We start from the raw sequence: 57,475 nt of genomic DNA, 5'->3' as shown, positions 1-57,475 counted from the left end.
CCGCTCGACGAGCCCGTCCCCGTGGGCGTAGGCATTGCGCTCGATCAGTCGGGTGCGCCCCTGCGAGAGGGGGTGCAGGTGATAGGACCACACCGTGCTGGGCAGCAGGTCCGTCTTCCCCGGCATACCGGCGAGGACCAGGTGGGCGCCGGGCTGGAGGCGGGCCACCACGAGCGGGGGAAGCTGGGGGTGCAGCCGCACCTGGTCACCCGTGCGGATGTCCTGGAGCTCGGGCACGATCCGGGCCACCGACGTGTCCAGGCTCCCGGCGAGCTGCTCGAGGAGGTCGTAGCTGTAGAACCCGGCCCGACCGCGGCCCAGCTGGGCCAGCCAGGGCCACACTCGTTCTGCAGGGGCCCAGACGGTCACCGCGCGGGTGGAGCGCCAGTCGACGTCACGGATCAGCTCGTCACCGGGCAGGAAGGCCTCGGTCTCCTCGGGGGTCGCACCCCAGGAGCGGCGTTCCTGGCTGTGGATCGGCCCGGTGGCCAGATGTGCGGCCATCCGGGCCGCCCCGGTGAGGTTGGCCCGCAGGCGGTCTACGCGTCCCATGGGCTCAGCCTAGGTGTTGCGGTGCAGCCACCGAGGAGGTAGGGGCAGCGGCCCGCGCGCGAGGGGGATGGCAGGCGCGGGCCGCCGCGGTCAGTAGGGGCGGTAGGGGCCGCCGGAGCGCAGGCTCTTGACACCGGGGATGTCCGAGAGGCTGCCGTAGCGCGCGGTGCCGTAGCGGGCACCGGCGCAGATCTGGGCCACCGGGTCCTTGGGGTCGCGGCGCGTGGGGAGCGCGTGGGCCTCGAAGGTGGGGCCGATGGTCTGCATCAGGCCGAAGGAGGGAATGCCCGCGGCGGCATTGGTGTCCCAGGTGTTGACGCTGCCCGGGTCGCCCCCGGACTCGTTGAAGATGACGATCGCCAGGTCCTCGGCGTCGTGGGGGCCGCGGGGGTGGCCGGAGCGGTAGAGCTCGTCCAGCGCCTCACCGATCCAGGCGCTCACCTTGGGGGTCACGGACCAGCCGTTGCCCACGACCGGGGTGCCCACCTTGATGGTGGGGACGGCGCGACCGTCCTTGAGACGCACGAGGATCCCCTCGGCCAGGCCACGACGGGTGTCCGCCGCGTCGAGCCGCTGGGCCTGGTCGCGCAGGGTGGTGAGGGACTTGACCGAGGCGGCGTGCGCGTCGGCCGCGGCGCGCAGCCGCTTCTCGGCGGCGAGGCGGGCCTGGTAGGCCGCCGACGTGGCCTTCTGCCCCTCCAGGGCGGGGCCCGCGACGCTCGCGGCGACGCCGGAGGCACCATGGGTCATGGCCTCGCGTGCGACCGCGGTCAGGCCCTTGCGGGCCTCCTCGAGGCTGGGACTGGTGTGGTCACCGGCGACCTTGGCCCACTCCGCCTCGGCGCGCTCGGCCTCGGCCCGCGCGGTGAGGAGAGCGGCCCGGGTGCGGTCGTAGGTGGCGCGTGCCGAGGTGAGCTCGCTCTTGGCGGCCCGGGTGGCGGCGCTGTCGACCTGGCGGCTGCTGAGCAAGGCCTGGGGCACGGTGACGGGACGCATCAGCTGGGCCAGGCGGGCGGCGCTGGTGACGCGCGCCGAGCGAGTCGTCGATCGCGAGGCACGGGCTCCGGCCAGTGCTCGGTCTCGCATCGGCTGCGATGCCTGGATGGAGTGGCCGGCGGAGACGGTCGGGGCGGACTCCGTGAGCTGGGAGGCGGCAGCCGTGGTCGCGCCGGCGACGAGCGTGGCGGCGGCGATCGTGGGCGGCGACACGACACGCGTCGTGCGCGTGATGGTGCGATGGCGAGGGGAGTAGCGCATGAGGACCGTTCGTGGAGCTTGGGGGACCGGGTGCGACGACGCCTGGGCGAGTGAGTGACCCGCTGCTGACGTCGTGCCCCGACCATATGCCCTGGCGCGCGTGTCTGAAAAGGCGGGATGGTGACGTCCCGTCCCGAAATCCACACTCTTCTGGCGGTATTGACGGCTGTGGCGACCGCACTCTCTCACTCAGAGTGGCGACGACACCCGAACGGGGGCGGCGGCTGGTGGGAGCCGGACGCCTCAGAAGTACCAGGGATACGGCGACCAGTCGGGGTCACGCTTCTCCAGGAACTGGTCCCGGCCCTCGACCGCCTCGTCGGTCATGTAGGCCAGGCGGGTCGCCTCGCCCGCGAAGACCTGTTGCCCCATGAGTCCGTCGTCCACGAGGTTGAAGGCGAACTTGAGCATCCGCTGGGCCTGCGGTGACTTGCCCATGATCTCGCGCGCGACCTGCAGCGCCTCGGCCTCGAGCTCGGCGTGGTCGCTCACGATGTTGACGGCACCCATGCGGTGCATGTCCTCGGCCGTGTAGGTCCGGCCGAGGAAGAAGATCTCCCGGGCGAACTTCTGCCCCACCATGCGGGCGAGGTAGGCCGAGCCGTAGCCCCCGTCGAAGGAGCCCACGTCGGCGTCGGTCTGCTTGAAGCGGGCATGCTCCCGCGACGCCATCGTCAGGTCGCAGACCACGTGCAGCGAGTGACCTCCGCCCGCCGCCCAGCCGTTGACCAGGCAGATGACGACCTTGGGCATGGTGCGGATGAGTCGCTGCACCTCGAGGATGTGCAGCCGTCCCCCCTCGGCCCTGGCCCGCAGCTCGTCGACCCCGTCGGCGGACACGTCTCCGGTGGCGTCCTTGGCGTACTGGTAGCCCGAGCGACCCCGGATCCGCTGGTCCCCGCCTGTGCAGAAGGCCCAGCCCTGGGTCTGCGCCGACTTCCCCGGGGTCGGGTGCGGTCCGTTGCCCGTCAGCAGCACCACGCCCACGTCGGGGGTGCGGCGCGCATGGTCGAGGGCGGTGTAGAGCTCGTCGACCGTATGCGGGCGGAAGGCGTTGAGCACCTCGGGCCGGTCGAAGGCGATCCGGACCACCCCGAGCTCGGCCCCTCGCCGTTCGCCCGGTGATAGGTGATGTCGGTGAACCCGAAGCCGGGCACCTCGTGCCACCGGGCGGGGTCGAAGGTCTCGCTGATGTGCGGAAGAGCGCTCACCGGCCCGAGGATAGCCGCGACGCCGCAGGAGAGGGCGCGCGCCGCGGCCGTCGACATACGCTGGCCGCATGCCGATCCCCGAGTTCGTCGTCGAGCTGCGCCGTCATGTCAGGCACGCCCCCCTGTGGCTCATCGGGGCCACGGCCGTGGTGCTGCGCGGCACGGGCCCCACCGAGGAGGTGCTGCTCGTCCGCCGCGCCGACACCGACGAGTGGAGCCCGGTCACCGGCATCACCGAGCCGGGGCAGGAGGTCCACGAGAGCGCCGTGCGCGAGGTCCTCGAGGAGACCTCGGTGGTGGCCGAGGTCGAGCGCCTGGTGTGGGTGTCCACCACGGAGCCGGTGACCCACGTCAACGGCGACCAGGCGCAGTACGTCGACCACACCTTCCGGATGCGCTGGGTGTCCGGGGAGCCCGCGGTGGGCGACGACGAGAACCACGAGGCCCGCTGGTGGCCGACCTCGGGGCTGCCGCCGATGCGACCGCACTTCGGGGACCGGGTGACCGTGGCGCTGTCCGACCCGGACGTGGTGCTGCTCGGCAACCCGCCCGTCCGTCCGGGGCGCTGACCACCGCTCAGCCCTGCCGGGGGTCGGGCGCCGTGGCCCCGTGCCACACCGCCCACAGGCTGAGCAGCGTGAGCACCCCGCAGACGACGGCGGTGACCAGGTAGACCAGGCGGCGGTGCTCCCACTCCCCGTCACCGGGGTGGGCGGTGCGGGCCCGGGCCACCTTGCCGGAGTAGTGCTGGAACCACAGGTCGTTGGGGCGCAGCGCGCCGTACGTCGCGACCGAGGTGAGCACGATGAGCACGATGAGGAAGACCACGGCGGTCCTTTCCGTCCGGGCCGGTGGCGCGGGGCGATGATGGCGGTATGCCGATGCCCCTGCCCACCCTGGACGAGCTGCTGGCGCGGATGTCTGTGCTCACCATCCCCCTGCACACCCGCTTCCGCGGGGTGACACACCGTGAGGCCGTGCTGGTCGAGGGCCCGTACGGGTGGGGGGAGTGGGCGCCCTTCCTGGAGTACCCGCCGGACGAGGCCGCCCGCTGGCTGGCGGCCACCGTGGAGGCAGGCTGGCTCGGCCCGCCGGAGCCGGTGCGCGACCGGGTGCCCGTCAACGCCACCGTGCCCGCGGTCGCCGCGGCCGACGTCGCGGGGGTGCTCGCGCGCTTCGACGGCTGCACCACGGCCAAGGTCAAGGTCGCCGAGCGAGGCCAGGACCTGGCCGCGGACCTGGCCCGGGTGGCCGAGGTCCGGCGGCTGCTGGGCCCCGCCGCGCGGGTGCGGGTCGACGCCAACGGCGGCTGGTCGCTCGACGACGCGGTGCGCGCGCTGACGGCGCTCTCGCCCCACGACCTGGAGTATGCCGAGCAGCCCTGCGCCGCCGTCGAGGACCTCGCCCGGCTGCGGGTCGCCCTCGCCCGTGCCGGAGTCGACGTGCCCGTCGCGGCCGACGAGTCCATCCGCAAGGCCGAGGACCCGCTGCGGGTGCGCGAGCTCGAGGCGGCCGACGTGGTCGTGGTCAAGGCCGCCCCGCTCGGCGGGGTGCGACGCGCCCTGGAGGTCGTCGACGCCTGCGGCCTGCCCGCGGTCGTCTCCTCGGCGCTGGACACCTCGGTCGGGATCCGGGCAGGGGTGGCGCTGGCGGCGGCGCTGCCCCGGCTCGACCACGCCTGCGGTCTGGGGACGGTCAACCTCCTCGCCGGCGACGTGACCTCCGAGCCGCTCGTGCCCCGCGGCGGGGTCCTCGGCGTGCGTCCGGTCGTCGCCGACCCGGACCTGCTCGAACGCCACGCCGCACCCGCCGACCGTCAGGCCTGGTGGCGCGAGCGCATCGCCGTCGCCCACGCCCGGCTGGATGCGACGATGACCCGATGAATCCTTCCCAGGCGCTGGCCGAGGTCCTGGTCGACGAGCTGGTCCGCCAGGGGGTCCGCGAGGCGGTGCTGTGCCCCGGGTCTCGCTCGGCACCGCTCGCCTACGCCCTGCAGGACGCCGACCGGGCGGGGCGGCTGCGGCTGCACGTGCGGGTCGACGAGCGCTCCGGCGCCTTCCTCGCACTGGGTCTGGCCAAGGGCACGCGGCGGGTCGTGCCGGTCGTCACCACCTCGGGCACGGCCGTGGCCAACCTGCACCCCGCGGTCCTGGAGGCCCACCACGCCGGCATCCCCCTGCTCGTGCTCTCCGCCGACCGGCCGGCCGAGCTGCAGCGGACCGGCGCCAACCAGACCACCGTGCAGCCGGGGATCTTCGGCGAGGCGGTGCGCTGGCAGCACGCCCTCCCGGCCCCCGACCGCCGGGCCGGTCAGCAGACCGGATGGCGCAGCGTGGTCGCCCGCGCCTGCGCGGCTGCGACGGGGGCGCTGTCCGGGTGGGCGGGCCCGGTCCACGTCGACGTGTGCCTGCGCGACCCGCTGCTGCCCGACCTGCCGGGTCGGGGCGAGGACTGGCCCGAGCCGCTCCACGGCCGACCCGGCGGGGAGCCGTGGACGCAGGTCCGCCCCTCGCCCACCACCTCCGCGGTCGGCCTGGCCCCGGTCCCGCGGACCGTCGTCGTGCTCGGCGACCTCCCCGAGCCGGGGCTCGCGGCGGAGGCCGTCGAGCTGGCCCGGGCGATGGGCTGGCCCGTCGTCGCCGAGCCCTTCGGGGCCTACGACCGCGCCGCCGTGGTCCCGCACGGGCCCCTGCTGCTCACCGCGACGGGCTGGCTCGACGAGCACCTGCCGGACCGGGTGGTCGTCGTGGGGCGGCTCACCCTGACCCGCGACGTCGCGGCGCTGCTGCGACGGGTGGACCTGGTCGAGTGCGTGACCCCGCTGCCCGACTGGCCGGACCCCGGCGCCCGCGTCGCCCGGGTCCACCCCTGGGGTGCGCTGGCCGCCACCCACCCCACGGCGTCCGCGGCAGGCCTGCACGATCCCTCGTCGGACCCCGACGACTCCCGGACGGGTCGCGTCAGGCCCTCCGCAGACCCGGACGAGTCCCGGCGCGACCCTGCCGGCCCCCGGACCGACGTCGACCACGCCTGGCTGCGCGCCTGGCAGGAGGCGGGGGCGGCGCTCGCGGCGGAGCCGCTGTGGCCCGCCGACGAGGTGAGCGGGCCGGCGATCGCGAGCGCGGTGCTCGGGGCAGCGGCGGCCCGGGCCCGTCGAGCTGGCCGCCCGGTCGAGGAGGACGCCGCCGATGACGAAGCCGCCGGGGAGGCGGCCCCGGGGGTGGTCTTCGTCGGCTCCTCCCAGTCGGCGCGGGACGTGGACCGAGCAGCCACCGGTGACCTGGGGACAGACCTGTGCGTGCTGGGCTCGCGCGGGCTCGCCGGGATCGACGGGTGCGTGTCCACCGCCGTCGGCCTCGCGCTGGGCCTGGGCCGGCCGGTCATGGCGCTGCTGGGCGACCTGACCTTCCTGCACGACGCGGGCGGGCTGCTGATCGGCCCGGCGGAGCCGCGCCCGGACCTGACGATCGTGGTCACCAACGACGACGGCGGCGCCATCTTCGCGACGCTGGAGTATGGCGCTCCCGAGCGGGACCGGGAGTTCGAGCGGGTCTTCGCCACCCCCACCGGGACCGACCTGGGGGCGCTGTGCGCCGCGCACGGGGTGCCCCACGAGCGGGTGACCACCATGACGGCGCTGCGGGTCGCTCTGGACCGGGACCCTGCGGGCCTGCGGGTCGTGGAGATCACGGCCGACCGCGGCCGGGTGCGCGAGGAGGGGGAGGCGCTGCGGGTCGAGGTGGCCCGCCGGGTGGGGGCGGGTGCCTGAGGCCGGTCCGGCGCGGCGACGTGAGCCGGACGCCCGGACGCCCGGAGCCCGCCCACCTGAGCCTGGCCCCGCGCGTGCCGACCTGGACCGGTCGACCTGGGTGTGGCTCCCCGGTCCTGGGCCTGCCGTGACCCTGGGGACGGGGGTCGGGGACCGGGGCAGCCGGGCCGGGGTGCCTCAGCCGCCGAGGGCGTCGCGCATGGGCACGAGCTTGGCGTCGGTCTCCGCCAGCTCGGCGGCCGGGTCGGACCCGGCGACGATCCCGCAGCCGGCGTGCACGGTGATCTCGCAGGGATCCTGCGTCGACACCGCGCCGGAGCGCAGCGCGATGCCCCACTCGCCGTCGCCGTCGGCGGACAGCCAGCCGACGGGCCCGGCATACCGCCCGCGATCCATGTGCTCGAGCTCGGTGATCAGGGCGTCGGCCACCTCGCGGGGCGTGCCGCAGACGGCCGCCGAGGGGTGCAGGGCCTCGGCCAGCGACAGCGAGGTCGAGGCGGAGGAGAGCACGCCCGCGACGTCGGTCGCCAGGTGCATGACGTTGGGCAGGTGCAGCACGAAGGGCGTCTCGGGGACGTTGATCTCGTCGCAGTGCGGGGCGAGCCGGTCGACGACCGAGCGCACGGCGTACTCGTGCTCCTCCAGGTCCTTGCGCGACCGGGCCAGGGAGCCGGCCAGCGACAGGTCCCGCTCGTCCTCGCCGGTGCGGGGGCTGGTCCCGGCGAGGACCCGCGAGGTGACCAGGCCCCGGGAGAGCCGCACGAGCATCTCCGGGGTGGCGCCCACGAGCCCGTCCACGCTGAACGTCCAGGTGTTGGGGTAGCCCTCGGCCAGGCGGGCCAGGACGTGGCGCACGTCGATCGGCGCGGTCGCCCGGGCACGCAGGTCCCGGGCGAGGACGCACTTGTCCAGCCGGCCGGCGGTGATCTGATCGACGGCGGTGGCGACCGCGCCCATCCACTGCGCGGGGGACAGCGAGCCGTCGCCGAAGGTCAGCCCCTGCGGGGTCAGGGCCGGGGGGTATGCCGTCACGCGCGCCGCCGGCTCCTCGTGGGTCGTCGCCTCGGTGCCCGCGACGCCGACGGTGGTCACCCACGTGTCCTGGCCCCGGCGGCCCACCACGACGGCGGGGACCACGAGGGTGCCGCCGCTCGCCGATCGGGGGGAGTAGGCCATCGAGCCGAAGCCCACCAGCCCGGTGCCGGGCACCCGCACGTCGTCCTCGACCTCGGCCGCGGCCGCCAGCTCGCGCCACCAGGCCTCGGCGTCGGCGAACCGACGCTCCCCGGCGGTGACGACCACCGCCGCGCGACCCCAGCCCACGATGCCCTCGCCGCGGCGCACCCAGGTGCACAGCTCGGTGGCCGCCAGGTCCGGGGGGAGCAGCGCGACCAGGTCGCCCGGGTCCGCGAGGCGCATGGTGCGGACCTGCAGCTGCGGGACGGCATCGCCCGCCCGCGTGGTGGACGGCCTGGCGGGGTCGGTCACCGGGTGGTGCCCTCGCCGAGCACCTCGACCGCGTCGAAGCGGGTGACGGTGATGCGCATGTCGCACGGCAGGCGGTCGCCCGGGTGCACCGCACCCTCGGGCACGGCGACCATGGACACCTGCATGTGCGGGACGTCGAGGTAGGTGAGCCGGCGGCCACCGAGGCGGAAGGGCGAGGGGGCGCCGCCCACCTGGGACAGGACGACCCGGGCGGCCTTGCGGGCCGCGAGCTGCGGGGTCATCCGGGGACGGGCGGTCTCGATGCCGACGCCGTGCGCGGTGCCGCCCGAGACGACGGCGAGCCAGGTGTCCTTGCGGACGGCGCGCTGGGAGTAGCCGATCCGGCGGCCCGCCGCGATCGGGTGCACGTCCAGGACCTCGCCGTAGGCCCGCAGCGCCTCGGGGTCGCCGAGCCACAGGTCGGTGCCCGTGCGGACCAGGATGCGGGTGTCGCCGGCGACTGCGGCGAGCTGCCCGACCTCGCCGGTGGACAGGTGGGAGGCGAAGAGCCGCGGCACCGTGACACCCAGCTCGCCCAGCCGCGCCAGCAGGGAGGAGACGAAGCCGACCCGGTCCCCGAAGGGCGGGTTGTGCACCGCGAGTCCGGCGCAGCGGTCGTCGCGCAGGGCGTCGACCAGGCCCGGCAGGCGCGTCCACGGGATCCCGTGGCGCCCCATGGGGGAGTCCACCTCGACCACGAACCTCCGCCCGGTGCCCCGGATCTCGGCGAGCGTGTCCTCGGCGGCCACGGTGTGGACCAGCCGCGGGTCGTCGTCCAGGGCACGACCGGCGATGGTCGGGAAGAGCACGAGCACGTCGGCGCCCGGCAGAGCCACGAGTGCCTCACGGGCCTCCTCGGGGGTCCCGGCGGCGACGATCGGGGCGCCCACCCGGCGGCACTGCTCCAGCACGCGCTGCGCGCCGATGCCGTAGCCGTCGCCCTTGACCACCGGCACGACCCAGGGCCGCTCGGCGAGGTAGGCGTCGACGTGCGCCTGCCACCGGGGCAGGTCGATCACCAGGGAGAAGGTCATCCGCGTCGCTCCAGGTAGATCTGGAAGGCCTTGTGCAGCACCTTGTTGATCGGCAGGTCCCACTCGCCCACGCGCTCGTGGACGTCGCAGCCGACGGAGATCTTGAAGCGCACCAGCCCGGCGTGCGGGTTGCCCTCGGCGATCTCGTCCGTGATGCCGCGCATGTCGTAGACCGTGCAGCCCTCCTCCAGCGCCCGGCGGATGCCGAACCACTGGGTGCCGTTCATGGCGCGGGCCTCGCGGCGGGCCGTGGTCGACGCGCCGTAGAGGTACCAGCAGTGGTCGGCCACGGTGATGTTGATGGTGGCGGCGAGCAGCTCGCCGTCCAGCTCGCCCAGCGCCAGCTCGAAGCGGGCGGGGGAGCCGGGCTCGCCCATCAGATCGGCCATGCGGTGGAAGTAGGACTCCGGGCGCGGGGTGAAGCCGTCGCGCGCGGCCGTCTCGACATACACCCGGTGGAACGCCGAGATGTCCTCGCGCAGCGTCTCCGGGGTGGCCAGGCGGACCTGCACGCCGGCCTTGGTGGCGGCCTTGATGTTGCGGCGCCACTGCTGGTTCATGCCCTTGAGCAGGGCCTCCTCGGTCTGGCCGACGAGCGGCAGCCCCGCGGTGAGGCGCGGCTGGCCGGCGGCGAAGCCGGGGCCGACGTCGGCGCGGCGCCAGCCGTGGTTGGCCAGCCAGGACACGATCCGCTCCCCGTGGGGGTCGTGTCGGTCGGCCGGGACGTCGTAGAGCGAGGTCTGGGACTCGTCGGCCAGCGCGGCCTTGACGGTGCCGGGCTCCCAGGACCGGGCGGTGGCCGGGATGCCGACGCGCAGCGTGAAGGCGCCCGCGCGGCGGGCGTGCTCGACGAGCGGGGCCAGCCAGCGCTCGGGGTCGGCGGCCACCTCGTCCCACGGCAGGACCGGGCCCTCGGGCAGGTAGGCCAGGGAGCGACCGACCTTGGGCAGCCGGCGGTGCAGGATCAGGCCGACCCCCTGCACGTGGTCGTTGCCGTCCAGCCAGGCGATCCGCTCGCCCTGCCACTCGGTCTTGAGCGCCGCCCAGGAGGACAGCTGGAGGAAGCTCCCGGAACGGGCGGCCACCCCCTGGTCCAGGCCCTCGGTGGACAAGGAAACGATGCGCAGGGGCTCGGTCATGTGGCTGGGCGTCCTCGCGGGTCGGGGCTGGGGCGGGCTCAGGCTAGCACCGGGCCAGGCGGCGGCCGGCGCGCCGTCGTGCGTGGGAGGATGACGGCCATGAGCCGAGCCTCCCTGTCCAAGCAGCCGCACGAGGTCGCCGCGATGTTCGACCAGACGGCCGGCCGCTACGACCTGATGAACGACGTGCTGAGCCTGGGCCAGGTCCGGCTGTGGCGTCGCGCGGTCAACGAGGCCGTGGCGGCCGGCGAGGGTATGACGATCCTCGACATCGCCGCCGGCACCGGCACCAGCAGCGAGCCCTTCGCCGCGGCGGGCGCCCGCGTGGTCCCCGCCGACTTCTCCCTCGGGATGCTGCGGGTGGGCAAGCAGCGGCGCGCCGATCTGTCCTTCACCGCCGCCGACGCGACCCGCCTGCCCTTCGCGGACGGCACCTTCGACGTGGTCACCATGTCCTACGGCCTGCGCAACGTCGTCGACCACGAGCGGGCGCTGGCCGAGTTCCTGCGGGTGACGCGCCCGGGCGGCCGACTGGTCGTCAGCGAGTTCAGCCACCCGACCAACGCCGCCTTCCGCCGCGTCTACGTGCAGTACCTCATGGGGGCGCTGCCGACGGTGGCGCGGCGGCTGTCGAGCAACCCCGAGTCCTATGTCTACCTGGCCGAGTCCATCCAGGCCTGGCCCGACCAGCGCGGCCTGGCCACCCAGGTCCAGGCGGCCGGGTGGCGCGAGGTGCAGTGGCGCAACCTCGCGGGCGGCATCGTCGCGCTGCACCGCGCCGTCAAGCGCTGAGCGCGGGCGACCCGGACCGCCGTCCGGATGACGGCGCGGATCACGATCCGGCGACGATCAACGCGACCGTACGCACGATTTAGGCAACCCTAAGACGACATGCTGCAGGTGCCCTCCTAGACTCCCGAGGTGGTGCGCCCACCGCCCGCGGTCTGCTTGTCTGGGACCATCCTGAGCCCTGGAGCACCCGGACGAGACGACGGAAGCGGAGTGACTGTGACTGCAGGGACGAGCCCTTCAGGGGTGGAGAGCGCCGATGTGATCGTCGTCGGCGCCGGGCCCGGCGGCTCTGCCACCGCGGCCTACCTCGGCCGTTCCGGTCTCGACGTCGTCCTGCTGGAGAAGGCCACCTTCCCGCGGGACAAGATCTGCGGCGACGGCCTCACCCCGCGCGCGGTCCGCGAGCTCACCACCCTCGGGGTCGGCACCCGCGAGCAGGACGGCTGGATCCGCAACAAGGGCCTGCGCATCGTCGGCGCCGGGCAGACCTTCCAGCTCGACTGGCCGGAGTCCGCGTCCTTCCCGGGCTACGGCATGGCCCGCGCCCGCGCCACCCTGGACGAGACCCTGGCCCGCCACGCCGTGGGGTGCGGCGCCCGTCTGCACGAGGGGGTCTCCGTCACCGGGCCGGTCGTCGAGGGCGGCCGCGTCGTCGGGGTGACCGCGAAGGTCCTGCAGGACGGTCGCGCCACCGGACAGACCCGGCAGTGGCGTGCCCCCGTCGTCGTCGCCTGCGACGGCGTCTCCTCCCGGCTGGCCACCGCCGTCGGCCGCGAGAAGCTCACCTCCCGCCCCATGGGTGTCGCCGCCCGCTCCTACTGGACCAGCCCGCGCACCCACGACGACTACATGGAGTCCTGGCTGGAGCTGTGGGTGCCCGAGGACGCCGACCGACCCGAGGGCAAGAAGGTCCTCCTGCCCGGCTACGGCTGGATCTTCGCCCTGGGTGACGGGCGGGTCAACATCGGGCTCGGGATGCTCGACACCTCACCGCAGTTCGGGAAGGTCGACTACAAGGACCTGCTGCGCCGGTGGGTCGCCACCCTGCCCCCCGAGTGGGGCTGCACCGACGAGGCCATGACCCAGCCCATCCGCGGCGCGGCGCTGCCGATGGCCTTCAACCGCAAGCCGCTGTATGCCGACGGCCTGATGCTCGTCGGCGACGCGGGCGGCATGGTCAACCCCTTCAACGGCGAGGGCATCGACTACGCCCTGGAGGCCGGACGCCACAGCGCCGAGATCATCGTCCAGGCGCTCGCGCGGGACGCGGCCGGCCGCGAGCGGGTGCTCCAGGCCTATCCCCGGATCATGACCGACGAGCTCGGTGGCTACTACACCCTCGGGCGCACCTTCGCCCAGCTGATCGGTCACCCCGAGATCATGCGGCTCGCCGTGAAGTACGGCCTGCCGCGCCGGACCCTGATGAAGCTGCTGCTCAAGATCATGGCCAACCTCGCGGACGAGCACGGTGGCGGCGTGACCGACCGGGTCATCACCGCGCTCACGCGGGTGGTGCCGTCCTCGTGAACGGCCGTGAGCAGCACGGGTCGGCGGACCCTAGGATGTTGACGCAGCAGACCAACCGAAAGGGGTGCAACGCGGGATGAGCCTCAACCCGTACGTGCCGATCCTCTTCCTCTTCGCGATGGGCATCGGCTTCGCGGCCCTGTCGGTCCTGGGCTTCGGGGTCATCGGCCCGCGTCGCTACAACCGCGCGAAGCTCGACAGCTACGAGTGCGGCATCGAGCCCAGCCCGGTCGCCGAGGGTGGCGGTCGGGTCCCGGTCAAGTACTACGTGACCGCGATGCTCTTCATCATCTTCGACGTGGAGTCGATCTTCCTGCTGCCCTTCGCGGTGGCCTTCGACCGTCTTGGCCTGTTCGCCCTCGTCGAGGTGGTCCTTTTCATGCTGACCGTCTTCATCGCCTACGCCTACGTCTGGCGCCGCGGTGGATTGGAGTGGGACTGACCCATGGGTATCGAGGACAAGATCCCTTCCGGCATCGCGCTGACGACCCTCGAGGCCGTCGCGGGGCAGATGCTCCACCGGTCGATGTGGCCCGCGACCTTCGGGCTCGCCTGCTGCGCGATCGAGATGATGGCCTCCGGCGGCCCCGACTTCGACATCGCCCGCTACGGCATGGAGCGCTTCTCCGCGACCCCCCGCCAGGCCGACCTGATGATCGTCGCCGGCCGCTGCTCGCAGAAGTTCGCCCCGGTCGTGCGCCAGGTCTGGGACCAGATGCCCGAGCCGAAGTGGTGCATCGCGATGGGCGCCTGCGCCAGCTCCGGCGGCATGTTCAACAACTACGCGATCGTGGCCGGCGTGGACCACATCGTCCCGGTGGACGTCTACCTCCCCGGCTGCCCGCCGCGGCCGCAGATGCTCTTCAACGCCATCATCACGCTGCACGAGTACGTCAAGAAGTCGCCCCAGGGCGTCAACCGCGAGGAGGCCGCCCGGGCCGCCGAGCGTGCAGCCATGGAGGCCACCCCGCTCCAGCTGCAGAAGGGTCTGCTGGCATGACCGACACCAACCTCCCGGCCGATGCCCAGGGAGACGACGCCCGTCACCTGCAGGTCGACGGCCACCCGACGGCCCAGCCCGTCGAGATGGGCCGTCGGCACGGCATGTTCGGCTCCTCGCGGGGCACGGACACCACGGGGTACGGCGGACTGGTCTCCCCGGTCCTGTTCCCGGGCGAGGCCGCCCGTCCCTACGGCTCCTACTTCGACCACGTGGCCGACACCCTGGAGAAGGCCCTCGTGGGCTCCTCGGCGTCGTTCCGCGAGGCGGTGGCGTCGGTCGTCGTCGACCGGGGCGAGATGACCCTGCACGTCCGGCGCGAGCACCTTCCCGTCGTCGCCCAGGCGCTGCGCGACCACCCCGGCCTGCGCTTCGAGATGTGCATGTCGGTCTCCGGCGTTCACTACCCGCAGGCCCAGGGCCAGGAGCTGCACGCGGTCTACCACCTGCTCTCGCTGACCAACGGCTCCCGCCGGCTGCGGCTGGAGGTGTCCTGCCCGGACGCCGACCCGCACATCCCCTCGGTCACCTCGGTGTGGCCGGGGACCAACTGGCACGAGCGCGAGACCTGGGACTTCTTCGGCATCGTCTTCGACGGCCACCCCGCGCTGACCCGGATCATGATGCCGGACGACTGGCCCGGACACCCCCAGCGCAAGGACTATCCCCTCGGCGGTCTCCCGGTGGAGTACAAGGGCGCCACCGTCCCGCCCCCGGACCAGCGGAGGTCGTACAACTGATGAGCACCGCCTACACCGCCACCAGCGGCGCCGGTCCGGACGAGGAGGGCTACCAGCTCACCTCCGTCGGTGGCGACTGGGACGACCTCGCCCAGCAGGCCATCGAGCACTCCGACGAGCGCATCGTCGTCAACATGGGACCCCAGCACCCGTCCACGCACGGGGTGCTGCGCCTCATCCTCGAGCTGGACGCCGAGACGGTGACCGACGCCCGCGTGGGCATCGGCTACCTGCACACCGGCATCGAGAAGAACATGGAGTACCGCACCTGGACCCAGGGCGTGACCTTCTGCACGCGGATGGACTACCTCACGCCGCTGTTCCAGGAGGCGGCATACTGCCTGGCCGTCGAGAAGCTCCTCGGCATCACCGACCAGGTCCCCGAGCGCGCCAGCGTGATCCGGGTCCTGATGATGGAGCTCAACCGCATCGGCTCCCACCTGGTCTGCATCGGCACCGGCGGCATGGAGCTGGGCGCGACCACGGTCATGGAGTTCGGCTTCCGCGAGCGCGAGCGGGTGCTGCGCTTCTTCGAGGCCGTCACCGGCCTGCGCATGAACCACGCCTACATCCGCCCGGGCGGGGTCATCCAGGACGTCCCGGCGAGCGCGATCACCGACCTGCGCGAGGAGCTGCCGCTGCTCGAGCGCGGCATCCACGAGCTCGAGCTGCTCATCAACGAGCAGCCCATCCTCAAGGGCCGCATGGAGGGCGTGGGCTACCTCGACCTCACCGGGTGCATCGCCCTCGGCGTGACGGGCCCGATGCTCAAGGCGACCGGCTATCCCTACGACCTGCGCAAGGCCGACCCCTACTGCGGGTACGAGACCTACGACTTCGAGGTCGCGACCTGGGACACCAGCGATGCCTATGGCCGGCTGCGGCTGCGCTTCACCGAGATGTGGGAGTCGCTCAAGATCGTCCGGCAGTGCCTGGACCGGCTCGAGGCCCGGCCCGGCCCGGTCATGGTCGAGGACAAGAAGATCGCCTGGCCCGCGCAGCTCGCCATCGGTGGCGACGGCATGGGCAACTCGCTGGAGCACATCCGCGAGATCATGGGCGAGTCGATGGAGTCCCTCATCCACCACTTCAAGCTGGTGACCGAGGGCTTCCGCGTGCCACCGGGACAGGCCTACCAGGCCGTCGAGTCGCCCAAGGGCGAGCTCGGCTGCCACCTGGTCTCCATGGGTGGCACCCGCCCGCACCGCGCGCACTTCCGCGACCCGGGATTCAACAACCTGCAGTCGGTGGCTGCCATGTGCGAGGGCGCCCAGGTGGCCGAGGTCATCGTCGCCGTCGCCTCGGTCGACCCCGTGCTCGGAGGAGTGGACCGCTGATGTCAGCCTTTGACGCCCCCAACTACGGCACCCAGCCGGCGCACCCCTCGGACCCCTGGGACTCCGAGACCGAGGCACGCCTGCGCGAGGACGCGTCCGCGGTCGTGATGCGTTACCCGCAGCGCCGCTCGGCCCTGCTGCCGCTGCTCCACCTGGTGCAGTCGGTCGACGGCTACGTCTCCACCCGCGGCATCGAGCTGGCGGCCGAGTTCGCCGGGGTCACCGCCGCCGAGGCCTCGGGCGTGGCCACCTTCTACACGCAGTACAAGCGCCACAAGAACGGCGAGTACCTCGTCGGCGTCTGCACCAACTCGCTGTGCGCGGTCATGGGCGGCGACCAGATCTGGGACGAGCTGTCGGACTACCTCGGGGTCGGTCACGACGAGACCACCGAGGACGGGGTCATCACCCTCGAGCGCCTCGAGTGCAACGCCGCCTGCGACTTCGCTCCCGTGGTCATGGCCAACTGGGAGTTCTTCGACAACATGACGCCGACCTCGGCGCGCGAGCTGGTCGACGCCCTGCGCGCCGGCACCCCCGTGCGCCCGTCGCGCGGGCCCGACCGGCTGCACACCTTCAAGGAGGTCTCCCGCGTGCTGGCGGGCTTCCTCGACGGCCACGCCGACGAGGGCCCGAGCGGTGGCCCCGCCACGATGCGCGGGCTGGAGATCGCCCGCCGCGAGGGTTGGGACATGCCGCGCGACGCCGAGCAGGGTCGCCGGGCCGGCGCCACCGACGGGGCCGACCAGGCGCAGCCTGGCAGCATACCCGCCGCAAAGGTCGACGCCCAGCCCGCCCCGGGCGAGAAGCAGAGCTCCGCCGACGCGCAGGCCGCCGCCGGCAAGACGTCCGGCGAGGCCCTGTCGCCCGCCGCCAAGCCTGCCGACGAGCAGGCTTCGGCCCGCACCACCGACCCCGAGGGGGACGCCAAGTGAGCACCCAGCTGACCCCCGTCCTGAGCCGCACCTGGGACCTGGACCGGTCCTGGACCCTGGAGACCTACGAGCGCGAGGCCGAGGGCTACCAGGCGCTGCGCAAGGCGCTGTCGATGGAGCCCGACGCGGTGCTCGGCGCCGTCAAGGACTCCAACATCCGCGGTCGTGGTGGCGCCGGCTTCCCCACCGGCCTGAAGTGGAGCTTCATGGCTCCGGTCGACGGCGGCCCGCGCTACATCGTGGTCAACGCCGACGAGTCCGAGCCGGGCACCTGCAAGGACATCCCGCTGATGATGGCGGCCCCGCACCACCTGATCGAGGGGCTGGCCATCGCCACCCACGCGGTGCAGGGCGAGCTGGGCTTCATCTACCTGCGCGGCGAGGTCGTGCACGTCTACCGCCGTCTGCTGCGTGCGGTCGAGGAGGCCCGCGCGGCCGGTTACCTGGGCGACGACGCGATGGGGACGGGCAAGCGCCTGGACATCGTGGTGCACGCCGGCGCCGGCGCCTACATCTGCGGCGAGGAGACGGCGCTGCTCGACTCCCTCGAGGGACGTCGTGGCCAGCCGCGGCTCAAGCCGCCGTTCCCCGGCGCCCAGGGTCTGTACGCCCGCCCCACGTCGGTCAACAACGTCGAGTCCATCGCCTCGGTGCCCGGGATCCTCCTGCACGGCGCCGACTGGTTCAAGGGCATGGGCACCGAGAAGTCCGCCGGCCACGGCATCTTCTCCGTGTCCGGCCACGTCGAGCGGCCCGGGCAGTTCGAGGCGCCCTTCGGCATCACCATGCGCGAGCTGATCGAGATGTGCGGGGGGATGCGCAACGGGCACCGCCTGAAGTTCTGGACCCCCGGCGGGTCCTCGACCCCGATCTTCACCGAGGCCGAGCTGGACATCCCGCTCGACTTCGACTCGGTCGCGGCCGCGGGCTCCATGCTCGGAACCCGTGCCCTGCAGGTCTTCGACGAGACCGTGTCGGTCGTGCGCGTCGTGTCCCGCTGGACCGACTTCTACCGCCACGAGTCCTGCGGGAAGTGCACCCCCTGCCGCGAGGGCACCTGGTGGCTCAAGCAGATCATGGAGCGCCTCGAGGTCGGACAGGGCCACGAAGGCGACGTCGACAAGCTGCTGGACATCTGCGACAACATCCTCGGCCGGTCCTTCTGCGCGCTCGGCGACGCCGCGACCACGCCGATCTCCTCCGGCATCAAGCACTTCCGCGAGGAGTTCGAGGCCGGCATGCACACGCCCTGGTGGGAGATGTTCCCGCCGTCGGCGTCCACCCTGTTCGCGAAGGAGTCGGTGTCCCGATGACCGCCCCCACGACCAGCGCCGCCGACCTGGTCACCCTCACCATCGACGGGGTGGAGGTCCGCGTCCCCAAGGGCACGCTGATCATCCGCGCCGCTGAGGAGATCGGGATCCAGATCCCGCGCTTCTGCGACCACCCCCTGCTCGACCCGGCCGGCGCCTGCCGCCAGTGCCTGGTCGAGGTGGCCATGCCCGGTCGCGACGGCAAGATCGCGCCGATGCCCAAGCCGCAGGCCGCCTGCACCATGACGGTCGCGCCCGGCATGGAGGTCAAGACCCAGCAGACCTCGCCGGTGGCCGAGAAGGCCCAGCACGGCGTGATGGAGCTGCTGCTGATCAACCACCCGCTCGACTGCCCGGTCTGCGACAAGGGCGGCGAGTGCCCCCTGCAGAACCAGGCGATGTCCAACGGCCGCGCCACCACCCGCTTCGAGGACGTCAAGCGGACGTACGCCAAGCCGGTCAACATCTCCTCCCAGGTGCTGCTGGACCGGGAGCGCTGCGTGCTGTGCCAGCGGTGCACCCGCTTCTCCGAGCAGATCGCGGGCGACCCTTTCATCTCGCTCACCGAGCGCGGTGCGGTGTCCCAGATCGGCATCTACCAGGACAAGCCCTTCCAGTCCTACTTCTCGGGCAACACCGTGCAGATCTGCCCGGTGGGTGCGCTGACCGGGGCGGCCTACCGCTTCCGCTCGCGCCCCTTCGACCTGATGTCGACGCCGAGCACCTGCGAGCACTGCGCCTCCGGCTGCTCCCTGCGCACCGACCACCGCCGGGGCGTCGTGCTCCGCCGTATGGCGATCAACAACCCCGAGGTCAACGAGGAGTGGAACTGCGACAAGGGTCGCTGGGCCTTCCAGTACGCCACGCAGTCCGACCGGCTCGCGTACCCGATGGTCCGTGGGGCCGATGGTGAGCTCCACGTCGCCTCCTGGCCCGAGGCCCTGGAGGCCGCGGCCGCGGGCCTGGCTCGCGCCCGGTCCGCCGGCGTGCTGACCGGTGGCCGCGTGTCCACGCACGACGCCTACGCGTACTCCAAGTTCGCGCGCACCGTGCTCGGCACCAGCTCGATCGACTTCCGGGCCCGGCCGCACTCCGTCGAGGAGGCCGAGTTCCTGGCCGCCCACGTGGTGCTCACCGCTCCGGGCCACGGCGCCGTGACCTACACCGACCTGGAGAAGGCCAAGGCCGTCCTGCTGGTGGGCCTGGAGCCCGAGGACGAGTCGCCCATGGTCTTCCTGCGGTTGCGCAAGGCCTTCCGCAAGTCCCGGGCCACGATCTTCACCGTGGCGCCGTACGCCTCCCGGGGCACGACCAAGCTCGGGGCCACGGTCCTGCAGGCCGCTCCGGGGCTGGAGGCCGAGGTCCTGGCGGCCGTTCGCGACGGGGAGGACGTGTTCGCCGAGGTCGGCAGCACGCTGCGCGAGGCCGGCGGCGACGCCGTCGTCCTGGTCGGCGAGCGTCTGGCCGCGACCTCCGGCGGCTACTACGCCGCCCTCGACCTCGCCAGCTCGCTGGGGGCACCGCTCGCCTGGGTGCCGCGTCGCGCCGGCGAGCGTGGCGCCCTCGAGACGGGCTGCCTCCCCACTCTCCTGCCCGGCGGTCGTCCGATCACCGCCGAGGGCCGCGCCTCGCTGGGGGAGACGTGGGATCTGTCCCGCCTGACCGACGAGCCCGGACTCGACACCTCGGGCATGCTCCGCGAGGCCGCCGAGGGCCGTCTGGACGCCCTCGTGATCGGCGGCGTGGACCTGGGCGACCTGCCCGACCCCGGTCAGGCCCGCACCGCCTGCGAGCGTGCCTTCGTGGTCTCGCTGGAGCTGCGCGAGTCCGCGATCACCCGCCTCGCCGACGTCGTGCTCCCGGTCGCCGCCGTGGCCGAGAAGTCCGGTGCCTTCCTCGACTGGGAGGGTCGCGTCGGACCGTTCTCCGCCGCACTGGAGACGGAGCTGATGAGCGACTATCGGGTGCTCGACCTGATCGCGGGCGAGATGGGGGCCTACCTCGGCACCCGGACGTCCGCCCAGATCGAGCGCGAGATGCAGCAGCTCGGCCCCTGGGCCGGGCCCCGCGCCCTGGTCAACCCGGTCGCGCCCGTCGTCCCCGCGCGATCGGGTGCCGGCCTGGCGGTGCTCGCCACCTGGCACCAGCTGCTCGACGACGGCTCGCTGCAGGACGGCGAGCCCTACCTCGCCGGCACCTCGGTCGCGACGGTCGCGCGGATGTCGCAGGCGACGGCTGACGCCGCCTCGGTCTCCGACGGTGACCTGGTCACCATCCACTCCGACGCCGGCACCGTGAGCTATCCCGTGCACGTGACCGCCGGGATGGTCGACCACGTCGTGTGGGTCCCGACGAACTCCGCGGGCCAGTCGGTCCGCACTCGCCTCGCCGCCGACAACGGCGACATCGTCACGCTGACGAAGGGTGCTGCGCTGTGACCTCTCTTCCCTACCTCGCGGCGGCGGCGCTCCCGGGCGTCGGCCGGCTCGCGACCGAGCTCGCGCCGGGCGGTACCTACCGTGCGGACTTCAGCGACACGCCCTGGTGGCTGACGCTGATCAAGGCGCTGATCGCCTTCGTCTACCTGCTGCTCAGCGTCGTGGTCGTGATCTGGTTCGAGCGGCGCGTCGTGGGCTTCCTGCAGCAGCGCCCGGGACCCAACCGGTTCGGTCCCGGCGGTGTTTTCCAGACCCTCGCCGACGGTTTCAAGCTGGTGTGGAAGGAGACCTTCACCCCCAAGAAGGCCGACTCCTTCATGTACAACCTGGCCCCGATCATCGCCGGCTCCACCTGCTTCATCGGGTTCTCGATCATCCCGATGGCCGGTGAGGTCACCATGTTCGGCCACCGCACGCCGCTGCAGGTGACCGACGCCCCGGTCGCCGTCCTCATCGTCATGGCCGCCGCGTCGATCGCGGCCTACGGCTTCGTGCTGGCCGGCTGGTCCTCCGGGTCGCCCTACCCTCTGCTCGGTGGACTGCGCTCGACGGCCCAGGTCATCTCCTACGAGATCGCCATGGGCCTGTCGCTCGTGGCGGTCTTCATCTATGCCGGGTCGATGTCGACCCACGAGATCGTCGCCAAGCAGGCCAGCCTGTGGTTCATCGTCCCGGCGATCTTCTCCTTCCTGGTCTACGTGATCTGCATGTTCGGCGAGACCAACCGGTTGCCCTTCGACCTCGCCGAGGGCGAGGGCGAGATCGTCGGTGGCTACCACACCGAGTACTCCGGCATGAAGTTCGGCATGTTCTTCCTCGGCGAGTACGTCAACATGTTCACGGTCTCGGCGCTGTGCACCACGATGTTCCTCGGTGGTTGGCAGGCGCCGCCGCCGCTGACGATGCTGGGCGACGGCATGGTCAACCACGGGTGGTGGGGCCTGCTGTGGTTCACCATCAAGCTCTGGCTGTTCATGTTCTTCTTCGTGTGGGTTCGCGGCACCCTGCCCCGCACCCGCTACGACCAGTTCATGGCCTTCGGCTGGAAGATGCTCATCCCGATGACCCTGGTGTGGGTGCTCGCGGTGGCCTTCGTCCGCGCGGCCATGCTCGGTCACCTCGGTGGCACCTCGGTGAGCTTCGGCGGTCGCACCTTCTACGTCTCGTTGCTGGTCATCGTCGGCCTCTTCCTCGTCGGGGCACTGGTCGCGACCTGGCTGGTCGAGAGCCGCAACGAGACGCGCCAGGCCGCGATGCACCCGGAGCACCCGGCCGAGGTCAACCCCTTCGCCGGCGGCCACCCGGTCCCGCCGATGCCCGGGCAGACGCTCGCCGAGCCGGGCTACGACGTCCGGCGCAGCGTCGCTGCCGCCCCCGCCGTGGCCTACGCCACGACGACCGACCACGAGGAGGACCACCGTGGCTGACCGCAAGGGCAAGCCCGCGCCCGACGCCCCGCGCCCCGGCAGCGAGGTCGCCCGGGCCGGTCGATCCGACGAGCAGGGTCGCCCCAAGGCCGACCCGATCACCGAGGCGCTCGGCCCCCAGGCCGGCTTCGGGGTCTCGCTGCGCACCCTGTTCCGCAAGCGCTACACCGAGAACTACCCCGAGGAGAAGCGCCCGACGGCGCCGCGCTGGCACGGCCGGCACCAGCTCAACCGCCACCCGGACGGTCTGGAGAAGTGCGTCGGCTGCGAGCTGTGCGCGTGGGCCTGCCCGGCCGACGCCATCCTCGTCGAGGGCGCGGACAACACCGAGGAGGCCCGGTTCTCCCCGGGCGAGCGTTACGGCCGCGTCTACCAGATCAACTACCTGCGCTGCATCTTCTGCGGGATGTGCATCGAGGCGTGCCCGACCCGGGCGCTCACGATGACCAACTTCTACGAGCTGGCCGACCACACCCGCTCCGACCTGATCTTCGAGAAGCACCAGCTCCTCGCCCCGCTGCAGTCCGGGATGGTGGCCCCGCCGCACCCGATGGCCGAGGGCATGGAGGAGCGGGACTACTTCCGTGGGCGCGTCACCGGTGCGACCCCCGCGCAGGAGCGCTGGGTCGCCGAGCACGACGCGCACCCCGTGGACGGAACGGCCTCGACCGGCGACCCGGTCGAGGGTGTCGACACCCTCAGCTCCGGCCAGCAGGCCACTCGTGACTCGGTGAAGGGAGTCCGGCGATGACCGGTGGCGGCGAGGCCGTGCTCTTCTGGATCCTGTCGATCGTCTGCGTGCTCGCGGCGCTCGGCCTGGTCTTTGCCCGCAAGGCGGTGTATGCCGCCATGTGCATGGCCCTCATCATGATCAACCTAGGGGTGATCTACCTGGCGCAGCGGGCCGACTTCCTCGGCGTCGTGCAGGTGATCGTCTACACCGGCGCCGTCATGATGCTCTTCCTCTTCGTGCTGATGATGATCGGCGTGGACTCCTCCGACTCCACCGTGGAGACCCACCGCGGGATCCGCGTCTGGGGCGTGCTCCTCGGCCTCGGCCTCGGCGCGATGCTCGTCGGGATCATCGGCCGCTCGCAGCTGCCCCCGGCGGTGGGGCTGGACAAGGCCAACGCGGAGGGCAACGTCCACGCCCTGGCCAACCTCATCTTCGGCCCCTTCGTGTGGACCTTCGAGCTCACCTCCGCGCTGCTCATCACCGCGGCCATGGCCGCGATGGTGCTGGCGCACCGCGAACGTCTGGTCCCGCGGACCACGCAGCGCGAGTACGCCGCACGCCGGTTCCGGACCGGGCAGTTCCCGGCCGGTCTGCCGGCCCCGGGTGTCTACGCCCGGCACAACGCCGTCGACACCCCGGCCCTGCTCCCGGACGGCACGCCGGCGGAGATCTCCGTCAGCCGCGTCCTCGGCGCCCGCGACCAGGTCGCGCAGCCGGGCCAGTTCGAGGACATCGAGCACGCCATCGAGCGCGAGATCGAGGAGGGGCGCACGCGATGAGCCTTATGAACTACATCTACCTGGCGTCGGTGCTGTTCGCCCTGGGCGCGGTCACCGTGCTCGTGCGGCGCAACGCCATCATCGTCTTCATGGGCGTCGAGCTCATGCTCAACGCTGCCAACCTTGCCTTCGTGACCTTCGCGCGCATGCGCGGCAACCTCGAGGGCCAGGCCATCGCGCTGTTCGTGATGGTCGTGGCGGCGGCCGAGGTCGTCGTCGGCCTGGCCATCATCATGTCCATCTTCCGCGCGCGCCGGTCGGCCTCGGTCGACGACGCCAACCTGCTGAAGCTGTAAAGGAGCGAACGGCGTGATTCTGCTCAGCTCGTCGGCCCTCGTCGCCGCGGAGGGCATCGCCCCCGTGGTCGAGGCGACCGACATCGCGTCCTGGGGGTGGCTGCTCGTCGCGCTGCCGCTCCTCGGCGCCGCGGTGCTCCTGCTCGGGGGCCGTCTCACCAACGCGTGGGGCCCCTACCTCGCGACCGGCCTGTCGGCCGCGTCCTGCCTGCTCGGCTGCCTCGTCCTCGTGCAGATGCTGGGCGCCTCGCCCGAGCACCGCTCGATGAACCTCGACCTGTGGCACTGGATCCCGGCCGGCCCCTTCGACCTGCGCGCCGGCATGCTGATCGACCCGCTGTCGATCGCCTTCGTCCTGCTGGTGACCTTCGTGGGCACCCTGATCCACGTGTACTCGCTGGGGTACATGGCGCACGACCCCGACAAGCGTCGGTTCTTCGCGTACCTCAACCTCTTCGTCGCGGCCATGCTCACGCTGGTCCTCGGCAACTCCTACCTCATGCTCTTCGTGGGCTGGGAGGGCGTGGGTCTCGCGTCCTACCTCCTCATCGGCTTCTGGAACTGGAACCCGCCCTACGCCTCCGCCGCCAACAAGGCCTTCATCGCCAACCGCGTCGGTGACGTCGGCATGATCGTCGCGATGATGGCGATGTTCGCGCACTTCGGGACCGTCTCCTTCGCCGGCGTCGGCTCCGCAGTCGCGCACGTGGGGGAGGGCACCGCCACCCTGATCGGTCTGGCCCTGCTGCTCGCTGCCTGCGGCAAGTCGGCGCAGTTCCCGCTGCAGTCCTGGCTGGGCGACGCCATGGCCGGCCCCACGCCGGTCTCGGCGCTGATCCACGCGGCCACGATGGTGACCGCGGGCGTCTACCTCGTCGTCCGCTCGCACGCGATCTTCGAGCACGCCCCCAAGGCGCAGCTCGCCGTCGCGATCGTCGGTGCGATCACGCTGACGATGGGTGCGATCATCGGTTGCGCCAAGGACGACATCAAGAAGGCTCTGGCCGCCTCGACCATGTCGCAGATCGGCTACATGATGCTCGCTGCCGGTCTGGGGCCGGTGGGTTACGCCTTTGCGATCTTCCACCTGCTGACCCACGGCTTCTTCAAGGCCGGGATGTTCCTCGGCGCCGGCTCCGTCATGCACGGGATGGGCGATCGGGTCGACATGCGCACCTTCGGCGAGCTCGCCGGCAAGATGCGCACCACCTGGCTGACCTTCGGAGCCGGCTGGCTGGCCATCATCGGCTTCCCGCTCCTGTCCGGCTTCTGGTCCAAGGACAAGATCATCGAGGCGGCGTTCGTCGGGGAGAGCAGCAGCTGGCGGCCTTGGGTCTTCGGTGGCCTGACGATGCTGGTCGCCGGGCTCACGGCGTTCTACATGTCCCGCCTGTTCTTCATGACCTTCCACGGTCGCAAGCGCTGGCTGGCCGAGGACCACCCGCACGAGTCGCCGGCGACGATGACCATCCCGATGATCATCCTGGCCGTCGGATCGGTCGCCCTGGGTGCTGCGCTGAACTTCCTGGGCTTCACCCACTGGCTCGAGCCGGTGACCGGTGCCCACACGGAGCACCACCCGGTCCTGCCCGCGCTGGTGATCACCCTGCTCACGCAGGTCCTGATGCTGGCCGGCGTGGGTCTGGCCTGGATGAAGTACTGGCGGGACGAGGTGCCGGCCACCGCGCCGCAGGGGTCGATCCTCACCCGCGCCGCGCGCCGCGACTTCTACCAGGACGACGTCAACCACGGCCTGTTCGTCCTCCCGGGCAACGGGGCGGTCGCTGCCCTGAAGGCCACCGACGACCACGGTGTCGACGGCGGGATCCGGGGGCTGGGCGAGGTCGTCGAGGCCACGTCCCACGCCGTGCGCAAGCTCCAGAACGGCTTCGTCCGTTCCTACGCCCTGACGATGCTCGCCGGCGTCGTCGTGATCCTCCTTGCTCTGTGGGTGGTGCAGTGATGTCCAACGTCCCCTGGCTCACCGCGATGATGGTGATCCCCCTGCTGGGGTCGGTCGTCGTGGCCTGCCTCCCGTCGACCCTCGCGAGCAGGGCCAAGCAGGTCGCTCTCGGCTTCTCGGTCGTGACCCTGCTGCTCGGGATAGTCGCCGCGCTGCGCTTCGACACGGACTCGGCGGCCATGCAGCTCACCGAGCAGCACCGTTGGATCCCGTCCTTCGGGGTGAGCTACGCGGTGGGCGTCGACGGCATCTCGCTGACGCTCATCCTGATGGCGCTCGTGCTGGCGCCGATCTGCCTCCTGGCGGCCTGGCACGACGTGCCCGAGGGCGGGACCCGCGAGAAGACCTACTTCGCGCTGCTCCTGCTGCTGGTGCCGTTCATGGTGGGTGTGTTCGCGGCGACGGACGTCTTCCTGTTCTACGTGTTCTTCGAGGCCATGCTGGTGCCGGTCTACTTCCTGGTCGCCGGCTTCGGCGGCCCCCGTCGGCGCGCCGCGGCCCTGAAGTTCCTGCTCTTCTCCCTGGCCGGTGGTCTGGTGATGCTCGTGGCGCTCATCGCGCTCTACGTGCACGGCCCCGGCGGCGCGGACGGCTTCATGATCGGCAAGCTCGTCGGCCTGGACATGAACCCCTGGGCCGAGCGCCTGATGTTCCTGGGCTTCTTCCTCGCCTTCGCGATCAAGGCCCCCATGTGGCCCCTGCACACCTGGCTGCCCGACACCGCCGAGGAGGCCACCCCGGCCACCTCGACGCTGCTCGTCGGCGTGCTGGACAAGATCGGCACCTTCGGGATGCTGCGGTTCTGCCTGCCGTTCTTCCCCGAGGCCAGCCGCTGGGCAGCCCCCGTCGTCATCGGCCTGGCGCTGGTCTCGATCTTCTACGGCGCCTTCCTGGCGATCGGCAGCAAGGACATGCTCCGCCTGGTCTCCTACACCTCGATCAGCCACTTCGGCTTCATCGTGCTGGGGATCTTCGCCTTCACCCGCACGGGTGGCAACGGCTCGGCGTTCTACATGATCAACCACGGCTTCTCCACGGCCGCGCTGTTCCTCATCGTCGGCATGCTCATCCGCCGACGGGGGAGCGCCCAGATCCCGGCCTTCGGAGGCTGGCAGCGGGTCACCCCGGTGCTCGCCGGCTGCTTCCTGGTCGCGGGTCTCGCCGGTCTGGCGCTGCCCCCGATGGCGTCCTTCGTCTCGGAGTACCTCGTGCTCGTCGGGACCTATCAGCGGCACCCGGCCGTGGCCGCGTTCGCCGCGCTGGGCGTGATCCTCGCGGGCCTCTACATCCTGCTGACCTACCAGCGGGTGTTCACCGGGCCCAAGCCGGAGGTCGCCGGCCGGGTCCGTGACCTGACCGGGCGCGAGAAGCTCGTCGTGGCCCCGCTCGTCGCGAGCTTCCTGGTCCTCGGCCTCTGGCCGCGCCCTGCGCTCGACGTGATCAACCCGGCCATCACCAAGACCCTGCAGACGGTCGGCATCGCCGACCCCGCGCCGCACGCCGGTGCGCAGGCCACCTCCGAGGGGAGCCACAAGTGAGCGCGACGGTCAACAGCCTGGTCGCTGCGGACTTCCAGATGACGCCGATCGACTACGCGGCGATCTCGCCGGTCATCGTGGTTGCGGTGGCTGCCCTGGTCGGGGTGCTCGTCGAGGCCTTCGTGCCCCGGCGCGCGCGCACCATGACGCAGCTGGCCGTCGCTCTGGTCGGCCTGCTCGGGGCCCTGGCGGCCCTGGTGACGTGCGGCAAGGATCACTGGGCCTCCACCGCCGCCGGCGCCGTGGTCGTCGACGGTCCCTCCCTGTTCCTGCAGGGGGCACTCCTCGTCTTCGGCATCATGAGCGTGCTGACAATGGCCGAGCGCTTCGACTCCCAGGCCCCCGACGCCTTCACCCAGTCGGCCGCGGCGGCCCCGGGCTCCCACGGCGAGTCCATGGCCCTGCGCCTGGGCGCCACCACCACCGAGGTCTTCCCGCTGACGATGCTCGCCATGACGGGCATGCTGCTGTTCCCCGCGGCAGGCGACCTGCTGGTGATGTTCGTGGCGCTGGAGGTGCTCTCGCTGCCCCTCTACGTCCTGACCGGTCTGGCCCGGCGTCGTCGCCTGCTCTCGCAGGAGGCCGCGCTGAAGTACTTCTTGCTGGGTGCCTTCTCGTCGGCGTTCTTCCTGTTCGGCGCGGCGCTGCTCTACGGCTTCGCCGGGACCGTCCGTCTCGCGGGGATCGCCCAGGCGATCGGCACCACCGTCGGTCTGGACGGGCTGCTCCTGCCGGGCGCGTTCTTCGTCCTGGTCGGTCTGCTGTTCAAGGTCGGTGCGGTGCCCTTCCACTCGTGGACCCCCGACGTCTACCAGGGCGCCCCGACCCCGGTCACGGGCTTCATGGCGGCGTGCACCAAGGCTGCGGCCTTCGGTGCCATCCTGCGTCTGCTGTATGTCGGGCTCGCGGGTGACCGCTGGTCGTACCAGCCGGCGCTGTGGGCGGTCGCCATCCTGACCATGGTCGTCGGCGCCGTGCTGACCGTCACCCAGACGGACATGAAGCGCCTGCTGGCCTACTCCTCGATCGCGCACGCGGGCTTCATCCTCGTGGGCGTCCTGGCCTTCGACCGCTCCGGCGTCGAGGGGACGATGTTCTACCTCGTCGCCTACGGCTTCACCACCATCGCCGCCTTCGCCATGATCACGCTGGTCCGTCGTGGGGGCTCCGAGGCCACCGCGATCTCCCAGTGGTCGGGCCTGGCCCGGCGTCACCCCGTCGGTGCGGCGGTGTTCAGCTTCCTGATGCTGGCCTTCGCCGGTATCCCCCTGACCTCCGGCTTCACGGCCAAGTTCGCGGCCTTCATGCCCGCCGTCGCGCACGGCGGCCGCATGGGCGCGACCCTGGCGGTCGTCGCCGTGATCTGCTCGCTGATCACGGCCTACGCCTACCTGCGGGTCGTCGGCCTGATGTGGTTCGGCGGGCGGGACGACTCCTCCGCCGACGTGGCCACGCCGTCCGTCGCCACCACCGTGGCGATCGCGCTGGGCGTGACCATGACGCTCGTGCTGGGCGTCTTCCCGACGCCCCTGCTCGACCTGGCCGGTCGCGTGTCGACCTTCCTGCCGTGACGCAGGGCACCGGCAGCAGCGGGGCGCCCCAGGAGGGCGCCCCGCGCTCTGCCATGGCCGCTCTCCCGGGCGCGACCCCGCAGCTCGAAGCTCGTCTGACCGAGGGGCTCCGAGCCGTCGAGGCCCGGCTGCGGACCGAGGTCGACCACGACGACCCCTTCATCGCCGAGGCATCGGCGCACCTGCTCTCGTCGGGCAAGCGGTTCCGCCCGATCCTGACCCTGCTTGCGGCCGAGCTGGGCGACGGCTTCGGCCCCGACGTGGAGGCCGCCGCCACCGCCATCGAGCTGACCCACCTGGCCAGCCTCTACCACGACGACGTCATGGACGAGGCCGAGATGCGACGCTCGGTGGTCTCCGCCAACGCGACCTACGGCAACTCGACCGCGATCCTGATCGGCGACCTGCTCTTCGGCACGGCGTCCCGGCTCCTCGCCGACCTCGGCGCGGAGGCGGTGCGCATCCAGGCCGAGACCTTCGTGCGGCTGTGCTCGGGTCAGATCCGTGACGACCACGACTGCCCGGAGGGCGCCGACCCGGAGCAGTACTACCTCGGGGTGCTCGCCGACAAGACAGGCGTGCTCATCGCGACCGCGGCGCGCTACGGCGCGATGTTCTCCGGCTGCGACGAGCAGACCTGCTCCGTCGTCGAGGCTTACGGCGAGCGGCTCGGTGTGGCCTTCCAGCTGGCCGACGACATCCTGGACATCTCCTCGGACGCGTCCGGCAAGGCGCCGGGCACCGACCTGCGCGAGGGCGTCGACACCCTGCCGGTGATCTACGTGAAGGCGTCCACGGACCCCGCCGACGCCGAGCTGCAGGGCCTGCTCGCCCAGGACCTGCGCCAGGACGACGTCGCCCACGCCCGGGCGCTGGAGCTGCTGCGCGCCCACCCGGCCCTGGACCGCGCCCGGGACTACACCCGGCGTGTCTCCCAGGAGGCCCAGGACCTCCTCGCCCCCCTCGGGGACGGGGACGCGGTGCAGGCCCTGCGGGCCCTGGCCGCCAGCGTGGTCGATCGCGACCTCTGAACGGGCGGACCTCCGTCGCCGGACCGCACAGCCGATGCACCTGGGCGGGTTGACCTGGGCCGGCTGACCGGAGTCGACGAGCCAGGTCCGTGAGCCGGTCCCCGTGGCCCGGGCCGACGGACCTCTGGGCCGACGGGCACCGACCATCACGCCCGGGCTCCCGAGCGGGAGCCGGGACCGACGCGCCGCCGTCGAGCGGGCTCGGGCGGGGAGCCCTAGAGTGCGGGCATGTCGCCCGACCCCCGCGCCCAGGAGCTGCGCCGGCTGCTCGCCGGTCGCGAAGCGCCCTTCGCCGTCGTCGACCTCGACGCCTGGGACGTCAACGCCGCCGCCCTGCTGGGGCGGGCCGCGCCGCTGCCCGTGCGGGTGGCGTCGAAGTCCGTCCGGTGCCGGGCGCTGCTCGAGCGGGCACTCGGCCAGGGCTTCACCGGGGTGCTCGCCTACAGCCTCGACGAGGCCCTCTGGCTCGTCGACCACGGTGTGGCGGACATCCTGGTGGCCTATCCACCGGTGGGCCGCGACGCGCTCACCCGCCTGGCGCGTCATCCCCGCAGCCAGGCCGTGACCGTGACGACCGACCACCCCGAGCACGTCCGGCTGCTGGGCGAGGTGGCCCGCGGCGCCGCCGCGCAGCGGCCGCTGCGCGTCTGTCTCGACGTCGACGCCTCGCTGCGCGTCGGGCCCGCCCACCTCGGCGTGCGGCGCTCCTGCCTGCGGACCCCCGCCCAGGCCGCGGCGGCCGCGCGTGCGGTGCTCGCCGAGCCCGGGCTCGACCTGGTCGGCGTCATGGCCTACGACGCGCAGGTCGCGGGTCTTGCCGACTCCTCGGCCGCCATACGGCTCGTGAAGGCCGCCTCCCAGCGCGACCTGCTGCGCCGCCGCACCGCTGTCATCGCCGCCGTCGAGGGCGAGCTGGGCCATCCCCTGGAGCTGGTGAACGCCGGTGGGACGGGGAGCCTGCACCTGTTCGACCACGACCCGTCCGTCACCGAGCTGGCTGCGGGCAGCGGACTCATGTCGCCCCGCCTCTTCGACGGCTACCGCGACTTCCGCCACCGACCGGCCGCGTGGTTCGTGACACCGGTCGTGCGCCGCCCGACGCCGGGCGTGGCGACGTGCTACGCGGGCGGCTACGTCGCGAGCGGTGCCCACGGCCGGGACCGGCTGCCCACCCCGGTCGCGCCGGCCGGGCTGCGGCTGCTAGGCACCGAGGGGGCCGGCGAGGTGCAGACCCCGGTCACCGGGCCGGCCGCCGTCGACCTGCGCGTGGGCGACCACGTCTGGTGGCGGCACGCCAAGGCGGGGGAGCTGTGCGAGAGGTTCGACGACGTCCTGCTGGTGCAGGGCGGGGAGGTGGTCGGCGAGGTGCCGACCTACCGCGGCGAGGGAAAGGCCTTCGGATGACCACGTGGACCAACTGGGCGGGCAACCAGGTGTGCTCGCCGGAGCGGGTCCCCCGGCCGGTGACCGCCGACGAGGTGGCGGCGCTGCTCGTCGAGGCCGGCGAGCGGGGGAGCAGGGTCAAGCCGGTCGGCGCCGGCCACTCGTTCACCGGGATCGCCCTGACCGACGGCGTGCAGGTGAGCCTGGACGCGATGAGCGGCCTGGTCGCCGTCGACCGGCAGACCCACCGGGTGCGGGTCCGCGCGGGCACCCGGCTGCACGTCCTGAACGCGCTGCTGCACGACCAGGGGCTGGCGATGGCCAACCTGGGCGACATCGACCGCCAGTCGATCGCCGGGGCCCTGGCGACGGGCACCCACGGCACCGGAGCCACCCTGCCCGGGCTCGCGGGGCTGGTGGAGGCCCTGGAGATCGTCACTCCGGACGGCCAGGTGCGCCGCTGCGACCGCGAGCACGACCGCGAGCTTTTCGACGCCGCACGGGTCGGCCTGGGGGCGCTCGGGATCGTCACCGAGGTGACGCTGGCGTGCGTGCCGGCCTTCCGGATCGAGGCGCGCGAGGAGCCGGACACCCTGGCCGGGGTCCTGGACGACCTGGCCCGTCACGTCGACGAGCACGACCACTTCGAGCTCTTCTGGTTCCCGCACACCGACCGGGTCCTCACCAAGCACCACCGCCGGCTGGCGCCCGGGGACGACAGCGGCCGCGCGCTGCCGGCCTGGCGGGTCGTGCTCGACGACCGGCTGCTGTCCAACACGGTCTTCGACCTCACCTGCCGGCTGGCGGCGCGGGTCCCCGCCACCACCTGCGCGATCAACGCCGTCGCCGCCCGGGCGCTGTCGGCGCGGACCTACACCGATGCCTCGCACCGGGTCTTCGCCAGCGAGCGATCGGTGCGGTTCGTGGAGAGCGAGTATGCCGTGCCCCGTGCCGCCCTCCCGGAGGTGCTGCGCGAGCTCGAGCGGTGGCTGGAGCGCACGGGGGACCGGGTGTCCTTCCCCGTGGAGGTGCGTTTCGCGGCGGCCGACGACGCGTGGCTGTCCACGGGTCACGAGCGGGACAACGCCTACGTGGCCGTCCACCGCTACCACCGCGAGGACCCGCGGGCCTACTTCGCGGCCTTCGAGCAGGTCGTCGCCGCCCACGAGGGCCGGCCGCACTGGGGCAAGGTGCACTCCCTCGGGCCGGACCGGCTCGCCGCGGTCTACCCGCGCTACGACGACTTCCGGGCGCTGCGGGACCGGCTCGACCCGGGGCGCACGCTCGCCAACGCCTACCTCGAGCAGGTCCTCGGCGGGTGACCGGGCCCGGCGTGCGTGCGCGGTGCCCGGCGACCCCGCCGGTAGGGTGTAGGGAGCTGCGCCGGACGACCTGGAGGACCCCCACGATGTCGATCGCCGGCCCGCGGGCCGCCTGGGCCCGCGCCACCCGCGAGGAGCGAGGCGTCGGTCTCGCCGCCCTCGGCCTCCTGCTGTGGTTCCTCGTGCGCGTCCGCTCCGGCGCGGACCTCTACGACGGCTCGCACGTGGTGGCCCTCGCCCAGCGGATCGCGCAGGGGGACAGCCTGTTCGGCGACGAGATGAACGCGCAGGCCGTCGGCTCGGCCGCGGGCGCGCCGTTCGTCTGGGTGTGGACCCACCTGGTGGGCCAGACCGGCATCGTGCTGGCCTACCGCTACTGCTACCTGCTCGTCGCGCTGCTCGTGGGGATCCTGTGCTACCGCGCCCTGCGGACCCGGCTGCGCCCGCTGATCGCCTTCGTGGCGGTCTCGGCCTCCCTGATCGTCACGAGCTACCACGTGGTTGGCCTGTCGTACAACACCGTCCCCACGCTGGCCATGGTGGTGCTGAGCTGCTGCGGGATGGCGGCGGTGCTGGGCCCACCGGATCAGGCTCGTCGCTGGGTCCTGCCGGTGGGCCTGCTGGCGCCGCTCGGGGCGGTGTCCCTGCAGTCGCTGCTGCCGGCCGTCGGCCTGTCCCTGGTCGTCCTCGCCGTGCTGCTGTGGCGGGCGGGTCGCCGGGCGGCGGTCTGGTGGCTGCTCGGCGCGGCGCTGCTCGTCACCGTGCCCGTGGCGGGCTACTTCCTGGGCGTCGTGGGCTGGCCCCGGATCCAGGAGACGATCACCTACACCGTGGACTACCAGCGTCCGCGGTCGACCCCGGTGGAACGGCTGACCTTCACCAGCCTGTCCTGGCTCAAGGAGCTGACCACGCCGGTGCGCCTGCCCGCGGTCCTGCTCGCCGCGAGCGCCGCCATACCGCGCCTGGCACCCCGGTGGCGCCAGTGGGCGCTGGTGGTCCTGCCCGTGGTCCTGGGGCTGACGAGCCTGCTGTCGCTGTGGCTCCACAACAGCAACGTCATGCGCTACTCCGGCTCCATCCAGCTGTACACCGCGATCCTGCTGGTCCCGGTGTGCCTGTGGTGGGTGACCAGCCGGCGCGACCCGGAGGTCACGACCCTGCTGCTCCTCGCCACGCCCACGGCGGTCGTGGGCCACCCGGCGGTGGCGGCGACGACCTTTGCGGGCCCGTGGTACGGCGAGTTCCCGCCCGCCTCGGTCGCGCTCGCCATCGCGACGACCGTGGGGGCCGCCCGGGTCGTCCAAGGCATCCGCGGGCGGGTGGAGACCCGGCCGTTGCGGGCCTTCGTGCTCGTCTCCACGGTCACCCTGGCGCTGACCCAGCTCGCGACCAACTTCTACTCCGGCCCCCCGTGGCAGGCGCTGACCCCTGCCCCCTCCGGCGCCTACTCCGGCCTCTACTCCGGCGGCCGGGAGCTGTGGCACCTGCAGCTCGTGCAGCGCACGACCGACCGCTGGGTCCGACCCGGCGAGACGCTCATGGTGTATGGCGCCGTCACCGGAGCCTTCCTGACGACGGGCGCCCGCGCGAACACCAACATCATCTGGCTCGAGGACTTCGGCGGCGAGGGGAGGTACACCGTGGACTGGATGCGCCGGACGGGCCGCACCCCGGACGTCGTCCTGGTGTCCACGGATGCCATCCAGGGCGACGGGATCGAGGCGATGATGCACCGCGACCCGATCCTGGCGGCGCTGCGGGACACCCACGAGGTGGTCTCGGGACTGGAGTACTTCCGACCCGCGCAGTTCCGGTCCGAGGCCGGGCTGGTGGTGCTGCGGCGCACGGGCTCCTGAGCCACCGGGGGCCGGCGCAGGCTCGTCCCCCGGTCCCGCCCGCGTCGGCATACCGCCGCGCCTGACGACCCGTCACCGCCAGGACGCGACGACCGAGGGCGTGGACCCCGCCGGGCTGCGGCGTCCGGACCGGCCCGGCTACCCTGGTCCGACGTCGGGCGGGATCCGCACCGGCCCGGATCCCACCCCGAGGACATCGATGAGCGCGACGGCCTGGACGAGGGCGCAGGCGCAGCCCCGTCGGCAGCAGGTCCCGGAGGCGCGCTACATGCTCTGCGTGGCGCCTCTCGGCGCGATCGTCGTGGGTGCCTTCGACCTGGCCTCGTCCGGCGGGGTGACCTCCGACGGGATGCTCGGCTTCGTCCTGGTGGCGCTGTTCTACCTCCTGCAGGTGGGCCTGACGCTGCGCTCGCCCGGCTGGGTGGAGACCTGGTGGTCCCCGGCGGTGGCGGTCTGCGCGACCCTGGCCACGGCGCTCTTCTCGATCTTCCTGGTGGCTCCCCGTCCGGGGGTGGCGTGGTTCTGGCTGGTGGGGATGGTCGGGATGCTGGCGGGCTACCTGTGCCAGCCGCGTCGCGCCGTCGTCGTCTGGTGCCTCGTCACGGTCCTGTCGGTCCTGCTGATGGGACCCGTCGAGCGTCCGCTCGCGTCCTCCCTGGGCCTGGTGTCGTGCGCGGTCGTGGCCAACCTGCTGCCGGCGACGGCGGCGTCGGTGGGCCTCGGGCGCATCCGGCGGCGGGAGCGGGCGGTGCTGCAGACGACCCGCCTCGACCCGGTCACCGAGGTGCTCAACCGCCGCGGGCTCGAGCACGAGCTGCGCGAGTGGAGCCTGGAGCCGGACGCGCAGCAGTCCGTGGCGGTCATCTCGATCACCCTCGACGGCTTCGAGGAGGCGGTGGCGGCGTGGGGCGGCGCGGTCTCGGACCAGGTGCTGGCCCGCGTGGGTGCCGGGCTGGGCAAGGCGCACCACCGCAGCCACCTGGTGAGCCGCTTCGTGGACCACGAGTTCGTCGTGGTCAGCGACGTGGAGCCGGAGCTGCTCGTGCCGAGCCTGCTCCGGGCGGTGCGCATGGCGAGCCCGCAGCGTCCGGTCACCGCGAGCGCCGGCGTGGTCGCCGGGGTCCCGCTGGATCTCCTGGTCTCCGGACAGCTCGTCCCGATGGTGGAGCGGGCCCGTCAGATGGTGACCCGGGCGCAGGTGTCCGTCGACGCCACGGCGACCGAGACCTTCGACCCGGAGGGCTACCAGCCGATCGGGGTGCCCGCCCCGGTGACGACGCCGCCCCCGCCCGTCGAGCACGGGCGGCTGCCGTGGTCGCCGGCGGAGTGGCGGGTCCTCGGCTGGTGGCTGGCCGCGTCCGGCCTCCTGCTGAGCGCGCTGCCGCGCGTGGCCCCCTGGGACCTGCAGCACAGCGCGATGGCGGCCGCGGCCTGCCTGGTGCTGGCGGGTGGCGGGGTGTGGCTCGCCCAGCACCCGCACCCGGACGTGCGGGTGGCGCAGGCCCTGGTGCTGCTCCTCGTGCCCACGAGCGTGGGGGTCGTCGCCGGGTCGGGGTCCACGGACGTCCGCGCGATGGCCATGCAGCTCGTGACCTTCCCCGTGCTGATGGCCGGCACGCTGCTGTCGCCCAAGTTCACCAGGACGATGGCGGTGCTGCTCCCGCTGCAGACGGCTGCCGCCGCGCTGATGGGCCCCGAGCCCGCGCGGGACGGTCTGGCCCTGGCGCTGGCCACCGTCGTGTTCGCCGGGGCGGCGGCGGTGCTCGCCGTGCACATCCGGCTGGAGAGCGGCGCGGCCCTGGCCACCCTGCACGCCCTGTCCCAGACCGATCCGACGACCGGCGTCCTCACCCGCGAAGGTCTGTCCCGCGACTACCTCGAGCTGCCGCCGTCCAACCGCAGCGGCGTGCTCCTGGCCCGCGTGCTGCCGCGGGGCGAGGGGCCGACCCTGTCCCTGGAGAACGACCTGGTCCTCGTGGCGACGAGCCTGCACGAGCTGGCGCGCGGCCGTGGCCTGGTGGGCCGGGTGAGCACCCGGGACCTGGCGATGGTGATCCCGACCGCCGATCGGCTGGCGCTGCTGCGACGCCGGCTCGACGCCGACCTGGAGGACAACGCCCCCGACGTGAGGGTCGTCGTCGGCATCGCCCACACCGACCACCACACCGAGTCCGGCCTGTGGGAGGCGCTGGCGGAGGCGGACCTGTCGGTGCGGCACCAGCTGACGGGCCGGCAGACCGACAGCCACCTGGTGCCGGCCGATCCCGTCGGCTGAACGCCCGGTCACCCCGGCACGGCCGTGGTGCGCGGCATGTGGCACCGTGGGGCCATGACGAGCCTGACCCGCACCGAGGCGCGCCATCGCGCGGCCGCCGTGAGTAACCCCCGCCATACCGTCGAGCTGGACCTGGCCCAGGGGGAGGAGACCTTCGCCAGCCGGACGGCCCTGACCTTCGACGCGACGCCGGGGGCCGAGGTCTTCGTCGACCTCAAGGCCACCGAGCTGCACGAGGCGGTGCTCAACGGCACGCCCCTCGCCGCCGATGCCTTCGCGGACGGGCGGCTGCAGCTGCCCCCGCTGGCCGAGCACAACGAGCTCGTGGTGCGTTCGACGATGAGCTTCAGCAAGGACGGGTCCGGTCTGCACCGGGCGGTCGACCCGGCCGACGGCGAGCACTATGTCTACGGCCACTCGTTCATGGACGCGGCGCCGCGGGTCTTCGCCTGCTTCGACCAGCCGGACCTCAAGGGGCCCTACACCTTCCACGTGACCGCGCCGAGCGACTGGGTGGTGATCGGCAACGGCGCGGCCACCCGCGAGGGCGACGTCTGGCACCTGGCCGAGACCCGGCCGATCGCGACCTACTTCGTGTCGATCTGCGCCGGCCCCTACGTCTCGGTGACCGACGAGCACGACGGGATCCCGCTGGGGCTCTATGCCCGCCGCTCCATCCAGGACCAGCTCGAGACCAACGCGCCGCAGATCCTCGAGGTCACCCGGCGCAGCTTCGACTACTTCCACGAGCTCTTCGGGATCCGTTATCCCTTCGGCAAGTACGACCAGGTGTGGGTGCCGGAGTTCAACGCCGGCGCGATGGAGAACCCGGGCTGCGTGGTCCTGCGCGACGAGTACCTCTTCCGCTCCGCGGTCACCCACGCCGAGCTCCTCGGCCGGGACAACACCGTCAGCCACGAGATGGCGCACATGTGGTTCGGCGACCTGGTGACGCTGGCCTGGTGGGACGACCTGTGGCTCAACGAGTCCTTCGCGGAGTACATGGCCTCCCGCTGCGTCGTGGAGACCGGGCTGTACCCCGACGCCTGGGCCGACCAGGGCATCGTGCGCAAGGCCTGGGGCTACGCCGCGGAGCGCTCGCCGTCGACGCACCCGGTGGCGGGCAACGGGTCGCAGGACGCGCTGGCCGCCCTGCAGAACTTCGACGGCATCTCCTATGCCAAGGGCTCGGCCGCGCTGCGCCAGCTGATCGCCTACATCGGCGACGAGGCCTTCGTCGCCGGCGTGCGTGACTACCTCTCGCGGCACGCGCACGGCAACGCCGAGATGCACGACTTCTTCGCCGCGATGGAGCGCGCCCACGGGTCCTCCCTGGAGGACTGGACCACGGCCTGGCTGCGCACGGCCGGCCTGGACCAGGTCCGGGTCGACCTGGACCACGCCGAGGAGTCCGACATCGTGGTCCGCGCCGAGCTGGTGCGCACCACCCCCGAGGACCACCCCGCCGACCGCTCGCACGCCTTGGACGTCGCGGGCTGGACCGACGGCGTCGAGGTGGTGCGCGCCCGCGCGACCCTCGACCAGGACCGCCAGGTCGTCCCCGAGCTGCTCGACCGTCCCCGGCCGGCCCTGGTCGTGCCCAACGCCGCCGACCTGACCTGGGCCAACGTCGCCCTCGACGCCGAGTCGCTGCGTCGTCTGCCCGAGCAGCTCCCCCAGCTGGGCGACCTCGCGGCCCGCGTGGTGGTCTGGAACGCCCTCGTCGACGGGGTCGCCCTCGCCACCGTCGACCCGCGGCTGGCCGTCGACGTCTTCTGCGCCGCCTGGCCGCGCGAGACCGACGACTCGGTGCTGTCCGCCGTGGGCGGCTGGATGACCGGCACCGTGATCGGGGTCTACCTGCCTGCCGAGGAGCGCGACGGGGCCCGCGAGCGGGTCGCGTCGGCCGCGTCCGAGGCGCTCGCGGCGGCCGATCCCGGCTCCACGCGGGCGCTCGCGGCGGCCCGGGTGGTGGCGCGCAGCTCCCGGGACGAGCAGCTGCTCCGTGGGTGGTATGCCGGTCGGGACCTGCCCGAGGGTCTGGCGGGAGACGCCGACTTCCGGTGGCTCGTCACGACCACCCTCGCCGCCGACGACCGCCTCTCCGTGGCCGAGCTGGACCAGGCCCGCGAGCAGGACCGCACGGTCACGGGCACGCTCGCCTGGCTGGCCGCCCGCGCCGCCCGCCCGCTCGCCCAGGACAAGGCCTGGGCCTGGGCCGAGCTCACCGAGCAGCGTGGTCGCTCCAACCACGAGATGAACGCCCTGGCGGGTCGCTTCTGGACCACGGGGGACAGTGCCCTGCTGCAGGAGTACGTCGGGCGTTACTTCACCGACATACCGGCCATGTGCGCCTGGGTCGGTGACGACGCGATGGCCCGGGTCGCCAAGCTCGCCTACCCGGTCCACGTGGCCGACCTGGGGACGCTGGACGCCTCCGAGCGCACCCTGCGCGAGGCCGACCTCACCGCGGCCGTGCGCCGCGGCATGGTCGACCAGGAGACGATCCTGCGTCAGGTGCTCGCCTCGCGGCAGGCCTTCCCGGGCTGATCCGCGGTCCGGCGCGTCCCGCCCGGCTCCCACCGAGCAGGGCGGGACGCGCCTGCGTCATGCTGGCCCCATGAGCGACCCCTTGCTGCGGTACCAGTGCCTCGTCATGGACGCCTGCGATCCCGCCACGATGGGCGAGTTCTGGTCCTGCGCCACGGGTCTCGTGGCGCAGGAGCAGGACGGGCAGGTGGTGCTGCGTGACGACGCGCCCGCGGAGGAGCGGGACCCGGCCCGTCGGATCTGGCTGGAGCCGGTCCCCGAGCCCCGGTCGGCCAAGAACCGCGTCCACCTGGACGTGCACACCCGGGACGTCGCCGACCTCGTGCGCGCGGGCGCGACCCCGGTCGTGGACCGCGGCTGGACGGTGCTGCGCGACCCCGAGGGCGGTGAGCTGTGCGCGTTCGGCCGCACCGACGAGCGGGCCGACGGCTATCGCGTCTACGAGCTCGTCGTCGACTGCGCCGACCCCGAGGCCGAGGTCCGTTGGTGGTCCCGTCATCTCGGCGGCGAGCCCGGGCACGACCCGGAGCACCCCTGGTGGTGGCTCTGCCCGCCGGGGCTGCCCTTCGAGTCGGTGGTCTTCGTGCCCGTCCCCGAGCCCAAGGTCGGCAAGGACCGCGTGCACTGGGACCTGACGACCCGACCCGGCACGTCGCCCGCCGAGGCCGCCGCGGAGCTCGTGCGCGACGGCGCGACCGTGCTGCGGGCCGGCGACGAGGAGCAGCCCTGGTGGGTGCTCGCGAGCCCCGAGGGCCATGAGTTCTGCGTGTTCGCCGGCTAGCCCCTCGTCCCGCCCGAACGGCCGGCGGACCACCCGCGGACCGGCGGCCCCGGACACCCCACGTGCGACGGCGCCCGCACACCCCGTGAGGTGCGCGGACGCCGTCGGCATACCGTCTCGGATCAGCGGTAGTTCGTGAACTGGACCGCGAAGTCCAGGTCCGCCTCCTTGACCAGCCGCTGCACGGCCTGCAGGTCGTCGCGGGACTTGGAGATGACCCGCAGCTCGTCGCCCTGGATCTGCGCCTTGACGGACTTGGGGCCCTCGTCGCGGATCAGCTTGGAGATCTTCTTGGCGTTGTCCTGGGTGATGCCGTCACGCATGGCGCCCTCGAGGCGGTACTCCTTGCCCGACGGCTTGGCCTCCTTGTCCTCGCCGAAGTCGAAGGACTTGAGGGACACGCCGCGGCGCACCAGCTTGGTCTCGAAGACGTCGAGGACCGCCGCGCACCGCTCGGGGGTGTTGGCCTTGATCAGGACGTTGTCGCCGCTCCACTCGATGGAGGCGCCCACGCCCTTGAAGTCGTAGCGCTGCGCGACCTCCTTGGCCGCCTGGTTGAGGGCGTTGTCGACCTCCTGCTTGTCGACCTTGCTGACGATGTCGAACGAGCTGTCCGCCATGGCTCCTCCTCGGATCGGGATCGGTGGGTTGCAGGCCAGTCTGGCAAAGATCCGGCCGTATGACGGTCCCGCGGCGGCGGGTTCGTCGGCCTTGCGGGGCGCGGACCGGGCCGGGAACTTGCCCCCGGCAGCGGATTCGGCATACCTGCTCGTGCTTGCTATGCTTGCCGACGCACCTGGCGGGTTGCCCGAGCGGCCAATGGGAGCGGACTGTAAATCCGTCGCGAAAGCTACGAAGGTTCGAATCCTTCACCCGCCACCAGCCAGCACGAAGGCCCCGGTCGTCACGACCGGGGCCTTCGTCGTGCCGGAGCCTGTCCGCTCCTGTCCCGTCAGGTCCGTGTCTCGTCGGAGCCAGGCTCGCCGTGGCCGGGCGTCCGCTCCGCTCGGACCCTCCCCTGGGGCCCGCCGCCCGCAGGCGGGCGCGCGTGAGCCCCCGGGCCTGGGGCTCGGGGGCTCACGTCGGGTGCTGCGCCGGGCGGGCAGGCCGCCCGGCGAGGCGGGCTCAGCGCCAGGTGGCCTTGAGGGTCGCACCCGTGTAGGGGGAGTAGCCGCGCAGGGCGATGTGGTAGGTCCCGGCCTTGGGCGCCCGGAAGCGGCAGGTGGAGGACAGGCCGTTGAGGACCGGGTGGCAGTCGTGGCTCGTGGTCGTGGGGGCCGAGCCGTGCTTGACGAAGAGGTCCACGACACCTCGTCCGCCGGTGGCTGTGATGGTGAGGGTGCTCGCACCCGACGGCACCTCGACGGTGAAGGGCGTCCACGAGCCGCGAGCCCCGGACAGACCCGTGAGGGGGACGTCGTTCTGCAGACCCCCGGGGGCGGGGGTGCTGGTCGGCGTGGCGGTGGGGGCGCTGGTGGGCGTGGGCGCCGTGGTGGCCGTCGGGGTGGCGGTGGCGGTCGGCGTGGCGGTGGGGGTGCTGGTCGGCGTGGCGGTGGCGGTCGGCGTCGGAGCGGGGCTGCTCGTCGGCGCGCCGGTCGGGGCGGGTGTGGGGGCCGCACCCGACGTCTTGGCCAGCTCGCCCAGGAAGGCGAGCCCGAACTTGGCGTACTTCTCCGAGACCTGGGCCGAGCCACCGAGCGACTCCAGCGTGTCGCCGGTGGTGTGCAGCTTGGGGAAGATCTGCGCCTCGGCGGCCATCGTCGAGGGGTATCCCTGGCTCGTCCAGGAGGCATGGTCGGAGCAGGCGTAGCCGCAGGTCAGCTCCCCGCGGGTGAGTCCGGCGGGCTTGAGGTAGGTGTCGAACAGGCTCTTGCTGAAGTCGGTCAGCGGGACGTTGACGTTGTCCGTCAGGAAGGCCATGTCGGGGCCCTTTGCCGGGCGGTAGTTCGTCATGTCGAGCTGCAGGACGCCCACGACGTTCTTGCCGCCGGTCTTGAAGGACTTGGCGACCGCGGCAGAGCCGCGCAGGCCGACCTCCTCGGCGGCGTAGCCCGCGAACACGACGGTGCGCTTGGGCCGCCAGCCGCTGGCGAGGGCGACGCGGGCGATCTCGGTGACGGTGGCGGTGCCGGAGGCGTTGTCGTCGGCGCCGGGGGCCTTCATGGCGTCGCCGGAGCCGGTCTTGGAGATGGAGTCGATGTGACCGCCGATGACGACGATCTCGTCAGGCTGCTCGGTGCCCTTGACCGTCATCAGGACCGACGGCTGGGTGGAGCAGTCGGGGCAGTCGGTGAACAGCTCGGTGGTGACGTCGCTGCGCCCGGCGGCCAGGCCGGACCAGGTGTCCTTGATCCACTCCGCGGCCTTCTTGCCGTAGGTGCTCGAGTAGTAGCGGTTGGGGTAGGCCGTCGACAGGTGGGTGATCGTGTCCTTGATGCGGGTGTGGTCGACCTGCCCGAGCCAGGGGTTGACGGTGGCCTGGTTGTCGATCGTGTACGCCGCGAAGGCCTGGTCCACGGTCTGGCGGGTCAGGTCGGAGGCGACGAAGGCCTCGGCCTCGGCCCGGGAGGCGAAGGCGCGGAACCCGGCGCAGCGGAAGCCCGGCTGCGGGTTGTGCATCTCGGCGAGCCGGTCGGCGGGCAGGGTGGAGATGACGACGGGGGTGCCGGCCTTGTCGGTGGCGGTGCCCACCTTGGGCGCGACGCCGGCGAAGTCGCGGGCGTACTCCTGCGCGCCGGAGACGATCCACACGGGGGAGCGGTCGATGCCGCCGGGGGCCGCGGACGGCGTCGTGGCGGCCTGGTGCGCGCCGAGCGGAGAGGGGTTTCCCGTCGCGGCGGCGGAGCCGACGAGGCCGGTGATGGTGAGGGCGGAGAGGGCGACGGCGAGGGCAGGGCGCGTGGCGGTGCGGCTCACGATGCTCCTTCGGGGTGAGCGGCGACGGTCGGAGGGGGTCGCCTGAGGTGATCCGGCTGGCTATCATCCATTCGGGTGACAGGGGAGTCAAGGTCTGGCGCGGTTGCCGACCTGCAGGAATCCCGTCCGTCCGCTTGGATCGAGACCCGTCCCAGAGGAGCCTGGATGTCGCCCGAGAAGCCGCTCGTGGGGGGCGCGTCGTGACCCTCGCCGTCAACGTCCCCGGGCCGGTGGCCGCTGCCCGCCTGCTGCGGCTGGGCGCGGACGTGGTCAAGGTCGAGCCGCCCCAGGGCGATCCGCTGCTCGGCTATGCGCCCGGGTGGTATGCCGAGCTGCGCGCCGGCCAGCAGGTGCAGGTCCTGGACCTCAGGAGCGCGACCGGCGCCGTGGACCTGGCCGCCCTCCTCGACGACGCCGACCTGCTGGTCACGGCGCACCGCACCTCCTCGCTGGAGCGGCTGGGACTGGGCTGGACGGCGCTGCAGCAGCGGTGGCCCCGGCTCTCCCACGGGGCGATCGTCGGGCACCCCGCACCGGACGACGACCTGGCGGGCCACGACCTGACCTATCAGGCGGTGGCGGGCACGCTCGCCCCGCCGGCGATGCCCGCGGTGCTGGCGGCCGACCTCGCGGGGGCCGAGCGGGCGGTCTCGGAGGCCCTGGCGGCCCTGCTGCTGCGGGACCGCACCGGGCGGGGGACCCGCCGGGAGGTGGCGCTCGCGGACTGCGCCGGCGAGCTGGGCGTGCCCGCCCGGCACGGGCTCACCGCGCCCGGCGCCCTCCTCGGCGGCGGGCTGCCCGGCTACGCGGTCTACGCCGCCGCCGACGGGCACGTGGCGCTGGCCGCGCTGGAGCCGCACTTCTGGGAGCGCGCCCGGGAGCTCTTCGGGGCGGACGACCACGAGGGGCTGGCGCGCGTCCTCGCGACCCGCCCCGCAGGCGAGTGGGAGCGGCTGGCCGCGGAGCGCGACATACCGCTGGCGCAGGTGCGTCGCAACGCTGCGCCGGGGCCAGGGCCGCCCGTCTGACCTCGCGTCCGGGCCCGCAGATGGGTTAGATCGTGGGGTGACCCACTTCCTGGACGACCTCGGCCACGTCGTGGCCCTGCCCCGCGCGCCGCGGCGGGTGGTCTGCCTGGTGCCCTCCCTGACCGAGGCGGTGGCCTGGAGCGCTCCCGAGACCCTGGTCGCCGCCACGGACTGGTGCAGCCACGTCGGCTCGGCCCAGGTCACCCGGATTGGTGGCACCAAGAACCCGCGCGTCGGCGAGATCGTCTCCCTCGGGCCGGATCTCGTGATCGCCGAGGACGAGGAGAACCGCCCCGAGGACCTGGCGGCCCTGCGCGCCGCCGGACTGCCGGTCTGGACCACGCAGGTGCGCTCGGTGGCCGACGCGCTGCGCTCGATCGGGCGGCTCGTCGACGCGCTCGATGTCGGCCGGGTCACCTGGCTCGAGGACGCCCGCCGGGCCTGGGCGGCGCCCCCGGCCGTCCGGTCGGGGCAGCGGCTGCGGGCGGTCGTGCCGATCTGGCGCCGGCCGTGGATGGCCGTGGGCTCCCAGACGTATGCCGGTGACGTGCTGCGGCGCCTGGGGGTGGACAACGTGCTGGGCACGCATACCTCCCGCTATCCCACCGTGGTCCTGCCCGACCTGCCGCCGGTCGACCTCGTCGTGCTGCCCGACGAGCCCTACCGGTTCACGGCGCAGGACGGGCCGGACGCCTTCCCGCGGGCGCGGTGCGCGCTCGTCGACGGCCGGGCGCTGACGTGGTACGGCCCCGCCATGATCGCGGCTCCCGAGCGCCTGGTCAGGCAGCTGCGCCGGCCCCTCGACCCCCGCGAGGCGGGGGTGGCGACATCCGGCCAACCCCGCCGATGAGCCCTCGTGCGGGGGCCCTAGTGTGGGGTCATGGCGAGCCGACCCTTCGAGTTCGAGTCCGGCCCTGACGGCACGCGTCTGCGCGTCCGGGTCCGCGGCAACGACGTCCTGTCCCACCCCCTGACCAACCGCGGCACCGCGTTCACCAAGGCCGAGCGGGACGCCCTGCACCTCAACGGCTTGATGCCCAGCGGCGTCACGCCGCTCGAGAGCCAGGTCACCCGCGTCTACCAGCAGTACTCGCAGCAGAAGGACGCGCTGAGCAAGAACGTCTACCTCTCGGCGATGCGCGACCGCAACGAGGTGCTGTTCTACCGCCTGCTCGCCGAGCACCTGGAGGAGATGCTCCCGATCGTCTACACCCCGACGATCGGCGAGGCGATCCAGCGTTACTCGCACTGGTACAACCGGCCCCGCGGCGTCTTCCTGTCGATCGACGACCCCGAGGGCATCGAGAACGCCTTCCTCAACTACGGGCTCGACCCGGAGGACGTCGACCTCGTCGTCGCCACCGACTCCGAGGGCATCCTCGGCATCGGCGACCAGGGCGTCGGCGGCGTGCAGATCGCCGTCGGCAAGCTGTCGGTCTACACCGCCGCCGCCGGCATCCACCCCCGCCGCGCCATCCCCGTCGTCCTCGACGTGGGCACCGACAACCTCGAGCTGCTCAACGACGACCTCTACCTCGGCGTCCGGCACGCCCGCGTCCGCGGCGAGCGCTACGACGCCTTCATCGAGAAGTTCGTCGAGGTCACGACCCGGCTCTACCCGCACGCCATGCTGCACTGGGAGGACTTCGGGGCGAGCAACGCGCACCGCATCCTGGAGCGCTACCGCGGCGAGATCTGCACCTTCAACGACGACGTCCAGGGCACCGCGGCCGTGGTGGCCGCGGCGGCGCTCGCGGGCGTCAAGGCCCTCGGCGAGCGGATGAGCGACCAGCGGATTGTCGTCCACGGTGCGGGCACCGCGGGGGTCGGCATCGCCGACCTGATGCGCGACATGATGATCCGCGAGGGGTTGTCGCCGGAGGCGGCCAACCAGCGGTTCTGGTGCCTCGGGTCGCGCGGGCTCATCACCACGGCCCTGGGGGACCGGGTCCGGGACTTCCAGCGCCCCTACGCCCGCAGCGACCAGGACGTCACGGGCTGGCGCCTGACCACGCCCGGCAGGATCGGCCTGGCCGACGTGGTGCGCGGGGTCCACCCGACGATCCTCATCGGCACGTCCGGGCAGCCGGGGGCGTTCACCGAGGCGATCGTCCGGGACATGGCGGCGCACACCTCGCACCCGATCGTGATGCCGCTGTCCAACCCCACGAGCCTGGCGGAGGCCACGCCCGCGCAGATTGTCGAGTGGACCGGGGGCAAGGCCGCCATCGCGACCGGGTCGCCGTTCGCCCCGGTGGTCTACCAGAACCGGACCTACCACGTGGCCCAGGCCAACAACGCCCTGGTCTTCCCGGGGCTGGGGCTGGGCGTGTCCGTCTGCCGTGCCACGCGGGTCAGCGACGGCATGATCGCCGCCGCCGCGGAGGCGATCGCCGGCATCAGCGGCATCACCCGCCCGGAGGAGCCGCTGCTGCCGTCGATCACCCAGCTGCGCTACGTCTCGGCCACGGTGGCCCTGGCCGTCGTCAAGGCCGCGCAGGGCGAGGGTCTGGCGACCGTGGAGATCGGCAACCCGGTGCAGGCGGTTTACCAGCGCATGTGGCACCCGGTCTATCCCGAGCTCGAGGCCGTCTGACCTCGTCCGTCCGAAGGGGCGAGCCTTGTGCTTATAGTGAGCACAAGGCTCGCCCCTTCGGCATACCGCTCCGGAGGAGACGGGCCTTGGCCGCCGCACTCCCGGCCGCCGCGCACCCCCCCGCCATACCCCCGCCTCGTCCGCCAGGAGCCTCGATGCCCGCCACCGCCACCTCGTCCGGCGCCTCCGACGAGGCCGCCGCCGGGCGGCACCTCACCCGCACCGAGCGGCTCGACCGGCTGCCCTTCACCAGCCGGCACCGGCGGCTGCTCGTCGGCTCCGGCGTCGGCTGGGCCCTGGACGCCATGGACGTCGGGCTCATCTCCTTCGTCCTGGCGGCCCTCGCCAAGCAGTGGCACCTGAGCCCCACCGAGGTCTCCTGGGTCGCCTCGATCGGCTCGCTGGGCATGGCCGTCGGCGCCACCCTCGGCGGTCTGCTCGCCGACCGGATCGGGCGCCGGCAGGTCTTCGCGCTGACGCTGCTGGTCTACGGCCTGGCCACGGGCGCCTCGGCGCTCGCGGGTGGCGTGGCCGTGCTGATGGCGCTGCGGTTCCTCGTCGGGCTGGGCCTGGGGGCCGAGCTGCCCGTCGCGTCCACCCTGATCTCGGAGTACTCCCCGGCGCACATCCGTGGCCGGGTCGTCGTCGGGCTCGAGTCCTTCTGGGCGCTGGGGTGGATCCTCGCCGCGCTCGTCGGCTACTTCGTCATCCCCGGGCACCCGGACGGCTGGCGGTGGGCCATGGCCGTCGGCATCGTGCCGGCGTTCTATGCCCTCGTGGTGCGGGCGACCCTGCCGGAGTCGGTGCGCTTCCTGGAGTCCACGGGGCGGTATGCCGAGGCCGAGCGGGCGGTGCGCGCCTTCGAGGAGCCGGCGGGGATCGCGGCCCCGGACCACGCCCCCGATGCCGCCACCCCTGCACGGGTGCCGGTGCGCGACGAGGCGCTCGGGCTGTGGACCGCGGCCTACCGCCTGCGCACGGCCGCCCTGTGGGCGGTGTGGTTCTGCGTGAACTTCTCCTACTACGGCGCGTTCATCTGGCTGCCCTCGCTGCTGGTCGCGCAGGGCTTCGGCATGGTCAAGTCCTTCGAGTACACGCTGTGGATCACCCTCGCCCAGCTCCCGGGCTATGCCGTCTCCGCGTGGCTGATCGAGCGGTGGGGGCGGCGGGTGACGCTGACCACCTTCCTGGCCGGGTCGGCCTGCGCCGCGGGGGCCTTCGGCCTGGCGCACTCGGTGCCGACGATCATCGCGGCGGGGTGCGCGCTGTCCTTCTCCAACCTCGGCGCCTGGGGTGCGCTGTATGCCGTGACCCCCGAGGTGTATCCCACGGTGATGCGCGGTACCGGGTCGGGTGCGGCGGCGGGCTTCGGCCGGATCGCGTCGATCCTCGCGCCGCTGGCCGTGCCCCCGCTCCAGGCGGCGGGCGGCACCGGGCTGGTGTTCGCGGTGTTCGCGGTGGCCTTCCTGGTGGCCGCGGTCTCGGCGCTGGGTCTGCCCGAGCTCGCCGGCCGCGACCTCGACTGAGGACGATCTGCGCTGCCGTGCAACGGATTACGTAGAATTTTCGAGTGACGTGGCTGAGTTGGGGGGCACAATCCTGCCATGGGCACAGCCACGACCGTGGTGGTGCACGATCCTGAGGGGATGCTCAGGACACGTTCTCGGTGCCGAGGAACTCACCGTTCAGGCCTGCGAGTCCCACTGGGGTCCGGACGTGTGCGACACGGGCGTCTACCGACGCCAGGGCTGAGGCTGGAGCCCCGCGGGGGGATCAGCAGACGTTGTCAGAAGGCCGCCGCGCGGGTCGGACCCGCGCGGCGGTCGCGTGGCGGGGAGAGCGATGGATCAGGCGGTCGGGGTCGAGGACCTGTGGGTGGACTATGGGCAGGCTCCGGTGCTGCGCGGGATCTCGGTGGAGCTGTCTGCTCCCGGGTCCGTGGCGGTGGTGGGTCCGTCGGGCTCGGGCAAGACCACCTTGTTGTATGCCATGGCGGGGCTGGAGCGGCCCGACCGAGGGCGGGTCCGCCTCCTCGGGGTCGACACCGCGGCCGCCACGCCGGAGGCGCTCGCGGCGTTGCGGTTGGGCTCGGTGGGCTTCGTCTTCCAGCGAGCCGACCTGGTGCCCGAGCTGACCCTGGCCGAGAACGTCGAGCTCCCGCTGGAGCTGCTGCGGTGGGGCCGTCGGCCCCGGAAGCAACGCGTGGCCGAGCTGGTGGAGCGGCTCGGGCTGGAGGAGTGCGCGGGTCGCCGCCCCGCGGCGGTGTCCGGCGGTCAGGCGCAGCGGGCGGCGATCGGCCGCGCGGTGTCGGCCGGTCCGCAGCGGGAGCATCGAGCTCCTGCGGGGGAGCCCTATCAGCGTTTCGTCTACCGCGGAGTCACGGCGCAGGCACCTCGGCCACCGGGGGTGAGGCAGTGGCCGCAGCCGGGCCGGTCGATGGTCTCTCCGGGCCTGGCAGAGCGCCTGGAGCGCGATCCAGAGCTGGCGAGCCGGCTCGGGCTGGGGGTGGTCGTCCCGGAGCGCATCGGCGCCCCCGGACTCACCGACCCGGACGAGCTGCTGTCCTACACCGTCGTGCCGGGTCGGCCCTCACCTGCAGGCGTCGCAGGCTTCGGGGCCGGTGGTCAGGGCCTGATGGCGACCCCGGCCACCATGATGGCGGCCGAGCTGGGGATCCTCGTCGGTGCTCTGACCGTGATGTTGCTCCAGCTGTGCTTGCGGGCGACGGCGCGGAGCCGCGAACGCCGGTATCGCTCGCTCGTCGTCCTGGGGGTCTCGGCGCGGCGGTGCGGGCGGCTCTACGCCGCCGAGATCACCCTGCTCGGCGTGATCGGGACCGTGTCGGGGGCCGGGGTGTATGCCGCGACGCATGCAGCGCTGGCCGGATCGGGTCTCGTCGGGGTGCGCTGGTGGGGGGTGTCCCTATGGGGTTCGTCAAGCCGCGGTAGCGGCCGTCGGGGCTTGGTAGGTGGTGCCGTCTCTGAGCATGGCGTAGAGAACGTCGCAGCGTCGGCGGGCCAGGCAGATGAGGGCGGCGTTGTGCTTCTTGCCTTGGGCTCGTTTGCGGTCGTAGTAGGCGCGGCTGGTGGGGTCGGACAGGGCTGCGAAGGCGGACAGGAACAGCGCGCGTTTGAGGTTCTTGTTGCCTGACCTGGAGGGGTGCTCGCCGCGGATGCTGGACCCGGATCGACGTGTGACGGGGGCGAGGCCTGCGTAGGCGGCGAGGTGCCCGGCTGTGGGGAAGGCGCTGCCGTCGCCGACCTCGAGCAAGATCCTTGCGGCGGTCCTGACACCGACGCCGGGCATCGAGGTCAGGACCGGGGCAAGAGGGTGGGCATCAAGGATCTCCTCGACCTGCGCCGCGACGGTCGCGCGTTGCTCGAGCAGGTCGGCGAGCTGGGAAGCCAGCTTCGGGATGACGAGCTCGGCCGCGCGGGTGCCGGGCACGGTCACGGTCTGGGCGTCCAGGGCGGTCATGACCTCGTCGACGATCCGATCGTAGGAGCGCGGCGCGCGGGGCTTGGCCACGCTCGTCAGCCGCCGCCGACCGGCCGTGCGTAGCCCGGCGGGTCCGCCGAACCTGGTCAGGAGCTCGAGGACAGCCTTGTGGTGCAGTCGGGGTCCGAGGGCTCGTTCCAGGGCTGGGTGGATCTGGGTGAGCAGGCCGTGCAGGCGGTTGGTGACGCGGGTGACCTCACCGGCCAGGTCGTCGTCGTACCCGACGATGACTTCCAAGTCGGCCAGGGCGTCGTCGTTCATGTCCACGCGCCGCAGGGTGTGGGGCATGGTGCGGGCCGCGTCGGCGATGACGTACGCGTCGCGGGCGTCGGTCTTCGCTGCGCCGGGGTGTAGGTCCGCGATGCGGCGCATCGCCAGGCCCGGCAGGTACGCCACGTCGACCCCGACGGCGCGGGCGACCGCGACCGGCAGGGCCCCGATCGAGGCGGGCTGGTCCACCACGACCAGGACCGGGCCGTGCGTGGACAGGTGCTCGTAGAGGGCGCGCAGCTTGGTCTCGTCTTGCGGTAGCGCCTTGTCGTGCAGCCGTTTTCCGGACGGGTCCAGGGCGGTGGCGTGGTGAGTTTCCTTGCCGACGTCCAACCCCAGGTAGACCGCGTAGGTGCGGTCGGGTAGCCCGTGCATCCTGTCCTCCTCGTTGACCGACGGACTCATGATCCGCTGGCCACAGGTCGGGCGTCAGCAGCCGGCAGCCACGTTACGAAGAGACCTCCCGAGCGCGGGGGCCGTGTCCCTATCAGCGGTCACACCGACGCCACCAAGCCCGGCGACAACACCCCCCGGATCATGCGCGACAGGGGCAAAGAGTCATACCAGACCTGGTGACCAGCACCCCCATCACCGAGGGCACGAAGAAGGTAACGGGAGCACAGCGCGCCGGGACTCGGGGTCGCCGTGGTCTTCGTCGTCGTCGCCGCAGGGGTCCTGCTGGCGATCCGGCTGCTCGCACGGGTCACCATGTCCGGGGTGCTCTCCTCCTCCGTGCGGCGGCGGGGTCGTCCCCGCTGGCAGCAGCACCTCGGCTGCTGGGCGACGCGTGCTGCGCTCGTCACGTCCCTCGTGGCGGTGGGCTTTCTCGCGGTCATCTGCGTGACGGCAGGGTCCCGCCCCGTGTCTCCCACCGGGAGCCCGCTCTACTCCACGACGCTCCTCGCCGTCGGGCTCCTCGCGGCCAGCGCCCCGGTCACCGTGACCTGGCTGGCCCGACGAGTCTGCGAGGCGGCGCACCGAAGCCGGCTGCTGCTCCTTCGCCACGGGGCCCGTGCTGCCTCCTACCACTGGCCCACGGTGTCCCGTCTCGTCACGGTCATGGTGGTGACCGTCCTGACCTGCGCCATGTGCGGCACCTTCCTGGTGTGGGTGCGGGTGGTCACCGAGCAAGGTCGACCGACGGTGGCCGTTCAGGTGCCGCTGGAGTCTGTCGCCGCAGACGGGCGAGCGGTCCTGCGGTCCGTGGTGCGCGGGGACGCGGCGGTCACCTACGCAGTGGACGGGCCACGGGACAGCTTCTTCAGGGTGGAGCTCGCGGGTGGCCCCCGGGCCGGCCGACCGTGCGGCGGCGGTCCCTGCCGGGGGCCGTTGCCGGCGGGCATCCGCTCGCTGTCGATCCCCCTCACAGGCCACCGGGTGCACTCGCTGACGCTGCTGTCGATCCCGGTCGACCTGGAGCTGCCTGAGGGGGAGGTGAGGCTGCCGCTCGAGGAGAACGGCTGGGCCTGGCAGCTGGCGCAGGGAACCGTGATCCAGGAGATCCCGACCGGGAGCGCCGAGTACGACCGCCGGACCCAGGCCATTCACCAGGCACTGCCCGAGGCGGAGCTGCGTGCCTGGGGCGGACAGTCGGCCTATGCGCTGGCCCGCGAGCAGGCCATGATCCTCAACCTCGGTGTCATGGCGGCTGCGGTGCTGTGCTTCCTGTCCTTCGTGCTCGTCCTGGACCGGATCCAGGAGTCTGCTCGTGCCTCCACCAACAGCCTGGTGGCGCTGGGGACCTCGACGTCTTTCCTGCGCGGGCGCCGGACGGCGATGGCCCTGCTGCCGATCGGGGTCGGCGGTGTGGGTGGGGTGCTGGTGGCCACGCTGTCGTCGTGGGCCGTGCTGTCGATGTACGGTCCTGACCAGATCGCCGCGCGGTCCCTGTGGTGGGCGCTCGGCCCCGCCGCGGGCGCGGTGGCTCTCGTCTGCGGGTGGGCGTGGCTCCGAGGGGGCCACCGCTTCGAGCGACAGCTGCTCGGCTCCGACTGACCTACCGGCGGTAGGTCTAGAGCGGGACGCCGATCTGGCGCCGCACCTCGTCGAGCAGCTCCATCACGGCGACCGACTCGTCCAGGGGGAGGAGCGGCGACTCGCGCCGACCCTCCGCGACCAGCGTCGCCAGGTGGGCGGCCTCGTGGCACAGGCCGAGGTGCCCGCGGATCGTCGGCTCCGGACCCTCGACCACCTCGCCGGCGCGCGACACCAGCCGCACCCGCCCGGGCTGGTAGAACTCGCCCGCCAGCTCGACCCGCGCCAGCGACCCCGAGACCGAGGCGGTGGTCGGCGTCCTGGCCGCCAGCGTGGTCGTCAGCACCGCGTGGGCCGACGGTGCCCGGTCGAAGCCGGCGAGGATCAGCGACGCCTGCCGCTCCACCCCGGTGAACGCCCGGGTCCCGGCCGCGAGCACCTGCCTCGGCAGCCCGACCAGGTCCACCGCGAAGGCCACGGGATAGATCCCCAGGTCGAGCAGCGACCCGCCCGCCAGCTCCGGGGCGAACAGCCGCGACGTGCGGTCCTCGCCGAACCACTGCCCGTGGTCGGCCTGCACCGTCTCGATCTCGCCGATCTCGCCGGAGCGGACGAGCTGCCGGACGACGTCGGACTGCGGCAGGAAGCGGGTCCACATCGCCTCCAGGCAGGTCACGTCCGCGGCCCGGGCGGCGGCCACCACCTCGCGCGCCTCGGCCGCGGTGCGCGTGAAGGCCTTCTCCACCAGCACGTGCCGCCCCGCCCCGATGGCGAGCAGCGCGTGGTCGCGGTGCTCGCTGTGCGGCGTCGCGACATACACCGCATCCACCTCGTCGTCCGCCACCAGCGCCTCGTAGCCGCCGTGGGCACGCGCCCCGCCCACCTCCTCGGCGAACGCCCGGGCCCGCTCCATCGAGCGCGACCCGACCGCGACGATCCGGCTGCGCGTCCAGCGGTGCAGCCCCTCGGCGAAGGCCCGGGCGATGCCGCCCGGCCCGATCACGCCCCACCGCAGCGGGAGAGCCTCGGCGGGGTCGGGCACGCGGCTGGGGGGCAGGGTGAGAGGCAGGTCGCTCATGGTCACGAGCCTAGGATGACCGGATGGCCGAGACCTATCGCACCATCGCCGCGCCGGTCGACGCCGAGGTCGAGGCGAAGCGGTCGCGGTTCCTCGCCCGGCTGGAGCCGGCCGCGACCGAGGACGCCGCCCGCGAGGTCGTCGAGCGGGCCCGCAAGCAGCACTGGGACGCCCGGCACCACTGCTCGGCCTTCGTCCTGGGCCCGGACGCCATGACCGAGCGCTCCTCCGACGACGGCGAACCCGCCGGCACCGCGGGCGCGCCCATGCTCGAGGTGCTGCGCGGCCGTGAGCTCACCGACGTGGTGTGCGTGGTCACGCGGTGGTTCGGCGGGACCCTGCTGGGGACCGGTGGGCTGATCCGGGCGTATGGCGACGCGGTGCGCGCCGCGTGCGAGTCCGCGCGGGTGGTCGAGCGGCGACTGCTGCAGCGGTGCACGCTCGCCGTGGGCCATGCCGAGGCCGGGCGCGTGGAGTCGACGTTGCGCGCCCGCGGCGTCCACGTCGACGGGGTGGACTACGCCGCGGCGGCGACCTTGCGGCTGGACGTGGCGCCGGGGGAGCGGGCGGCGCTCGCGCAGCTGGTCGCCGAGCTCACCTCGGGCGCCGGGGTGCTCGTGGACGGGCCGGTGCACTGGGTCTAGCTCGACCCGGCACGTCGCGCCCCCGCCCGCGCCCGCAGCCATCGCGCCAGCAGCGGGGCCAGCGCCAGGATCGCGACCAGGCGCGCCAGCTGCACCGCGAAGACGTACGTCGGCTCGGCGCCGGTGCTCGTCGCGGTGGCCAGCACGGCGAAGAGCCCGCCCGGCGTGGTCGCCAGATAGGTGGTCAACGGGTCGACGCCGGTCGCCCGCGAGAGCACCGCGCCGAGCAGCCCGCACCCGAGCATGACCACCGCGATCAGCGCCAGCCCGGTCGGCAGGAGCCGCCGGATCGCGCCGAGGCTGTCGCGGTCGAGTGTGAGGCCCACCTGCAGCCCGACGACCAGCATCGCCAGCGCGGTGAGCGGCGCCGGTGAGGCGGCGGGCCCCAGACCGCCCCACAGCGCGAGCCCACCCGCGACGGCCATGGGCCCGATCAGGGTGAAGGTCGAGACCGGGATCGCCCGGGCCAGCACGAGGCCGAGCCCCACCGACACCGTCACCATGACCAGGCTGGGTCCGAGGGGCGCGGCGACCGTCGTCCGGGCCACCTCGCGCCCGGCGGGGTGGAAGGCCATCCCCACCACGACCGGCAAGGACACGATCACCAGCAGCACCCGCAGGTGCTGCAGGACCGACACCACCCGTGCGTCCGCCCCCAGCTCGTCCGCGATGGCCGTGATCCCCGAGGCCCCGCCCGCGATCATGGAGAACACCCCGGTCGCCTCCGACACCCGGTGCACCCGCGCCAGGACGACCCCCGAGGCGAGGCTGAGCGCCAGGGTCACCACGACCACGGCCACCACCGAGGGCCAGTCGGTGGCGACCTGGCGCAGCGCGGTCACGGTGACGGTCTCGCCGATGGTGACCCCGATCAGCGCCTGGGACAGCAGGACCGACCACCGGGGCAGCGTCGGCACCGGCCCTCGGGCCAGGGCCGGCACCGCGCCCCCGACCAGCCCGGCGAAGAGCGACGGCGAGGGCAGGCGCAGCGCCGTGAGCACGACCTGCACCGCGAGCCCGGCACGGACGGCGGCGGCCAGGACGCGCGGGCGCTGCGGCATCAGGAGGGGCACCACCGCAGCCTAGGCGCCCGACGGCCCGGGACCCGGCGAGCCGCTGAACGGCGTTCAGGTAGGCTGGTCGATCGCCATACCCGCTCGTCGACCGAGGTCTCGATGTCCCCCGCCAGCTCGACCGCACCCCCCGCCCGCAGCAGCCGTATGACGGCCCGAGACCTCGCCCTGGTCGCCGCGTTCTGCGCGCTGATCGTGGCGCTCGTGCCGGTCAAGGTCCCCGTGGGCGGGGCCGCCCCGATCGTCCTGCAGAACCTCGGCATCATGCTCGCGGGCGCCGTCCTCGGGGCCCGCCGCGGATTCCTCGCGGTGCTGCTCTTCCTGGTGCTGGCGCTCGCGGGGCTCCCGGTGCTCGGCTCGGGCGCTCGCGGGCCGGCGATCCTGACCGGCCCGACCGTCGGCTATGCCCTGAGCTATCCGCTCGTCGCCCTCGTCATCGGCTGGCTCGTCGAGCGGGCGCCGCGCCCGGTGCAGGCGTGGCAGGCCGTGCTCGCCGCGGTCGTGGGCGGCCTCGTCGTCTGCCACGCCCTCGGGATCCCCGGGATGGCCTGGCGCTCGGCCCGGCTCGACCTCGCGGGGGCCGCGGCCTTCGCGCTGACCTTCCTGCCCGGCGACCTGGTCAAGGCCGTGATCGCCGGGGTCGTGGCCGCCGCGGTGCACAAGGCCGTCCCCGACCTGCTCCCGGCCCGACACCGCTGACGTGCCCACCATCCGGCTGGAGGGCGTCGGCCATGCCTACGGCGAGCGCCGCGTCCTGGACCGTGTCGACCTGACGCTGACCGAGCCGCGCGTCGGGCTGGTCGGCGCCAACGGGTCCGGCAAGTCCACGCTGGCCCGGATGCTCAACGGGCTGGTCACCCCCACCGAGGGGCGGGTCCTGGTCGACGGCCTCGACCCCGCGCGCGAGGGGGCGGCGGTGCGCCGCAAGGTCGGGTTCGTCTTCCCCGACCCGGAGGCGCAGATCGTCATGCCGACGGTGCGCGAGGACGTGGAGTTCTCGTTGCGGCGTCGCCCCGACCTCACCGACGCCGACAAGCGGCGCCTGGTGGACGAGGTGCTCGCGCGCTACTCCCTCGCCGACCACGCGGATCACCCCGCGCACCAGCTGTCCTCGGGGCAGAAGCAGCTGCTCGCGCTCGCCGCGGTCCTCGTCACCCGCCCCCACGTCCTGGTCTGCGACGAGCCGACGACCCTGCTCGACCTGCGCCACTCCCGCCAGGTCGCCCAGGTGCTCGCGACCCTCGAGCAGCAGGTCGTCCTGGTCACCCACCACCTGTGGCTGCTCGACGGGTGGGAGCGCGTGATCTGCATCGACGAGGGGCGCGTCGCGGCGGACGGGCCGGCGGCCGAGGTCCTGCCGTTCTACCAACGGCTCATGGGGGCCTGAGGTGCTGACCGGGGCTCATGCCGACGGCACCTCCGTCCTGCACCGGCTGCCCGTCCCCGCCAAGCTGCTGCTCCTCGCGGTGTTCCTGGTGCCGGTGTCGCTCGTCCAGGAGCCGTGGATGACGGGCGTCTCGGCGCTCGTCGTGCTGGCCGCCTACCTCGGGTGCCGGATCCCGCTGCGGCTCGGGTGGGGCGAGGTGCGGCCGCTGCGCTGGTTCCTGGTCTTCATGGCGCCCTTCCAGGCGTGGAGCGGCGGCTGGCAGGCGGTGGTGGTGACCTGCGGCGGTATGGCGGTGGCCGTGGCCGCGGCCGGCCTGGTGACGCTGACGACGCGGGTGTCCGAGATGCTCGCCGGTGTCGAGCGCCTCGTCTCCCCGCTGCGGCACGTCGGGGTCTGCCCGGAGCGGGTCGCCCTCACCGTCAGCCTGGCCCTGCGCACCGTCCCCGTGATCGGGAGCCTGCTGCAGGAGACGCTGGACGCTCGACGGGCGCGGGGGCTGGGCCGGTCGGTGCGGGCGGTCGCGACGCCTCTCGTCATACGCACCGTCCGTCATGCCGACCGGGTCGGTGACGCCCTCGCCGCCCGAGGTGTGGACGACTGACCGGCCTGGATAGGCTGGTGACGACGACGACGTCCCCGATCCATCCCTTATCTCGAGGAGTCTGCCCATGACCATCAAGCGCGTTGCCATGCTGACCGCAGGCGGCTACGCCCCCTGCCTGTCCGCCGCGGTCGGCGACCTGATCGAGCGCTACACCGAGGTCATGCCCGAGGTCGAGCTGATCGGCTACCGCCACGGCTACCACGGGGTCCTCACCGGCACCTACACCGTCTTCGACGAGGAGACCCGGCGCAACGCCGGCCTGCTGCGCGACTTCGGTGGCAGCCCGATCGGCAACTCGCGCGTCAAGCTCACCAACGCCAAGGACCTGGTCGCGCGCGGTCTGGTCAAGGAGGGCGACAACCCCCTC

General features: G+C 72.9%; 47 protein-coding genes, 1 tRNA gene and 2 pseudogenes (2 of these 50 running past the window's edge). 38 read left to right on the top strand and 12 right to left on the bottom strand.

Annotation, left to right across the window (positions count from 1 at the left end):
• From MM438_RS12655 to MM438_RS12645, 3 genes and pseudogenes are all read right to left on the bottom strand, one after another.
• A protein-coding gene (locus tag MM438_RS12655; RefSeq protein WP_241452961.1) for an SRPBCC family protein crosses the window boundary here: on the bottom strand, window positions 1–552 show its 5' portion. Its footprint begins 108 nt before the window's first position; 552 of the gene's 660 nt are visible here — the first part of the coding sequence; its start codon is at window positions 550–552; its stop codon lies beyond the left edge, outside the window.
• A 90-nt stretch (window positions 553–642) separates the two neighbouring features.
• Window positions 643–1,761 carry a transglycosylase SLT domain-containing protein gene (locus MM438_RS16805; protein ID WP_241452957.1) on the bottom strand — a complete coding sequence of 373 codons (1,119 nt, stop codon included), beginning with the start codon at window positions 1,759–1,761 and terminating at the stop codon, window positions 643–645.
• 291 nt (window positions 1,762–2,052) lie between these two features.
• Window positions 2,053–3,077: pseudogene (locus tag MM438_RS12645) on the bottom strand (1,4-dihydroxy-2-naphthoyl-CoA synthase).
• 11 nt (window positions 3,078–3,088) lie between these two features.
• Here MM438_RS12645 and MM438_RS12640 point away from each other — a divergent pair.
• On the top strand, window positions 3,089–3,589 hold the full coding sequence (locus MM438_RS12640) for an NUDIX hydrolase (RefSeq protein WP_241452952.1): 501 nt from the start codon (window positions 3,089–3,091) through the stop codon (window positions 3,587–3,589).
• Between the two features lie 7 nt (window positions 3,590–3,596).
• Here MM438_RS12640 and MM438_RS12635 read toward each other — a convergent pair whose 3' ends face one another.
• Window positions 3,597–3,848, bottom strand: coding sequence for a hypothetical protein (locus MM438_RS12635; protein ID WP_241452950.1), 252 nt, complete (start codon window positions 3,846–3,848; stop codon window positions 3,597–3,599).
• Window positions 3,849–3,901: 53 nt separating this feature from the next.
• On the opposite strand from MM438_RS12635, the gene MM438_RS12630 reads away from it, so the two are divergent.
• Complete coding sequence (locus MM438_RS12630) at window positions 3,902–4,903, top strand: o-succinylbenzoate synthase (RefSeq protein WP_407568318.1); 1,002 nt, start codon at window positions 3,902–3,904, stop codon at window positions 4,901–4,903.
• Window positions 4,900–6,789 (top strand): 2-succinyl-5-enolpyruvyl-6-hydroxy-3-cyclohexene-1-carboxylic-acid synthase, encoded by a 1,890-nt coding sequence (menD, locus tag MM438_RS12625; protein WP_241452948.1) that lies wholly within the window; start codon window positions 4,900–4,902, stop codon window positions 6,787–6,789. Before MM438_RS12630 ends, menD begins: the two co-directional genes overlap by 4 nt.
• Before the next feature lie 177 nt (window positions 6,790–6,966).
• On the opposite strand, the gene MM438_RS12620 is transcribed toward menD, so the two are convergent.
• From MM438_RS12620 to MM438_RS12610, 3 genes are read right to left on the bottom strand one after another with little or no spacing between them, the layout of a single operon-like run.
• Complete coding sequence (locus tag MM438_RS12620; RefSeq protein ID WP_407568186.1) at window positions 6,967–8,277, bottom strand: isochorismate synthase; 1,311 nt, start codon at window positions 8,275–8,277, stop codon at window positions 6,967–6,969.
• Window positions 8,274–9,311 carry an alanine racemase gene (locus MM438_RS12615; protein ID WP_241452947.1) on the bottom strand — a complete coding sequence of 346 codons (1,038 nt, stop codon included), beginning with the start codon at window positions 9,309–9,311 and terminating at the stop codon, window positions 8,274–8,276. Before MM438_RS12615 ends, MM438_RS12620 begins: the two co-directional genes overlap by 4 nt.
• Window positions 9,308–10,450, bottom strand: a complete 1,143-nt coding sequence (locus MM438_RS12610) for a lipid II:glycine glycyltransferase FemX (protein WP_241452945.1) — start codon at window positions 10,448–10,450, stop codon at window positions 9,308–9,310. The genes MM438_RS12615 and MM438_RS12610 overlap by 4 nt, the downstream gene beginning before the upstream one ends.
• 99 nt (window positions 10,451–10,549) lie before the next feature.
• Here MM438_RS12610 and MM438_RS12605 point away from each other — a divergent pair, with 99 nt between their 5' ends.
• The 23 genes from MM438_RS12605 (at window position 10,550) to MM438_RS12495 (ending at window position 40,040) form a co-directional block, all read left to right on the top strand.
• A complete protein-coding gene (locus tag MM438_RS12605; RefSeq protein WP_241452943.1) occupies window positions 10,550–11,242 on the top strand; it encodes a demethylmenaquinone methyltransferase in 693 nt (230 codons plus the stop codon).
• 243 nt (window positions 11,243–11,485) lie between these two features.
• Window positions 11,486–12,769: a geranylgeranyl reductase family protein gene (locus tag MM438_RS12600; protein WP_241452942.1), complete on the top strand. Its 1,284-nt coding sequence runs from the start codon at window positions 11,486–11,488 to the stop codon at window positions 12,767–12,769.
• Window positions 12,770–12,845: 76 nt separating this feature from the next.
• The gene (locus MM438_RS12595; RefSeq protein WP_241452941.1) at window positions 12,846–13,211 is read left to right on the top strand and encodes an NADH-quinone oxidoreductase subunit A; all 366 of its coding nucleotides are present in this window, start codon (window positions 12,846–12,848) and stop codon (window positions 13,209–13,211) included.
• 3 nt (window positions 13,212–13,214) lie between these two features.
• Complete coding sequence (locus MM438_RS12590) at window positions 13,215–13,769, top strand: NADH-quinone oxidoreductase subunit B (protein WP_241452940.1); 555 nt, start codon at window positions 13,215–13,217, stop codon at window positions 13,767–13,769.
• A complete protein-coding gene (locus MM438_RS12585) occupies window positions 13,766–14,509 on the top strand; it encodes an NADH-quinone oxidoreductase subunit C (RefSeq protein WP_241452939.1) in 744 nt (247 codons plus the stop codon). The genes MM438_RS12590 and MM438_RS12585 overlap by 4 nt, the downstream gene beginning before the upstream one ends.
• Window positions 14,509–15,846 (top strand): NADH-quinone oxidoreductase subunit D, encoded by a 1,338-nt coding sequence (locus tag MM438_RS12580; protein ID WP_241452938.1) that lies wholly within the window; start codon window positions 14,509–14,511, stop codon window positions 15,844–15,846. Before MM438_RS12585 ends, MM438_RS12580 begins: the two co-directional genes overlap by 1 nt.
• A complete protein-coding gene (gene nuoE / locus MM438_RS12575; RefSeq protein ID WP_241452937.1) occupies window positions 15,846–16,781 on the top strand; it encodes an NADH-quinone oxidoreductase subunit NuoE in 936 nt (311 codons plus the stop codon). Before MM438_RS12580 ends, nuoE begins: the two co-directional genes overlap by 1 nt.
• A complete protein-coding gene (gene nuoF, locus MM438_RS12570; protein WP_241452935.1) occupies window positions 16,778–18,094 on the top strand; it encodes an NADH-quinone oxidoreductase subunit NuoF in 1,317 nt (438 codons plus the stop codon). Before nuoE ends, nuoF begins: the two co-directional genes overlap by 4 nt.
• The gene (locus tag MM438_RS12565) at window positions 18,091–20,532 is read left to right on the top strand and encodes an NADH-quinone oxidoreductase subunit G (RefSeq protein WP_241452933.1); all 2,442 of its coding nucleotides are present in this window, start codon (window positions 18,091–18,093) and stop codon (window positions 20,530–20,532) included. The genes nuoF and MM438_RS12565 overlap by 4 nt, the downstream gene beginning before the upstream one ends.
• Window positions 20,529–21,959, top strand: a complete 1,431-nt coding sequence (gene nuoH / locus MM438_RS12560) for an NADH-quinone oxidoreductase subunit NuoH (protein ID WP_241452931.1) — start codon at window positions 20,529–20,531, stop codon at window positions 21,957–21,959. Before MM438_RS12565 ends, nuoH begins: the two co-directional genes overlap by 4 nt.
• A 97-nt stretch (window positions 21,960–22,056) precedes the next feature.
• The gene (nuoI, locus tag MM438_RS12555) at window positions 22,057–22,710 is read left to right on the top strand and encodes an NADH-quinone oxidoreductase subunit NuoI (RefSeq protein ID WP_241453493.1); all 654 of its coding nucleotides are present in this window, start codon (window positions 22,057–22,059) and stop codon (window positions 22,708–22,710) included.
• Window positions 22,707–23,474, top strand: coding sequence for an NADH-quinone oxidoreductase subunit J (locus tag MM438_RS12550; RefSeq protein ID WP_241452929.1), 768 nt, complete (start codon window positions 22,707–22,709; stop codon window positions 23,472–23,474). Before nuoI ends, MM438_RS12550 begins: the two co-directional genes overlap by 4 nt.
• Window positions 23,471–23,770: an NADH-quinone oxidoreductase subunit NuoK gene (gene nuoK, locus MM438_RS12545; RefSeq protein ID WP_241452928.1), complete on the top strand. Its 300-nt coding sequence runs from the start codon at window positions 23,471–23,473 to the stop codon at window positions 23,768–23,770. The genes MM438_RS12550 and nuoK overlap by 4 nt, the downstream gene beginning before the upstream one ends.
• A 13-nt stretch (window positions 23,771–23,783) precedes the next feature.
• The gene (gene nuoL, locus MM438_RS12540; protein ID WP_241452926.1) at window positions 23,784–25,733 is read left to right on the top strand and encodes an NADH-quinone oxidoreductase subunit L; all 1,950 of its coding nucleotides are present in this window, start codon (window positions 23,784–23,786) and stop codon (window positions 25,731–25,733) included.
• Window positions 25,733–27,271, top strand: coding sequence for an NADH-quinone oxidoreductase subunit M (locus MM438_RS12535; protein ID WP_241452924.1), 1,539 nt, complete (start codon window positions 25,733–25,735; stop codon window positions 27,269–27,271). Before nuoL ends, MM438_RS12535 begins: the two co-directional genes overlap by 1 nt.
• A complete protein-coding gene (gene nuoN / locus MM438_RS12530; protein ID WP_407568185.1) occupies window positions 27,268–28,842 on the top strand; it encodes an NADH-quinone oxidoreductase subunit NuoN in 1,575 nt (524 codons plus the stop codon). The genes MM438_RS12535 and nuoN overlap by 4 nt, the downstream gene beginning before the upstream one ends.
• Before the next feature lie 53 nt (window positions 28,843–28,895).
• Window positions 28,896–29,873: a polyprenyl synthetase family protein gene (locus MM438_RS12525; RefSeq protein WP_241453490.1), complete on the top strand. Its 978-nt coding sequence runs from the start codon at window positions 28,896–28,898 to the stop codon at window positions 29,871–29,873.
• A gap of 228 nt (window positions 29,874–30,101) precedes the next feature.
• Entirely contained in the window at window positions 30,102–31,277 is a 1,176-nt protein-coding gene (locus tag MM438_RS12520) for an alanine racemase (protein ID WP_241452922.1), read from the top strand.
• Window positions 31,274–32,578: a D-arabinono-1,4-lactone oxidase gene (locus MM438_RS12515; RefSeq protein ID WP_241452920.1), complete on the top strand. Its 1,305-nt coding sequence runs from the start codon at window positions 31,274–31,276 to the stop codon at window positions 32,576–32,578. The genes MM438_RS12520 and MM438_RS12515 overlap by 4 nt, the downstream gene beginning before the upstream one ends.
• Before the next feature lie 86 nt (window positions 32,579–32,664).
• Window positions 32,665–34,434, top strand: a complete 1,770-nt coding sequence (locus tag MM438_RS12510; RefSeq protein WP_241452918.1) for a hypothetical protein — start codon at window positions 32,665–32,667, stop codon at window positions 34,432–34,434.
• A gap of 199 nt (window positions 34,435–34,633) precedes the next feature.
• Window positions 34,634–36,709, top strand: coding sequence for a diguanylate cyclase domain-containing protein (locus MM438_RS12505; protein WP_241452917.1), 2,076 nt, complete (start codon window positions 34,634–34,636; stop codon window positions 36,707–36,709).
• A 54-nt stretch (window positions 36,710–36,763) separates the two neighbouring features.
• Window positions 36,764–39,259, top strand: a complete 2,496-nt coding sequence (gene pepN / locus MM438_RS12500; protein ID WP_241452916.1) for an aminopeptidase N — start codon at window positions 36,764–36,766, stop codon at window positions 39,257–39,259.
• Window positions 39,260–39,329: 70 nt separating this feature from the next.
• Entirely contained in the window at window positions 39,330–40,040 is a 711-nt protein-coding gene (locus tag MM438_RS12495) for a VOC family protein (RefSeq protein ID WP_241452915.1), read from the top strand.
• Between the two features lie 122 nt (window positions 40,041–40,162).
• Here MM438_RS12495 and MM438_RS12490 read toward each other — a convergent pair whose 3' ends face one another.
• Window positions 40,163–40,660, bottom strand: a complete 498-nt coding sequence (locus MM438_RS12490; protein ID WP_241452914.1) for a YajQ family cyclic di-GMP-binding protein — start codon at window positions 40,658–40,660, stop codon at window positions 40,163–40,165.
• Between the two features lie 178 nt (window positions 40,661–40,838).
• On the opposite strand from MM438_RS12490, the gene MM438_RS12485 reads away from it, so the two are divergent.
• Window positions 40,839–40,922 (top strand) — tRNA-Tyr (locus MM438_RS12485).
• Window positions 40,923–41,165: 243 nt separating this feature from the next.
• On the opposite strand, the gene MM438_RS16800 is transcribed toward MM438_RS12485, so the two are convergent.
• A complete protein-coding gene (locus MM438_RS16800) occupies window positions 41,166–42,956 on the bottom strand; it encodes a M20/M25/M40 family metallo-hydrolase (RefSeq protein WP_241452913.1) in 1,791 nt (596 codons plus the stop codon).
• Window positions 42,957–43,156: 200 nt separating this feature from the next.
• Here MM438_RS16800 and MM438_RS12475 point away from each other — a divergent pair, with 200 nt between their 5' ends.
• From MM438_RS12475 to MM438_RS12455, 5 genes and pseudogenes are all read left to right on the top strand, one after another.
• Window positions 43,157–43,984 (top strand): CoA transferase, encoded by an 828-nt coding sequence (locus MM438_RS12475; protein ID WP_241452912.1) that lies wholly within the window; start codon window positions 43,157–43,159, stop codon window positions 43,982–43,984.
• Between the two features lie 37 nt (window positions 43,985–44,021).
• A complete protein-coding gene (locus tag MM438_RS12470) occupies window positions 44,022–44,834 on the top strand; it encodes a helical backbone metal receptor (RefSeq protein ID WP_241452911.1) in 813 nt (270 codons plus the stop codon).
• A 30-nt stretch (window positions 44,835–44,864) separates the two neighbouring features.
• Window positions 44,865–46,580: an NAD-dependent malic enzyme gene (locus MM438_RS12465; protein ID WP_241452909.1), complete on the top strand. Its 1,716-nt coding sequence runs from the start codon at window positions 44,865–44,867 to the stop codon at window positions 46,578–46,580.
• A 155-nt stretch (window positions 46,581–46,735) separates the two neighbouring features.
• Window positions 46,736–48,106, top strand: coding sequence for an MFS transporter (locus tag MM438_RS12460; protein ID WP_241452907.1), 1,371 nt, complete (start codon window positions 46,736–46,738; stop codon window positions 48,104–48,106).
• Window positions 48,107–48,422: 316 nt separating this feature from the next.
• Window positions 48,423–48,887, top strand: a pseudogene (locus MM438_RS12455) (ABC transporter ATP-binding protein); the annotation flags it as partial.
• Window positions 48,888–49,514: 627 nt separating this feature from the next.
• Here MM438_RS12455 and MM438_RS12450 read toward each other — a convergent pair.
• Window positions 49,515–50,723 carry an IS110 family RNA-guided transposase gene (locus MM438_RS12450; protein WP_241453487.1) on the bottom strand — a complete coding sequence of 403 codons (1,209 nt, stop codon included), beginning with the start codon at window positions 50,721–50,723 and terminating at the stop codon, window positions 49,515–49,517.
• 270 nt (window positions 50,724–50,993) lie between these two features.
• Between MM438_RS12450 and MM438_RS12445 the strand changes: the two genes are divergently transcribed.
• On the top strand, window positions 50,994–52,343 hold the full coding sequence (locus MM438_RS12445) for a hypothetical protein (protein WP_241452905.1): 1,350 nt from the start codon (window positions 50,994–50,996) through the stop codon (window positions 52,341–52,343).
• 16 nt (window positions 52,344–52,359) lie between these two features.
• Here the strand turns inward: MM438_RS12445 and MM438_RS12440 are convergent, their stop codons facing one another.
• Window positions 52,360–53,400 carry a Gfo/Idh/MocA family protein gene (locus MM438_RS12440; RefSeq protein ID WP_241452904.1) on the bottom strand — a complete coding sequence of 347 codons (1,041 nt, stop codon included), beginning with the start codon at window positions 53,398–53,400 and terminating at the stop codon, window positions 52,360–52,362.
• Window positions 53,401–53,423: 23 nt separating this feature from the next.
• Here MM438_RS12440 and MM438_RS12435 point away from each other — a divergent pair, with 23 nt between their 5' ends.
• Entirely contained in the window at window positions 53,424–54,044 is a 621-nt protein-coding gene (locus tag MM438_RS12435; RefSeq protein ID WP_241452903.1) for a YigZ family protein, read from the top strand.
• Here the strand turns inward: MM438_RS12435 and MM438_RS12430 are convergent.
• Window positions 54,041–55,117 (bottom strand): AbrB family transcriptional regulator, encoded by a 1,077-nt coding sequence (locus MM438_RS12430; RefSeq protein ID WP_241452902.1) that lies wholly within the window; start codon window positions 55,115–55,117, stop codon window positions 54,041–54,043. The genes MM438_RS12435 and MM438_RS12430 overlap by 4 nt on opposite strands.
• A gap of 147 nt (window positions 55,118–55,264) precedes the next feature.
• Here MM438_RS12430 and MM438_RS12425 point away from each other — a divergent pair, with 147 nt between their 5' ends.
• The 4 genes from MM438_RS12425 to MM438_RS12410 all read left to right on the top strand — a co-directional run.
• Window positions 55,265–55,816, top strand: coding sequence for a biotin transporter BioY (locus tag MM438_RS12425; RefSeq protein ID WP_241452894.1), 552 nt, complete (start codon window positions 55,265–55,267; stop codon window positions 55,814–55,816).
• Window position 55,817: 1 nt separating this feature from the next.
• Entirely contained in the window at window positions 55,818–56,504 is a 687-nt protein-coding gene (locus tag MM438_RS12420; protein WP_241452891.1) for an energy-coupling factor ABC transporter ATP-binding protein, read from the top strand.
• Between the two features lies 1 nt (window position 56,505).
• A complete protein-coding gene (locus MM438_RS12415) occupies window positions 56,506–57,105 on the top strand; it encodes an energy-coupling factor transporter transmembrane component T family protein (RefSeq protein ID WP_241452889.1) in 600 nt (199 codons plus the stop codon).
• 67 nt (window positions 57,106–57,172) lie between these two features.
• Window positions 57,173–57,475 carry the beginning of a pyrophosphate--fructose-6-phosphate 1-phosphotransferase gene (locus tag MM438_RS12410; RefSeq protein ID WP_241452888.1) on the top strand. The gene runs 900 nt beyond the window's last position, so only the first 303 of its 1,203 coding nucleotides appear in the window; its start codon is at window positions 57,173–57,175; its stop codon lies beyond the right edge, outside the window.

It is taken from the genome of Arsenicicoccus dermatophilus, from assembly GCF_022568795.1.
GTDB classification, from domain to species: Bacteria; Actinomycetota; Actinomycetes; order Actinomycetales; family Dermatophilaceae; genus Arsenicicoccus; species Arsenicicoccus dermatophilus.
Note: the sequence above shows the minus strand (reverse complement) of the source record. Positions and strands in the feature narration are given on the sequence as shown.

What these genes read in the sequence shown, in the direction of transcription:
- MM438_RS12640 (WP_241452952.1), top strand. Translation starts at nt 3,089, where the DNA reads ATGCCGATCCCCGAGTTCGTCGTCGAGCTGCGCCGTCATGTCAGGCAC.
- MM438_RS12630 (WP_407568318.1), top strand. Translation starts at nt 3,902, where the DNA reads ATGCCCCTGCCCACCCTGGACGAGCTGCTGGCGCGGATGTCTGTGCTC.
- menD (WP_241452948.1), top strand. Translation starts at nt 4,900, where the DNA reads ATGAATCCTTCCCAGGCGCTGGCCGAGGTCCTGGTCGACGAGCTGGTC.
- MM438_RS12615 (WP_241452947.1), bottom strand. Translation starts at nt 9,311, where the DNA reads ATGACCTTCTCCCTGGTGATCGACCTGCCCCGGTGGCAGGCGCACGTC.
- MM438_RS12610 (WP_241452945.1), bottom strand. Translation starts at nt 10,450, where the DNA reads ATGACCGAGCCCCTGCGCATCGTTTCCTTGTCCACCGAGGGCCTGGAC.
- MM438_RS12605 (WP_241452943.1), top strand. Translation starts at nt 10,550, where the DNA reads ATGAGCCGAGCCTCCCTGTCCAAGCAGCCGCACGAGGTCGCCGCGATG.
- MM438_RS12595 (WP_241452941.1), top strand. Translation starts at nt 12,846, where the DNA reads ATGAGCCTCAACCCGTACGTGCCGATCCTCTTCCTCTTCGCGATGGGC.
- MM438_RS12590 (WP_241452940.1), top strand. Translation starts at nt 13,215, where the DNA reads ATGGGTATCGAGGACAAGATCCCTTCCGGCATCGCGCTGACGACCCTC.
- MM438_RS12585 (WP_241452939.1), top strand. Translation starts at nt 13,766, where the DNA reads ATGACCGACACCAACCTCCCGGCCGATGCCCAGGGAGACGACGCCCGT.
- MM438_RS12580 (WP_241452938.1), top strand. Translation starts at nt 14,509, where the DNA reads ATGAGCACCGCCTACACCGCCACCAGCGGCGCCGGTCCGGACGAGGAG.
- nuoE (WP_241452937.1), top strand. Translation starts at nt 15,846, where the DNA reads ATGTCAGCCTTTGACGCCCCCAACTACGGCACCCAGCCGGCGCACCCC.
- MM438_RS12565 (WP_241452933.1), top strand. Translation starts at nt 18,091, where the DNA reads ATGACCGCCCCCACGACCAGCGCCGCCGACCTGGTCACCCTCACCATC.
- MM438_RS12550 (WP_241452929.1), top strand. Translation starts at nt 22,707, where the DNA reads ATGACCGGTGGCGGCGAGGCCGTGCTCTTCTGGATCCTGTCGATCGTC.
- nuoK (WP_241452928.1), top strand. Translation starts at nt 23,471, where the DNA reads ATGAGCCTTATGAACTACATCTACCTGGCGTCGGTGCTGTTCGCCCTG.
- MM438_RS12535 (WP_241452924.1), top strand. Translation starts at nt 25,733, where the DNA reads ATGTCCAACGTCCCCTGGCTCACCGCGATGATGGTGATCCCCCTGCTG.
- MM438_RS12525 (WP_241453490.1), top strand. Translation starts at nt 28,896, where the DNA reads ATGGCCGCTCTCCCGGGCGCGACCCCGCAGCTCGAAGCTCGTCTGACC.
- MM438_RS12520 (WP_241452922.1), top strand. Translation starts at nt 30,102, where the DNA reads ATGTCGCCCGACCCCCGCGCCCAGGAGCTGCGCCGGCTGCTCGCCGGT.
- MM438_RS12515 (WP_241452920.1), top strand. Translation starts at nt 31,274, where the DNA reads ATGACCACGTGGACCAACTGGGCGGGCAACCAGGTGTGCTCGCCGGAG.
- MM438_RS12510 (WP_241452918.1), top strand. Translation starts at nt 32,665, where the DNA reads ATGTCGATCGCCGGCCCGCGGGCCGCCTGGGCCCGCGCCACCCGCGAG.
- MM438_RS12505 (WP_241452917.1), top strand. Translation starts at nt 34,634, where the DNA reads ATGAGCGCGACGGCCTGGACGAGGGCGCAGGCGCAGCCCCGTCGGCAG.
- pepN (WP_241452916.1), top strand. Translation starts at nt 36,764, where the DNA reads ATGACGAGCCTGACCCGCACCGAGGCGCGCCATCGCGCGGCCGCCGTG.
- MM438_RS12495 (WP_241452915.1), top strand. Translation starts at nt 39,330, where the DNA reads ATGAGCGACCCCTTGCTGCGGTACCAGTGCCTCGTCATGGACGCCTGC.
- MM438_RS12490 (WP_241452914.1), bottom strand. Translation starts at nt 40,660, where the DNA reads ATGGCGGACAGCTCGTTCGACATCGTCAGCAAGGTCGACAAGCAGGAG.
- MM438_RS12465 (WP_241452909.1), top strand. Translation starts at nt 44,865, where the DNA reads ATGGCGAGCCGACCCTTCGAGTTCGAGTCCGGCCCTGACGGCACGCGT.
- MM438_RS12460 (WP_241452907.1), top strand. Translation starts at nt 46,736, where the DNA reads ATGCCCGCCACCGCCACCTCGTCCGGCGCCTCCGACGAGGCCGCCGCC.
- MM438_RS12450 (WP_241453487.1), bottom strand. Translation starts at nt 50,723, where the DNA reads ATGCACGGGCTACCCGACCGCACCTACGCGGTCTACCTGGGGTTGGAC.
- MM438_RS12440 (WP_241452904.1), bottom strand. Translation starts at nt 53,400, where the DNA reads ATGAGCGACCTGCCTCTCACCCTGCCCCCCAGCCGCGTGCCCGACCCC.
- MM438_RS12435 (WP_241452903.1), top strand. Translation starts at nt 53,424, where the DNA reads ATGGCCGAGACCTATCGCACCATCGCCGCGCCGGTCGACGCCGAGGTC.
- MM438_RS12425 (WP_241452894.1), top strand. Translation starts at nt 55,265, where the DNA reads ATGACGGCCCGAGACCTCGCCCTGGTCGCCGCGTTCTGCGCGCTGATC.